General features: G+C 65.7%; 52 protein-coding genes (2 of these 52 cut by a window edge). 16 read left to right on the forward strand and 36 right to left on the reverse strand.

Features of this window, described 5'->3' with window-relative positions; all coding sequences use genetic code 11:
• Positions 1–29, reverse strand: partial view of a LacI family DNA-binding transcriptional regulator gene (locus BLIN9172_RS08250; protein WP_101554631.1) — the start only. It extends 1,000 nt beyond the left edge of the window; only the first 29 of its 1,029 coding nucleotides appear in the window; its start codon is at positions 27–29; its stop codon lies off the left edge, out of view.
• A 227-nt stretch (positions 30–256) separates the two neighbouring features.
• Here BLIN9172_RS08250 and BLIN9172_RS08255 point away from each other — a divergent pair, with 227 nt between their 5' ends.
• The 4 genes from BLIN9172_RS08255 to BLIN9172_RS08270 all read left to right on the forward strand — a co-directional run bounded on the left by BLIN9172_RS08255 (position 257) and on the right by BLIN9172_RS08270 (position 4,898).
• Positions 257–964: an ABC transporter ATP-binding protein gene (locus BLIN9172_RS08255; protein WP_240812083.1), complete on the forward strand. Its 708-nt coding sequence runs from the start codon at positions 257–259 to the stop codon at positions 962–964.
• Positions 965–967: 3 nt separating this feature from the next.
• On the forward strand, positions 968–2,302 hold the full coding sequence (locus tag BLIN9172_RS08260; RefSeq protein ID WP_240812082.1) for a DUF4032 domain-containing protein: 1,335 nt from the start codon (positions 968–970) through the stop codon (positions 2,300–2,302).
• Positions 2,303–2,434: 132 nt separating this feature from the next.
• Positions 2,435–3,298 (forward strand): SDR family NAD(P)-dependent oxidoreductase, encoded by an 864-nt coding sequence (locus BLIN9172_RS08265; protein WP_240812081.1) that lies wholly within the window; start codon positions 2,435–2,437, stop codon positions 3,296–3,298.
• A gap of 100 nt (positions 3,299–3,398) precedes the next feature.
• Positions 3,399–4,898, forward strand: coding sequence for an amino acid permease (locus tag BLIN9172_RS08270; protein ID WP_101554632.1), 1,500 nt, complete (start codon positions 3,399–3,401; stop codon positions 4,896–4,898).
• A gap of 72 nt (positions 4,899–4,970) precedes the next feature.
• Here BLIN9172_RS08270 and rlmB read toward each other — a convergent pair whose 3' ends face one another.
• Positions 4,971–5,909: a 23S rRNA (guanosine(2251)-2'-O)-methyltransferase RlmB gene (gene rlmB, locus BLIN9172_RS08275; protein ID WP_101554633.1), complete on the reverse strand. Its 939-nt coding sequence runs from the start codon at positions 5,907–5,909 to the stop codon at positions 4,971–4,973.
• Between the two features lie 61 nt (positions 5,910–5,970).
• Positions 5,971–7,422 carry a cysteine--tRNA ligase gene (cysS, locus tag BLIN9172_RS08280; protein ID WP_101554634.1) on the reverse strand — a complete coding sequence of 484 codons (1,452 nt, stop codon included), beginning with the start codon at positions 7,420–7,422 and terminating at the stop codon, positions 5,971–5,973.
• A gap of 248 nt (positions 7,423–7,670) precedes the next feature.
• Between cysS and BLIN9172_RS08285 the strand changes: the two genes are divergently transcribed.
• From BLIN9172_RS08285 to BLIN9172_RS08305, 5 genes are all read left to right on the forward strand, one after another.
• Positions 7,671–9,230 (forward strand): sodium-dependent transporter, encoded by a 1,560-nt coding sequence (locus BLIN9172_RS08285; protein WP_101554703.1) that lies wholly within the window; start codon positions 7,671–7,673, stop codon positions 9,228–9,230.
• Between the two features lies 1 nt (position 9,231).
• Positions 9,232–9,345 carry a methionine/alanine import family NSS transporter small subunit gene (locus tag BLIN9172_RS08290; RefSeq protein ID WP_101554635.1) on the forward strand — a complete coding sequence of 38 codons (114 nt, stop codon included), beginning with the start codon at positions 9,232–9,234 and terminating at the stop codon, positions 9,343–9,345.
• Between the two features lie 330 nt (positions 9,346–9,675).
• Positions 9,676–10,767, forward strand: coding sequence for an S-(hydroxymethyl)mycothiol dehydrogenase (locus tag BLIN9172_RS08295; RefSeq protein ID WP_101554636.1), 1,092 nt, complete (start codon positions 9,676–9,678; stop codon positions 10,765–10,767).
• The gene (locus BLIN9172_RS08300; RefSeq protein WP_101554637.1) at positions 10,767–11,438 is read left to right on the forward strand and encodes an MBL fold metallo-hydrolase; all 672 of its coding nucleotides are present in this window, start codon (positions 10,767–10,769) and stop codon (positions 11,436–11,438) included. Before BLIN9172_RS08295 ends, BLIN9172_RS08300 begins: the two co-directional genes overlap by 1 nt.
• Before the next feature lie 130 nt (positions 11,439–11,568).
• Positions 11,569–12,987, forward strand: coding sequence for an amino acid permease (locus tag BLIN9172_RS08305; protein WP_240812080.1), 1,419 nt, complete (start codon positions 11,569–11,571; stop codon positions 12,985–12,987).
• A gap of 120 nt (positions 12,988–13,107) precedes the next feature.
• Here BLIN9172_RS08305 and BLIN9172_RS08310 read toward each other — a convergent pair whose 3' ends face one another.
• From BLIN9172_RS08310 to BLIN9172_RS08325, 4 genes are all read right to left on the reverse strand, one after another.
• On the reverse strand, positions 13,108–14,238 hold the full coding sequence (locus tag BLIN9172_RS08310) for a hypothetical protein (protein WP_101554638.1): 1,131 nt from the start codon (positions 14,236–14,238) through the stop codon (positions 13,108–13,110).
• A 100-nt stretch (positions 14,239–14,338) separates the two neighbouring features.
• The gene (gene ispF, locus BLIN9172_RS08315; RefSeq protein WP_101554639.1) at positions 14,339–14,824 is read right to left on the reverse strand and encodes a 2-C-methyl-D-erythritol 2,4-cyclodiphosphate synthase; all 486 of its coding nucleotides are present in this window, start codon (positions 14,822–14,824) and stop codon (positions 14,339–14,341) included.
• Positions 14,821–15,684, reverse strand: a complete 864-nt coding sequence (locus tag BLIN9172_RS08320) for an IspD/TarI family cytidylyltransferase (RefSeq protein WP_205751052.1) — start codon at positions 15,682–15,684, stop codon at positions 14,821–14,823. The genes ispF and BLIN9172_RS08320 overlap by 4 nt, the downstream gene beginning before the upstream one ends.
• Positions 15,678–16,160: a CarD family transcriptional regulator gene (locus BLIN9172_RS08325; protein ID WP_025779034.1), complete on the reverse strand. Its 483-nt coding sequence runs from the start codon at positions 16,158–16,160 to the stop codon at positions 15,678–15,680. The genes BLIN9172_RS08320 and BLIN9172_RS08325 overlap by 7 nt, the downstream gene beginning before the upstream one ends.
• Positions 16,161–16,512: 352 nt before the next feature.
• Between BLIN9172_RS08325 and BLIN9172_RS08330 the strand changes: the two genes are divergently transcribed.
• Positions 16,513–17,076, forward strand: coding sequence for a hypothetical protein (locus BLIN9172_RS08330; protein WP_101554641.1), 564 nt, complete (start codon positions 16,513–16,515; stop codon positions 17,074–17,076).
• 162 nt (positions 17,077–17,238) lie between these two features.
• Here BLIN9172_RS08330 and BLIN9172_RS08335 read toward each other — a convergent pair whose 3' ends face one another.
• Both BLIN9172_RS08335 and BLIN9172_RS08340 read right to left on the reverse strand, forming a co-directional pair.
• Positions 17,239–17,922, reverse strand: a complete 684-nt coding sequence (locus BLIN9172_RS08335; protein WP_025779031.1) for a response regulator — start codon at positions 17,920–17,922, stop codon at positions 17,239–17,241.
• Positions 17,919–19,331: a sensor histidine kinase gene (locus BLIN9172_RS08340; protein WP_240812079.1), complete on the reverse strand. Its 1,413-nt coding sequence runs from the start codon at positions 19,329–19,331 to the stop codon at positions 17,919–17,921. The genes BLIN9172_RS08335 and BLIN9172_RS08340 overlap by 4 nt, the downstream gene beginning before the upstream one ends.
• 267 nt (positions 19,332–19,598) lie before the next feature.
• Between BLIN9172_RS08340 and phoU the strand changes: the two genes are divergently transcribed.
• Positions 19,599–20,261 (forward strand): phosphate signaling complex protein PhoU, encoded by a 663-nt coding sequence (gene phoU / locus BLIN9172_RS08345; RefSeq protein WP_101554642.1) that lies wholly within the window; start codon positions 19,599–19,601, stop codon positions 20,259–20,261.
• A gap of 108 nt (positions 20,262–20,369) precedes the next feature.
• Here phoU and BLIN9172_RS08350 read toward each other — a convergent pair whose 3' ends face one another.
• A complete protein-coding gene (locus BLIN9172_RS08350) occupies positions 20,370–21,113 on the reverse strand; it encodes a phosphoglyceromutase (RefSeq protein WP_062241266.1) in 744 nt (247 codons plus the stop codon).
• A gap of 203 nt (positions 21,114–21,316) precedes the next feature.
• Between BLIN9172_RS08350 and BLIN9172_RS08355 the strand changes: the two genes are divergently transcribed.
• Entirely contained in the window at positions 21,317–22,360 is a 1,044-nt protein-coding gene (locus tag BLIN9172_RS08355; protein ID WP_240812078.1) for a bile acid:sodium symporter family protein, read from the forward strand.
• The gene (locus BLIN9172_RS08360; RefSeq protein WP_101554643.1) at positions 22,357–22,992 is read left to right on the forward strand and encodes a GNAT family N-acetyltransferase; all 636 of its coding nucleotides are present in this window, start codon (positions 22,357–22,359) and stop codon (positions 22,990–22,992) included. The genes BLIN9172_RS08355 and BLIN9172_RS08360 overlap by 4 nt, the downstream gene beginning before the upstream one ends.
• A gap of 27 nt (positions 22,993–23,019) precedes the next feature.
• Here BLIN9172_RS08360 and BLIN9172_RS08365 read toward each other — a convergent pair whose 3' ends face one another.
• From BLIN9172_RS08365 to BLIN9172_RS08390, 6 genes are all read right to left on the reverse strand, one after another.
• Positions 23,020–23,631, reverse strand: coding sequence for a YbjN domain-containing protein (locus tag BLIN9172_RS08365; protein ID WP_101554644.1), 612 nt, complete (start codon positions 23,629–23,631; stop codon positions 23,020–23,022).
• Positions 23,632–23,681: 50 nt separating this feature from the next.
• Positions 23,682–25,022: a glycosyltransferase gene (locus tag BLIN9172_RS08370; protein WP_240812077.1), complete on the reverse strand. Its 1,341-nt coding sequence runs from the start codon at positions 25,020–25,022 to the stop codon at positions 23,682–23,684.
• Between the two features lie 102 nt (positions 25,023–25,124).
• Positions 25,125–25,934, reverse strand: a complete 810-nt coding sequence (locus BLIN9172_RS08375) for an alpha/beta fold hydrolase (RefSeq protein ID WP_101554645.1) — start codon at positions 25,932–25,934, stop codon at positions 25,125–25,127.
• Between the two features lie 73 nt (positions 25,935–26,007).
• The gene (locus BLIN9172_RS08380) at positions 26,008–26,319 is read right to left on the reverse strand and encodes a DUF2516 family protein (protein ID WP_101554646.1); all 312 of its coding nucleotides are present in this window, start codon (positions 26,317–26,319) and stop codon (positions 26,008–26,010) included.
• Between the two features lie 189 nt (positions 26,320–26,508).
• The gene (locus BLIN9172_RS08385; protein WP_101554647.1) at positions 26,509–26,985 is read right to left on the reverse strand and encodes an AzlD domain-containing protein; all 477 of its coding nucleotides are present in this window, start codon (positions 26,983–26,985) and stop codon (positions 26,509–26,511) included.
• Positions 26,982–27,833: an AzlC family ABC transporter permease gene (locus BLIN9172_RS08390; protein ID WP_101554648.1), complete on the reverse strand. Its 852-nt coding sequence runs from the start codon at positions 27,831–27,833 to the stop codon at positions 26,982–26,984. The genes BLIN9172_RS08385 and BLIN9172_RS08390 overlap by 4 nt, the downstream gene beginning before the upstream one ends.
• 66 nt (positions 27,834–27,899) lie before the next feature.
• Between BLIN9172_RS08390 and BLIN9172_RS08395 the strand changes: the two genes are divergently transcribed.
• Entirely contained in the window at positions 27,900–28,553 is a 654-nt protein-coding gene (locus BLIN9172_RS08395; RefSeq protein WP_101554649.1) for a helix-turn-helix domain-containing protein, read from the forward strand.
• A 156-nt stretch (positions 28,554–28,709) separates the two neighbouring features.
• On the opposite strand, the gene BLIN9172_RS08400 is transcribed toward BLIN9172_RS08395, so the two are convergent.
• A complete protein-coding gene (locus BLIN9172_RS08400; protein ID WP_101554650.1) occupies positions 28,710–29,858 on the reverse strand; it encodes an FUSC family protein in 1,149 nt (382 codons plus the stop codon).
• 85 nt (positions 29,859–29,943) lie between these two features.
• Here BLIN9172_RS08400 and pepN point away from each other — a divergent pair, with 85 nt between their 5' ends.
• On the forward strand, positions 29,944–33,165 hold the full coding sequence (pepN, locus tag BLIN9172_RS18520; RefSeq protein ID WP_240812076.1) for an aminopeptidase N: 3,222 nt from the start codon (positions 29,944–29,946) through the stop codon (positions 33,163–33,165).
• A gap of 375 nt (positions 33,166–33,540) precedes the next feature.
• Here pepN and BLIN9172_RS08415 read toward each other — a convergent pair whose 3' ends face one another.
• From BLIN9172_RS08415 to BLIN9172_RS08430, 4 genes are all read right to left on the reverse strand, one after another.
• Entirely contained in the window at positions 33,541–34,629 is a 1,089-nt protein-coding gene (locus BLIN9172_RS08415; protein WP_101554651.1) for a C40 family peptidase, read from the reverse strand.
• Positions 34,630–34,974: 345 nt separating this feature from the next.
• Positions 34,975–36,090 carry an LLM class flavin-dependent oxidoreductase gene (locus BLIN9172_RS08420; protein WP_101554652.1) on the reverse strand — a complete coding sequence of 372 codons (1,116 nt, stop codon included), beginning with the start codon at positions 36,088–36,090 and terminating at the stop codon, positions 34,975–34,977.
• Between the two features lie 173 nt (positions 36,091–36,263).
• Positions 36,264–38,537 (reverse strand): DUF222 domain-containing protein, encoded by a 2,274-nt coding sequence (locus BLIN9172_RS08425; protein WP_101554653.1) that lies wholly within the window; start codon positions 38,535–38,537, stop codon positions 36,264–36,266.
• 444 nt (positions 38,538–38,981) lie between these two features.
• On the reverse strand, positions 38,982–39,641 hold the full coding sequence (locus BLIN9172_RS08430; RefSeq protein ID WP_240812075.1) for a helix-turn-helix domain-containing protein: 660 nt from the start codon (positions 39,639–39,641) through the stop codon (positions 38,982–38,984).
• A 308-nt stretch (positions 39,642–39,949) separates the two neighbouring features.
• Between BLIN9172_RS08430 and BLIN9172_RS08435 the strand changes: the two genes are divergently transcribed.
• Entirely contained in the window at positions 39,950–40,888 is a 939-nt protein-coding gene (locus tag BLIN9172_RS08435) for an NAD(P)/FAD-dependent oxidoreductase (protein WP_257904164.1), read from the forward strand.
• Between the two features lie 109 nt (positions 40,889–40,997).
• Here the strand turns inward: BLIN9172_RS08435 and BLIN9172_RS08440 are convergent, their stop codons facing one another.
• The 15 genes from BLIN9172_RS08440 to BLIN9172_RS08510 form a co-directional block, all read right to left on the reverse strand.
• A complete protein-coding gene (locus BLIN9172_RS08440; protein ID WP_101554655.1) occupies positions 40,998–41,393 on the reverse strand; it encodes a universal stress protein in 396 nt (131 codons plus the stop codon).
• The gene (locus BLIN9172_RS08445; protein WP_101554656.1) at positions 41,390–41,605 is read right to left on the reverse strand and encodes a hypothetical protein; all 216 of its coding nucleotides are present in this window, start codon (positions 41,603–41,605) and stop codon (positions 41,390–41,392) included. The genes BLIN9172_RS08440 and BLIN9172_RS08445 overlap by 4 nt, the downstream gene beginning before the upstream one ends.
• Before the next feature lie 67 nt (positions 41,606–41,672).
• Positions 41,673–43,106, reverse strand: a complete 1,434-nt coding sequence (locus tag BLIN9172_RS08450; RefSeq protein WP_240812073.1) for an APC family permease — start codon at positions 43,104–43,106, stop codon at positions 41,673–41,675.
• A gap of 126 nt (positions 43,107–43,232) precedes the next feature.
• Positions 43,233–43,934 (reverse strand): type 1 glutamine amidotransferase, encoded by a 702-nt coding sequence (locus BLIN9172_RS08455; protein WP_101554658.1) that lies wholly within the window; start codon positions 43,932–43,934, stop codon positions 43,233–43,235.
• Positions 43,931–45,166: a dipeptidase gene (locus BLIN9172_RS08460; RefSeq protein ID WP_101554659.1), complete on the reverse strand. Its 1,236-nt coding sequence runs from the start codon at positions 45,164–45,166 to the stop codon at positions 43,931–43,933. The genes BLIN9172_RS08455 and BLIN9172_RS08460 overlap by 4 nt, the downstream gene beginning before the upstream one ends.
• Positions 45,167–45,383: 217 nt before the next feature.
• Positions 45,384–46,541 (reverse strand): DUF819 family protein, encoded by a 1,158-nt coding sequence (locus tag BLIN9172_RS08465; protein WP_101554660.1) that lies wholly within the window; start codon positions 46,539–46,541, stop codon positions 45,384–45,386.
• Positions 46,542–46,670: 129 nt separating this feature from the next.
• Positions 46,671–46,979, reverse strand: a complete 309-nt coding sequence (locus BLIN9172_RS08470; RefSeq protein ID WP_101554661.1) for a DUF3870 domain-containing protein — start codon at positions 46,977–46,979, stop codon at positions 46,671–46,673.
• Between the two features lie 59 nt (positions 46,980–47,038).
• Complete coding sequence (locus BLIN9172_RS08475) at positions 47,039–47,839, reverse strand: serine hydrolase (protein ID WP_240812072.1); 801 nt, start codon at positions 47,837–47,839, stop codon at positions 47,039–47,041.
• Positions 47,840–47,867: 28 nt separating this feature from the next.
• Positions 47,868–48,935, reverse strand: coding sequence for a S66 peptidase family protein (locus BLIN9172_RS08480; protein WP_101554662.1), 1,068 nt, complete (start codon positions 48,933–48,935; stop codon positions 47,868–47,870).
• Positions 48,928–50,583: an ATP-binding cassette domain-containing protein gene (locus BLIN9172_RS08485; protein WP_101554663.1), complete on the reverse strand. Its 1,656-nt coding sequence runs from the start codon at positions 50,581–50,583 to the stop codon at positions 48,928–48,930. The genes BLIN9172_RS08480 and BLIN9172_RS08485 overlap by 8 nt, the downstream gene beginning before the upstream one ends.
• The gene (locus BLIN9172_RS08490; RefSeq protein ID WP_101554664.1) at positions 50,583–51,494 is read right to left on the reverse strand and encodes an ABC transporter permease; all 912 of its coding nucleotides are present in this window, start codon (positions 51,492–51,494) and stop codon (positions 50,583–50,585) included. Before BLIN9172_RS08490 ends, BLIN9172_RS08485 begins: the two co-directional genes overlap by 1 nt.
• Entirely contained in the window at positions 51,494–52,636 is a 1,143-nt protein-coding gene (locus tag BLIN9172_RS08495) for an ABC transporter permease (protein ID WP_240812071.1), read from the reverse strand. The genes BLIN9172_RS08490 and BLIN9172_RS08495 overlap by 1 nt, the downstream gene beginning before the upstream one ends.
• Positions 52,637–52,728: 92 nt before the next feature.
• Positions 52,729–54,561, reverse strand: coding sequence for an ABC transporter substrate-binding protein (locus tag BLIN9172_RS08500; protein WP_101554665.1), 1,833 nt, complete (start codon positions 54,559–54,561; stop codon positions 52,729–52,731).
• A 286-nt stretch (positions 54,562–54,847) separates the two neighbouring features.
• The gene (locus tag BLIN9172_RS08505) at positions 54,848–56,920 is read right to left on the reverse strand and encodes a TRAP transporter permease (RefSeq protein ID WP_101554666.1); all 2,073 of its coding nucleotides are present in this window, start codon (positions 56,918–56,920) and stop codon (positions 54,848–54,850) included.
• A protein-coding gene (locus BLIN9172_RS08510; RefSeq protein WP_170286899.1) for a TAXI family TRAP transporter solute-binding subunit crosses the window boundary here: on the reverse strand, positions 56,917–57,195 show its 3' end. Its footprint extends 714 nt past the window's final position; 279 of the gene's 993 nt are visible here — the last part of the coding sequence; its start codon lies beyond the right edge, outside the window — the gene reads right to left on this strand; the stop codon is at positions 56,917–56,919. The genes BLIN9172_RS08505 and BLIN9172_RS08510 overlap by 4 nt, the downstream gene beginning before the upstream one ends.

Genomic DNA, 57,195 nt, shown 5'->3' on the forward strand with positions numbered 1-57,195 from the left:
GCGGCGACCTCGTCCAACGTGACCTTCATAGACGTCAGTCTACTTTCGCCCCACGGTATGCGTCGGCGCAGCCGACGGGGTGGACGCTGCGGTATGCGTCGGCGCACAGCCAGCGTGCTGAGAATCACTCTACGCATTGTCGAATTCACAGAGCACCCCAACCTTCCACCCCTTAGGATGAGAGTGACTGAGCATCCCTGCCAGGTCACCGACGACCAGCTGCTCACGGAGTTATTCAGAAGTTTTAGGAGGACTTATGTCAACGGTGTCGTTGAATGGCCTCAGTCATGTCTACGAGAACACGACGTCCGAATCCGTACACCCGTTCAACCTCTTCGTCGATGACGGCGAGTTCCTCGTCCTCTACGGCCCCGCCGCGTCGGGCAAGTCGACGATCCTGCGGATGCTCCACGGCCTGGAGACCCCGAAGACCGGCACCATCCTCATCGACGGTGCCGATATCACCCACACCGCCGTCAACGACCGCGATGTCACCCTGGCGCTGGAGAGCTACGCGCTCTACCCGCATCTGAGCGTGCGCGACAATCTCGGCTTCGCGCTGCGCGTCGACGGTCTGCCCGCCGATGAGATCCGAGAGCGCGTCGAATCCGTGATGGACAAGATCGGGTTCAGCGACATCCTCGACTCGGTTCCCGGCGACCTCACTCAGCTGCAGCGCCAGACCGTGGCCCTGGCCCGCGCCGTGGTCCGCCGCCCCAAGGTGCTCATCATGGACGAGCCCGTGGTCAACCTCGTCCCCGAGCAGCAGACGGAGACCCTGTCGCTGATCAAGGGCCTGCAGCAGGAGTTCGGGCTGACGACGATCTATGCCACCTCCGATCTCGAGGACGCGAAGGTCCTCGGCGACCGGATCGCATTCCTCGACCACGGACGGCTGATCGGGGTGGAGACACCCGACCTCGCCGAGGCGCTCGCGGCCTCGGTCTCCGACTCGGACTCCTGAGCCGTGCCGGGAACCCTGCCCCCGCCGGACCCGTCCTCACACCCTGCACCGTCGACGTCGGTCGGCGCGGCCGCATCGGTCGGCGCCGGCGCATCGGTCGGCGCGAGCGCACCGGAGATCCACACGGTCCGGAACGCCGATCATGCGGCCCTGGCCGAACTCCCCTGGCATCTGCCGCTGGCTCAGTGGCCGGAGACGCTGCTGGGCGGTCTGCCCCGCGGAATCTCCCGCCACGTCGTGCGCTATGTCGAGATCGGAGACGAAGTGCTTGCGATCAAGGAGACCGACGACGCGCAGGCCACGCGTGAGTTCGACATCCTCGGTGCGCTCGGCAACCTCGACGTCCCCCTCGTCGAGGCCCGCGCCGTCGTCGGCGGCCGCCGGACCGCATCGGGCGAGGCGCTCAAGGGCGCCCTCATCACCGCCTATCTCGAGTTCTCCCTGCCCTACCGCGCACTGTTCTCCCGGGACCTGGCCGAGGACACCGGCGGTCGCCTCGTCGACGCTCTGGCAGTGCTGCTCGTCCGCCTCCACCTCGTCGGCTTCTACTGGGGAGACGTGTCGCTGTCGAACACGCTCTTCCGCCGCGACGCCGACGCCTACGCCGCCTATGTCGTCGACGCCGAGACCGGCGAGCTGCACGACCAGCTCTCCGACGGGCAGCGGAACATGGACCTGCGGATCGCGCGGATGAACATCGCCGGGGACTTCCTCGATCTGCAGGCCGCGGGACTCGTCGCTCCCGAGACCGATCCGCTCGCGGCCGGTGAGCGACTGTGCGAGTCCTACAACGCCCTGTGGGCGGAGCTGACCCGGGTCGAGGAATTCAGCGTCAGCGAACGCTGGCGCATCGACGAACGCATCCGCCGCCTCAACGACCTGGGCTTCGACCTCGGCGAACTGACCGTGACGACCGATATCGACGGCATCAGCCTGCTCGTGTCCCCGAAGGTCGTCGAACCCAACCACCATTCGAGGCGTCTGCTGCGACTGACCGGGATCGGTGCCAACGAGAACCAGGCGCGGGCGATGCTCAACGACCTCGACTCGTTCCGCTCGGCCCCCGAGATCGCCGAAGTCGACGAACTCGACGAATCCCAGGCCGCCCGCCGCTGGCTCGACGAAGTGTACAAACCCCTCATCCAGGCGATCCCGGAGAACCTCACCCGCAAACTCGAACCCGGGCAGATCTTCTACGAGTTCGCCGAGCACCGCCGCACCATGGCTCGCGCCCGCCAACGCGACATCCCCACGATGGAGGCCATCGCCTACTTCATCGTCGACTACCTGGCGAACCTCCCCGACGAGATCCGCTACGTCGACAGCGAGAAGTTCTAACGCTCCCACCTCAGCCGATGTTCCACAAGGTGAAACGGGAACGGCGGGGCCGCCTCGGCGGGCATACCTTGGAAGTCCACGCAGCGACACCGGTGTCGCTCCGGAACCGAACCCCGCCCGGAAGGATTCCCGATGACGACGAACGAGCCGATGCCTACGAACGAGAACAACCCGTCGATCCCGTCCCTGTTCGACTTGAGCGGCCGCACGGCCGTCGTCGTCGGGGCCGGCTCCGGACTGGGGCAGGCCAGCGCGATCGGGCTGGCCGATGCGGGGGCACACGTCGTCGTCGCCGATCTCAACCTCGCCGGCGCCGAGGAGACAGCCGAACTCATCGCCGCCCGTCGCACGGGATCGGCTGCGCACGGTGCCGCGGATGGCGGATCCGGGGCCGGGTCCGCCTCGGCGGTGGCCGTGGACATCACGGACACGGCGTCCGTCGACGCGCTCGTGGACGCATGGGCCGATGCCGAGGTTCTCGTCATCACCCCCGGGGCGAATGTGCGCAAACGACTGACGGACACCTCCGATGACGAGTTCGACCGGGTCATCGACATCAATCTCAAGGGCACCTACCGGCTGATGCGCGGGTTCGGCCGTGAGATGGGCGAGCGCGGTCGCGGCTCGATCGTCACCTACGCCTCGTTCCGGGCACTGGCCATCGAACCCGGGCAGGGACTGTACGCGGCGGCCAAGGCCGGGGTGGTGCAGCTGACGAAGACGATGGCCAGTGAGCTCGGAGGCAAGGGCGTGCGCGTCAATGCGATCCTGCCCGGGCCCTTCGACACGCCCCTGACCCAGCAGATCAAGGCCGACGGGAAGTGGTGGGACGCGTACGCGGACAAGACCGCTCTGGGCCGGTGGGGTCGCCTGCACGAGATCGCCGGGCCCGTCCTCTTCCTCGCCTCGGACGCATCGAGCTATGTCACCGGCCACTCGCAGCTCGTCGACGGCGGCTGGATGGCCCAGGACGGACGATTCACCCCCGACGTGTGAGACCTCTGCCGTGTGAGATCGACGACGCCGCGGGACGGTTTCGCCCGTGATCACGGGGAGCCCGGCGAGACAATATTCATGGCCATGCAAGAATATTCATATGACCGTTTCGCACACACCGCCCACCCCGCCGACGCACACTCCCACCGGAGTGCTGCGGCAGCTGGGGCGACGCAAGTCGATCAGCGCCATGACCGCCGAGGCCCACACCGATGCGCAGTCCGCACAGCAGGGTGGGCTGCGGCGGACCTTCGGCGTCTTTCAGCTGACGATGATCAGCGTCGGGGCCACCTTGGGCACGGGAATCCTCGTCATCCTCGGCGAGGCAGTGCCTGTGGCCGGCCCGGCCGTCTGGCTCGCCTTCGTCCTCGCCGGAATCACGGCGCTGCTGTCGGCGGTCAGCTACGCCGAGATGGCGGGAATGGTGCCGGTGTCCGGGTCGAGCTACTCGTATTCCTATGCCACTCTGGGTGAGGGCGTCGCCTGGGTCTGCGGCTGGTGCCTCGTCCTCGAATACGCGGTCTCGGTCGCCGCGGTCGCCGTCGGCGCCGCCGACTACGTCAACGAGACCCTGCGCGTCTTCGGCCTCGAGCTGCCGGCGTCCCTGACCACGGGACCGGGCCTGGCCGAGAATCCGGATGGGATCATCAACGTCTCGGCGCTTGTCGTCGTGGCCCTGGCGACCGTGCTGCTCATGCGCGGCGCCCGCGAATCCGGTGTCGCCAACACCATTCTCGTGTTCGTCAAGATCGGCATCCTCGTCTTCTTCGCCGTCGTGGCGTTCACCGCGTTCAAGGCCGGCAACTTCGCGCCGATGCTGCCGATGGGCGCCGCCGGTGTCACCGCAGCCGCTTCCAGCGTGTTCTTCTCCTATATCGGCTTCGATGCCGCGTCCACGGCCGGTGAGGAAGCGAAGAATCCGCGCCGGGACCTGCCGCGGGCGATCATCTTCTCCATGCTCATCGTCACCTCGATGTACGTCCTCGTCGCCGTCACAGCGATCGGGGCGCGGCAGTGGCAGTGGTTCGACGGCGCTCATGCGCCGCTGGTGCAGATCGTCGAGGAGATCACCGGGTCGAATATCGCGGTGCTGGCCTTCGCCGTGGCCGCGGTGCTCGCGATCTTCTCCGTCGTCATCACCGTGCTCTACGGTCAGTCGCGGATCCTGCTGACGATGGCACGGGACGGCATGGTGCCGAAGATCTTCGGTGTCGTCTCCCAGCGCACCGGCACTCCCCTGATCGGCACTCTCATCGTCGGCGGCCTCGTGGCCGTCACGGCGGCGCTCATTCCGCTCGGCGAACTCGCCGATGCCACGAGCATCGGCACCCTGTTCGCGTTCTGCCTGGTCAATATCGCCGTCATCTACCTGCGTTTCAAGCGCCCTGACCTCGACCGTTCGTTCAAGGTTCCGTTCGGGCCGGTCGTCCCCGCGCTGGGAGCCGTGGCGTGTGCGTTCCTCATGGTCAACCTCGGCGGGCGGACGTGGATCGTCTTCGGTGTGTGGATGGCCGTCGGCGCCATCGTCTATCTCACCTACAGCCGCCGCCACTCGACGGTCGGGGCCATGGACGAGGCAACGTACCGCGCCACCCTCTGATTGCTACCTGACGGCGGCCCAGCTACCTCGCGCGAGGTTGCTGGGCCGCCGTCAGGTAGCAATTGGGGGTTTTCAGGGGCGGCGGGCTCGTGCCACCTCGTAGAGGGAGACCGCTGCGGCGATGCCGGCGTTGAGCGACTCGGTGGTCGCAGCGATCGGGATCGACACGATCTGGTCGCACTTCTCCGAGATGAGCCGCGACAGACCCTTGCCTTCGGAGCCGACGACGATGCACAGCGGGTCGCGGGTGAAGGTCAGTTCGGGCAGCTCGACGTCACCGTCCATGTCGAGGCCGACGACGAAGACATTCTGCTTTTTCAGCTCATCGATCGCCCTGGCCAGGTTGACCACCTGTGCCACGCGGATGCGCGAGGCGGCACCGGCGGAGGTCTTCCACGCCGCGGCCGTCATCGAGGCGGCGCGACGCTCCGGGATGATCACACCGTGACCGCCGAAGGCCGCCGTCGACCGGACGATGGCACCGAGGTTGCGCGGATCCGTGATCCCGTCGAGGGCCACGAGCAGCGGAGTCTCGGCTCGTTCGGCCGCGAATTCGAGCAGGTCGGCGGGGTCGGCATAGTCGTACGGCGGAACCTGCAGGGCGATGCCCTGGTGGATCGCGTCGTCGGTGAGCCGGTCGAGGTCGGGCTTGCTCGCCTCGAGCATCGAGATTCCGCGCTGCGTCGCCAGAGTGATGGATTCGCGCACCCGATCGTCGGAGTCGATGCGACCGGAGACGTACATCGCGGTGGCCGGAACACCTTCGCGCAGAGCCTCGAGGACCGAATTGCGTCCGGCGACCATATTCGGTCCGAGCTCCTTCTTCTTCCGCTTCGCCTGCGCCGAGGCGTTCGAACTCTTGCGCTGCTGCGCGGCCTTGTGCGCCTTGTGATAGACGCGGTCCTCGGCCTTGGGCGTCGGCCCCTTGCCGCGCAGGCCGCGCCTGTTCTTGCCGCCCGACCCCCTGGTCGGGCCCTTCTTCGATCCGCCGGAGCGGGGATTGGAAGTCATGTATTTCCTATCGGATGCGTTGGGGTCGCGAGCTCATGCCCGTGACCGAAATTCGTCGACCTCAGCCCTCGCCGAGGTGGTAGCGGTACCCGTCGGCCGTGTCCTCGATGATGACGCCGGCCGCGGCCAGCTCGTCACGCAGCGCGTCCGCGGTGGCGAAGTCCTTCTCCGCTTTCGCCTCGGCCCGCCGTGCGGCCATGGTGGCCACGAGGGAGTCGAGCGCGGACTCCGCCTTGGCATCGCTCGCCGATCCGGCCCAGACAGCGGCGCTGGGATTGACTCCGAGGATGTCGAGCATGAGCTCCACCTCGGCGACGATTCGCGTCAGCTCCGCTCGGTCGCTGCCGGAGTCGAGGAGCTTCGCTCCCTCGCTCACGGAGGCGAAGACGACCGACAGCGCCCGCGGCACACCGAGGTCGTCGTCGAGGGCGGCGGCGAATTCGGCAGGTACGTCGACGCTGCGTGAAGCGTAGGAGTCGCTGACGTCCGGCAGCGCCGGCGCGTCCGCCCCGAGTGCCTGGCGGGCGCGCTGGAGGAAGTTCTGAAGCCGCTCGAGCGAGGCCGCCGAGCGTTCCATCGCCTCGTTCGAGAAGTCGAGGATCGACCGGTAGCTGGCGCCGGTGAGGAAGTAGCGCACGGCCAGCGGGCTGAACGTGTCGAACAGGTCGGAGGCGAAGACAGAGTTGCCCAGAGACTTCGACATCTTGTCCCCGCCCACATTGAGCAGGCCGGAGTGCATCCAGATGTTCGCGAACTGGTCGCCGGCCGCTCGGGACTGGGCGAGCTCGTTCTCGTGGTGCGGGAACCGCAGGTCGAGTCCGCCGCCGTGGATGTCGAAGTTCGACCCCAGGTACTTCGTCGACATGGCCGAGCACTCGATGTGCCAGCCCGGGCGGCCCCGTCCCCACGGCGACGGCCACGAGGCGGTGATCGGCTCGGAGTCCTTGTGCGACTTCCACAGCGCGAAGTCCCTGGCGTCCTTCTTCCCGCGCAGCTCGGCCCCCTCGGACAGTTCCATGTCCTCGAGCTTCTGGTTCGTCAGTGCCCCGTATTCGCTCCACGAGGCGGCGTCGAAGTAGACATCGGCGCTGCCGTCGAGCGCGGGGTAGGCATGACCGGCCTCGATGAGGCGGGAGATGAGTTCGATCATCTCGGTGATGTGCCCCGTCGCGCGCGGTTCGCTGCTCGGCGGCAGCACATCGAGCGCATCGTAGGCGGCGGTGAAGGCGCGTTCGTACTTATACGCGTGAGCGAACCATTCCCGACCCTCCTCGACGGACTTCGACAGGATCTTGTCGTCGATGTCGGTGACGTTGCGGATCATGGTCACCCGGTAACCGCTGTAGAGCAGCCAGCGGCGCAGAGTGTCGAACACCGAGGCCGAGCGCAGGTGGCCGATATGCGGTTCGCCCTGCACCGTGGCGCCACAGACGTAGATACCGACCTGACCGTCGTTGACGGGGCGCAGTTCTTCGGTCGTGCGGCTGGCGGTGTTGTAGAGCGAGATAGTCACGCCCCCAAGTCTACCGGGCGTGGAAGATTTCCCGGTTTCCCATTATTCGATACACGACTGTTATGCGCATCACGTGACGACGGGCACATTGCCCAGCGTTTTCACAGTAAACTGGAGCCAAGCATTGAAGCCGCAGCAAGAGACCCTTCTCACATCACGGACTTCACATCGGACCACCGGTCTCACAGACGAAACTTCGGTGGCCACACTCGGTCGCGATGATCCGCGGCCAGTCAAGAAAGGACATCATGTCACCCACGTCATCACCCCGGAGGGAGGTCTTCGTCTCCCGCGGCGCGTTCATCTTCGCGGCCATCGGTTCGGCGGTCGGCCTCGGCAACATCTGGCGCTTCCCGTATGTCACCTACGAGAACGGCGGCGGCGCCTTCCTCATCCCCTACCTCGTCGCTCTGCTGACTGCAGGCATCCCGCTGCTGTTCTTCTACTACGCCATGGGCCACCGGTCTCGCGGATCGGCTCCGCTGGCCTACCGGATGACCCACCGAGCCGCCGAGCCCATCGGCTGGTTCGCCACCGGAATCGCGATCATCATCGGCATCTACTACGCCGCCATCATCGGCTGGGCCGGCTCCTATATGTTCTTCTCGCTGAGCGAGGCCTGGGGCGATGACGCGGAGGGCTTCCTCTTCGGCGAGTACCTCAAGCTCGCAGACCCCGGCATCTCCTTCGAATTCGTCCCCGGCGTGCTCATCCCGCTCATCATCGTGTGGGCCATCGTCCTCGGCATCCTCCTGCTCGGTGTGCAGAACGGCATCGCACGGTTCTCGAAGATCTTCATCCCGCTGCTCATCGTCCTCTTCCTCGCCCTCGTCGTCCGGTCGCTGTTCCTTCCCGGCGCTGCGGAGGGACTGAATGCACTGTTCACTCCCGACTTCTCGGCACTGACAGATCACAAGGTGTGGATCGCGGCGTACGGTCAGATCTTCTTCTCTCTGTCCATCGCCTTCGGCATCATGATCACCTATGCCTCCTACCTGAAGAAGAAGACGAACCTCACCGGCTCCGGTCTCGTCGTCGGCTTCTCGAACTCGGCGTTCGAGATCCTCGCCGGCATCGGAATCTTCGCGGCCCTCGGGTTCATGGCCTCTGCTCAGGGCGTCGAGGTCTCCGAGGTGGCATCGTCGGGCATCGGCCTGGCCTTCGTCGGCTTCCCGACGCTGATCTCCCAGATGCCCGGCGGAGCGATCTTCGGATTCGTCTTCTTCGCCTGCCTCGTCTTCGCCGGTCTGACCTCGCTGATCTCGATCGTGCAGGTCCCGATCCAGGCTCTGCGGGACAAGTTCCGTCTCAGCAACAAGACCTCGACGGCGACCGTCGGCGGAGCGATGGCGATCGTCTCGCTGGTGCTCATGCCCACGGTGACCGGACTCTACGCACTCGACACCATGGATGCCTGGGCGAACAACATCGGCATCGTCGGCTCGGCCGTCCTCGCGATCGTCGTCGTCGCATGGCTGCTGGGCAAGCTGCCGGTGTTCAAGCGTCACCTCAACGCAGTCTCGAGCTTCAAGCTCGGGTGGACCTGGATGATCCTCATCTCGATCACCGGTGTGGTGCTCGCCTACATGCTCGTCACACAGATCATCACCTACGCCACCGACGGCTACGAGGACTACCCGGCCGTCATCACCGGCACCTACGGCTGGGGCATGATCGCCCTGCTCGTCGTCGCCTCCATCGTCCTCACCCTGGTCAGATGGCCGAAGAAGACGATCGACGACATGAATGAGGCGATCGCCGACTCCGTAGCCGAAGAGAACCTCCGCAACGAGACCAAGGGAGTCTGACATGGGCACTTCAGCAATCGTCATGATGGTCATCGCCATCGTCACCGTCTGGGGCGGCCTGGGAGCCGCAATGCTGCACCTGCGCACGCACCCCGACGAGGACGTCGCCGACTGACCACAGGGTGACTCCGCCCCTGATCACGGGCTGAACCCGACCCCGTTCACGACCGGCTGAGTCGGATCCGCAGCGCCGCCTCGGCGACGTGGATCGGCTCACCCCCGCCGAGGCGGTCCGATGCAATCCAAGCATCGGGCCGCCTTCGCCTATCCACCCTCACCCCACCCAGGTCGAACGCATCGTCTCACTCCTGAATCACCCACTGGTCGCGGACGTCCGGCCTGGTTAGGGTGGGGGGGTGTGTGAGCACCCCTGCCGGGGTGCAACAGTTCCACTTCGGGTTCCGTATCCGCGGACACCCGCTGCCGAAGACACAAAGGAGACGCAATGCCACAGACTGTCAAGGGCGTCATCTCCCGCAGCAAGGGAGCCCCAGTCGAACTCACCGACATCGTCATCCCGGATCCGGGCCCGGGCGAGGTCGTCGTCGATGTGAAGTCGTGCGGCGTCTGCCACACGGACTTCCACTACCGTGAAGGCGGAATCAGCGACGACTACCCGTTCCTGCTCGGCCACGAGTCCGCCGGGGTCGTCTCCGAAGTCGGCGATGGGGTCACCGAGGTCGAGGTCGGCGATTTCGTCATCCTCAACTGGCGCGCCGTCTGCGGCGACTGCCGTGCCTGCAAGCGCGGAGAGCCCTGGTACTGCTTCGACACCCACAATGCTTCGCAGAAGATGACCCTGCCCGACGGCACCGAGCTCGAGGCCGCACTGGGCATCGGCTCGTTCGCCGAGAAGACGCTCGTCGCCGCCGGACAGTGCACGAAGGTCCCCGAGGCGGACCCGGCTGTCGTGGGTCTGCTCGGCTGCGGAATGATGGCCGGAATCGGCGCCGCCATCAACACCGGTGAGGTCACCCGCGGCAAGTCCGTGGCCATCATCGGCGCCGGCGGTGTCGGCTGCGCGGCGATCGCCGGTTCGGCTCTGGCCGGGGCGAACACGATCATCGCCCTCGACATCGATGAGAAGAAGCTCGAGTGGGCGAAGGAACTCGGCGCCACCGACACCGTGGATACGAAGGGCATGAGCGAGGACGAGGTCGTCGCCGCGATCCAGGAGCGCACCGGAGGCTTCGGCGCCGATGTCGTCATCGACGCCGTCGGGCTCCCCGCCACCTGGCGGCAGGCCTTCTACGGCCGCGACCTCGCCGGCACCGTCGTGCTCGTCGGCGTGCCGACCCCGGAGATGGAGCTCACCGTTCCGCTGCTCGATGTGTTCGGCCGCGGCGGCAAGCTCAAGTCCTCGTGGTACGGCGACTGCCTGCCCGACCGCGACTTCCCGATGCTCGTCGACCTCTACCAGCAGGGACGTTTCCCGCTCGAGAAGTTCGTGTCCGAACGCATCGGCATCGGCGATGTCGAATCCGCATTCGAGAAGATGGGCAAGGGAGAAGTCCTGCGATCGGTGGTGGAACTGTAATGACAGCTATTGAGCATCTCGTCACGTCGGGTACGTTCTCCCTGGATGGGGAGACGCACAACGTCGACAACAATGTGTGGATCATCGGTGATGATTCCGAGGTCATCGTCATCGACCCGGCCCATGATGTCGATGCGATCGCCGAGGCGGTCGGATCCAGAGAGGTCAAGGCCGTTCTGCTCACGCACGGTCACGACGATCACGTGCGCGTCGTCCGCGACTTCGCCCAGCGGGTGGGCAACCCCACCGTGTACCTCAATCCCGATGACTATGTGCTGTGGGACATGACCTTCGAGAACTACCGTCCCGACGGACAGATCGCCCACGGCGACACCTGGACCGTCGGCGAAATCAAACTCAAGGCTCTGCACACCCCAGGCCACTCCCCCGGTTCGACGTGCTTCTTCGTCGAGACCGGCCTGCCGGCTCCGGCATCGGCGGGCGCCGGTCGGGCGGTCGGTCCGGTGCTGTTCTCCGGAGACACTCTGTTCAAAGGCGGCCCCGGGGCCACGGGGCGGTCGCATTCGAGCTTCGAGACGATCATCGAATCGATCCGGGACGTGCTCTTCCGCCTGCCCGAGGCGACCGTCGTGCTCACCGGGCACGGTGACTCGACGTCGATCGGCGCCGAGAGCCCGGCCCTCGAGGATTGGATCAAGCGCGGCCACTGATCTGGCGCGCCACAGCCCAAGCGCTGAGTCGCAGCTGTGCGCGCAATACACCTCGCAGACGCGGGTCGCGACCCCTACGGGTCCGCGACCCGCGTCTGCGCTCTCCGGCCCCGACGGATAGACTTCTCGGGTGCCAGAATCACAGTCTTCGCAGCCCGCCGAGTCCGCGTCCGCCTCGGTGCCGTCCACCAGCGACATCGCCGCCACGTCCAACGGCCTCAAGGTGGGGATGAAACCCCGCCACCTGGTGATGATGAGCCTCGGCTCGGCGATCGGCGCAGGTCTCTTCGTCGGCTCCGGCGCCGGCGTGCGGGCTGCCGGCCCTGCCGTACTCATCTCCTACATCGTTGCGGGCCTCATCGTCATCTTCGTCATGCGGGCGCTGGGCGAACTCGTCGCCGCCGACCCGAATCCGGGTGCGTTCTCGCACTATGCGGGCAAGGCCATGGGCCCGGCCGCGGCCTTCGCCGTCGGTGCACTGTGGTGGGTGCAGCTGTGCCTGGTCGTCGCCGCCGAGGCCACCGCCGCCGCGCAGATCGCGGCCTCCTATATTCCGGCCGTCCCCCAGTGGCTCATCGCCTTGGCGATCATGCTCGTCTTCACGGCGATCAACCTCACCACGTCCGGCAGCTTCGGTGAGTTCGAGTTCTGGTTCTCGCTCATCAAGGTCACCTTCGTCGTCCTCTTCGTCGTCCTCGGCGCCGCATACCTGTTCGGGTGGACCCCGGCCGAGCCGCCCGCGCAGATCTTCGCCGACGGGTTCATGCCCACCGGCATCTCCGGCATCGCCGCCGGTCTGCTCGTCGTCGCCTTCGCCTTCGGCGGCATCGAGATCGTCGCTGTCGCCGCGGCCGAGACCGCGAACCCCGAACGCAGCGTCTCGCAGGCGATCAAGACGATCGTGTGGCGCATCCTGTTCCTCTACATCGGTTCCGTGGCGATCATCGTCCTCGTCCTGCCGTGGACGGACGACCGTTTGGCCGAGTCCCCGTTCGTGGCCGTCCTCGAGTCTGCAGGACTGCCGTTCATCGCCTCGCTGCTGGCCGCGGTCATCGTCATCGCGCTGCTGTCGTCGATGAACGCGAACATCTACGGAGCGTCCCGGATGTCGTTCTCGATGTCACAGCGGTCCATGCTTCCCCGCGGGCTCGGCCGCACCAATCGCCGCGGCGTGCCCGTGCATGCGGTGCTGGCCACCTCGGCGTTCGGTTTCGTCGCCGTCGCACTCAACTACTTCTGGGCGGCCGAGGTCCTCGGGGTCCTGCTCAACATCGTCGGCTCGACGCTCATCGTCACCTGGGTCGTGACGCTCGTCTCGCAGATCGTCCTGCGTCGTCGCGCCGAGGCGGCCGGCCGGTCCCTGCCCCTGCGCATGTGGGGCTTCCCGTGGCTGTCGTATGTCACCTTGGCCGGCATCGCCGTGATCATCGGGCTCGGCCTGACCGTCGAATCCGTGCGCTTCCAGATCGTCGGCACGCTCATCTTCGTCGTCGCGCTCTACCTCGTCGGCCTCGTCGTTACGAAGCGCCACCCGGACGCGAAGGTCTGAGACCGCCCATCACCTCCGCCGAGGCGGCTGTCGGCTTCCGTACCCGGACCGCGGCAGTCCCCCGCGGCCGGTGTTCAGTCGCAGCCTTCGTCCGATCCAGGCATCTGAACTCGTCGAGCCTCAATCGTCGAGTGGGTCCAATGCGGCGATGAGCTCCCCCAGGGCGTGAGCCGAATCTGCCGCTCCCGCCCAGCCGGCGAGCATGTCCCTCGTCTGGCCCACGTGCCGGTTGAAGTGTCGGCCCGCATAGCTCGTCACGTCGATCGGCACGATCCTCTCCAAGGCTTCGAGCACGAGGTGTGCGGCGGTGCCGAAGACGGGAACCGGCACCCCGAGGCGGCTTCGCACGGCCTCGGCCGCGGCATCAGAGGGTCGGTCGAGATGTGATTTCAGTGCGGCCCAGTCGCCGTCGCGGACGCTGAGTTCGGCGACGAAGGGAATGAACACCGTCGGCGGCAGCAGCACGGCCTCCATCGGCACCGGCAGAACGAGTCGGCCCAGCCCGCGAACAAGCGAACGCACCGCGCCCCTCGGCCCCGCGACGAGGAAACGCGGTGCGCCGGCCGGTGCCCAGAACCTCACTTCGTGCCCGGGTTCGGCTCTTCTGCCGAGCTCTCCGTCGCGCCCGTTGGCTGTGCGCACGCCCCTGTCGATCTCCCCGGCCCGACTGCCGGCTGTGCACACACCGCTGTCGGCCTCCCCGACCCGGTTGCCGGCTGTGCGCACACCGTCAGCCGGCGCACCCGGGTCCAGTCGTTCGGACAGGAACGCGGGTCCGACAATGACGGCTTGGGCACCGGGGAAAACGGCCTGTGCTCGTTCGAGGTCTCCTTCGCCCTGGCTCGTCGTCGCAATGAACGCGGGTGAGATCTCCCGAATCGCCGAGACCACCTCAGCGTCGAGATCACCCGGGCGAGTCGTGAGGACGATGAGGTCCCAGATTCCATCAGCGGCAGCAGCAGTCCAGTCTGTGATCGTCACCCGCCGAGTCGCGGCCACACGGGTCACCGACCAGCCATCGCTCGAACTCGCTCGTCTGCCATCGGCTCGCCCGCGTCCTCCCGCACAGCTGCTGTGTCGGGAGCCCGCCTGGCCGGAATCGGTCGGATCGGCGATGCTCACACGTCGCGGAAAGGCCGCCCGTCCGTCGGCGCCGGGCGAGCGGGAGACAACGGCGACCTCGTGAGCGTCGGTGAAGAGCGCGGCTCCGGCGAGGCCGATGGCGCCGGCTCCCTGGAAGAGGACTCTCACTGCTGGCTCTCCTCATTCAGCTCTCGTGGCTCGGGTCGAATGAGTCGGTTCTCGTGGCCCGGTTCGAATGGATCGGGTCGAATGGTTCGGGTCGGGCAGATCAGCGAGGGTGGATCAGCGCGGTGGCGATGGCGGCGACTCCTTCACCGCGGCCGGTCAGCCCGAGACCGTCAGAAGTGGTGCCCGATACCGATACCGGTGCGCCTGCTGCCGCCGACAGTGCCTGCTGGGCTTCTGCACGACGCGTGCCGATCTTCGGCCGGTTGCCGATCACTTGAACGGAAATGTTTCCGATCTCGAAGCCTGCCTCGCGGACGATGCGGGCCGCCTCGGCGAGCAGCGCCGAACCCGAGGCACCGGCGAATTCCGGGCGGTCGACGCCGAAGTGCTCACCGAGGTCGCCGAGCCCCGCGGCGGAGAACAAGGCGTCGCAGCACGCGTGGGCGGCCACGTCGGAGTCCGAGTGTCCTTCGAGTCCGGTCTCGCCCGGCCACAGCAGTCCCGCAATCCACAGCCCGCGTGCGGGATCGGCCGAGAAGGCGTGCACGTCGACACCGGTGCCGATACGGGGAATGATCTGATTCATCGTGGCTCCTTCGCCGAATCCAACGTATCTGCTCCAGGGACTGCAGCTCCGTCACGCATTCGGGCGAGCTGTTCCGCAAGGACGAGGTCGAGCGGATAGGTGACCTTCAGCGCCTCGTCGTCACCGTCGACGGCGACGATGTCGCCACCGAGGCGTTCCACCAGCCCCGCATCGTCCGTCGGAAGCGCTCGACCCGACGGGCCGGCCCAGTCGGCTGCAATCGTGGCATAGGCCCGCCGGAGCACCTCGGCGCGAAATCCTTGAGGCGTCTGGACTCGTCGCAGCTCGGCCCGATCGAGGTCTCCTCGCACCACTTCACGCGCGCCATCGCTCACAGCCCTCGCAATCCCTTCGGGTACGCCATTCGCGTCCGAGCCTGTACCTCCGCTCGGATCCGCGCCGTCGGTCTCGTGCGAAACGACTCGCCGCACGGTATCGATCATCGGCAGGACCGGGACGACCGCCTCGGCGCCGGAGTGCAGTGCGGCAACCACTCGAGTGAACACATCGGGTGGGGTCAGGCACCTCGCAGCATCATGGACGAGAACGTATTCCGCGACACGCTCACGTTTCAAGGCCGTTTGCACCGAGGAAATGCGATCCTCTCCTCCTGCTACGGCTGTAATTGAAATTTCGCATTTCTGCCCTGCAGCCACTTCGGCGATTTCTTCACGTGCGCGCATAAGAAAATCCTCGGGAGCGACCACCACGATTGTGGAGGCGACTCCCGAGGAGATGACCGTCTCAAGGCTGCGAGCCAGAACTGTCCGTCCATTCACATGGACGAAGGCCTTCGGCTCACTGCGGCCCAGACGCGATCCCGACCCTGCGGCCGGGATGATGACACAGGTGCTCAGGATGCGAGCACTTCGTCCAGCAGAGCTTCCGCCTCGGACTCTTCCTTCTTCTCGGCCAGTGCGAGTTCAGAGACGAGGATCTGACGGGCCTTCGAGAGCATGCGCTTCTCACCGGTCGACAGGCCGCGGTCCTGCTCGCGACGCCACAGATCGCGGACGACCTCGGCAACCTTGATGACGTCACCGGACTGCAGCTTCTCAACATTGGCCTTGTACCGGCGGGACCAGTTAGCGGGTTCTTCGACGAATTCGGCACGCAGGACGTTGAAGACCTTCTCAACGCCTTCTTCACCGACGACGTCTCGCACACCGACCAGATCGCAGTTCTCTGCGGGGACCTCGATCACGAGATCGCCATGGGCGACCTGGAGCTTGAGATACAGCTTCTCCTCACCTTTGATGGCACGTTTCTTGATTTCTTGGATTGTCGCTGCACCGTGATGTGGATAGACAACAGTGTCGCCGACCTGGAAACTCATATTCTCTTCAAACCCCTTTCGCGGAATCCCAGTTTACCATGAGGCTCGCCACAGAAATCGTTCAGGGCAGCGATTCTTCATGCTAGGCTCCGCCCCTGACTCGCACTGCGATCGAGCCCATTGCCGCCTCTGTCAGCGAGAACATCGGGAGAGGACGCAGTGCCTTCATGCTCGAATGAGGACCTCGACCGACTGCGATGCGGGAGAGACTTCGCTCGCTCTTCACCGAATCTTCAGCCGCGACGCGCCCGGGCGCTTCAGAACCTCTGCGACTCCGACCGCCCGGTTCTACAGCGGGTCAAAAACCGGGTAGTATACAGACTGATCTTGTATTGCCACTTCAAGGAGCATAATGAAACGGCACAACCGCGCGGCTCTCGCCGTTGCCGCACTCGCTCTCGTTATCCCCGTCAGCGGATGTGCAAGCCTGCTGTCTCCCCATCAGACCGCCGAATACCACTACAACGGCGGCGACGGAGCCTCGGGTTCCGTCGGCGACGTCGACGTCCGTGGGCTCCTGCTCATCACGGACCAGGAAGCCTCCGGCCCGGCTCAGCTGTTCTTCACCCTCATCAACAAAGGCGACTCCACCGCCAAGGTGTCCATCGAGGTCGGCGACACCACGGTGAGCGAGTCGGTCAAGGCAGGCGACACCTTCGTCCAGGATCCGAAGAGCCCTGAGACCTCCTCCAAGGAAGTCGTCACCGTCGACAGCCTCAAGGCTGAGCCCGGCGACCTCGTCGACGTCACCGTCAAGAACGGCAGCGACGAGAAGGTCATCGAGACTCAGCTCCTCACCGACGCCCTGCCGTACTACGAAGAGTACGTTCCGTCGGAGTCGCCATCCGAGTCCCCGTCGGACATGCCAAGCGAGGATGCCGGTGCGGCAGAGGGAGCCGCGACGGCCAACGGCTGATCAGCCCTTCTCTCGCACCGGACCCAGTCCCTCGCGAGAACACACACGGAGCCGCTCACATTCGTGAGCGGCTCCTTCTGTACTCATGTCCGACCGGCTGCACCCGGCCGGCTGCTCCCGGCCTCGCCTGCACAGAAACTCAGGCTTCGCCGGTCGGTTTCCTCAGGCCTCGAACTTGTACCCGAGTCCGCGCACCGTGGTGAGCAGGCGCGGTTCCGAGGGGTTCTCCTCGATCTTCGCGCGCAGTCGTTTGACGTGGACGTCGAGCGTCTTCGTATCGCCCACGTAGTCCTCGCCCCAGATCCGGTCGATGAGCTGACCGCGGGTCATCACGCGGCCGGAGTTGCGCACGAGGATCTCAAGGAGCTCGAACTCCTTGAGCGGCATGGACTGCTCTTCACCGCGCACTGACACGACGTGGCGTTCGACGTCGATGCGCACTCCCCCGGCCTCGAGCACGGACTCGTCGTCGAACTCCTCGGTCTCGACATTGCGTCGCAGCACCGCCCGCACACGAGCCAGCAGCTCACGTGAGGAGTACGGCTTCGTCACATAGTCATCGGCGCCGAGCTCGAGCCCTACGACCTTGTCGATCTCCGAATCCTTGGCCGTGAGCATGATGATCGGCACATTGGATTTCGCCCGCAGTTCGCGGCACACCTCGGTGCCGGAAGCACCGGGCAGCATGAGGTCGAGCAGGACCAGATCGGCGCCGGTGCGGTCGAACTCCGCCAGAGCCTTGAGCCCGTCATCGGCGACCGTCACCTCGTACCCTTCCTTACCGAGCAGGTACGACAGCGGGTCCGAGAACGAATCTTCGTCCTCGACAAGCAGAATACGAGTCACGTTGTGAGCTTCCTTTGTTCGCTTTCTTCGGTCAGATCCTTGGATGGGTCGGCGGTCGCCCCGCCGTCTCCATTATCACCGGCGGGCTTGCCGTTGTCGTCGGCCGAGTCGTCCGCATCGGAGGCGGCGGTGCCGTGCCCAACGTCTTCCGCCGAGGCGGCACCGTTCCCGTCGTCGTCCGCCGAGGCGGTCCTGTCCTCCCCTGCCGACGTGACTCCGGTCGAATCTGCGGAGTGTTCGATGAGCACCCCTGCCGGTGCCGAATCGGTGGCGGCGGCATCGGCTGCGGTTCCGGCCAACGGGAGGACGATCGTGAACGTCGATCCCTTGTTCAGTCGGCTCCACACGCGCACTTCACCGCCATGGGTGGCGACGATGTGCTTGACGATGCTCAGGCCCAGCCCCGTGCCTCCGGTGATCCGGGAGCGAGCCGGGTCGACCCGGTAGAAGCGTTCGAAGACGCGCTCGGTGTCCTGAGCGGTCATGCCGATGCCCTGGTCGGTCACGGCGATCTCGATGCGCTCGTCGACGAGGTCGACTCCGACGCCGACTCGAGTGCCCTCCGGCGAGTAGTTCACGGCATTGTCGATGAGGTTGCGCACCGCATTGACGAGCAGTTCGTAGTTGCCTTCGATGAGCAGGTCGCTCGGCGGGGAGACCTCGATGTGGATGTTCTTGCCCTCCGCCCCGGTCCGGGCACGGTCAGCGGCATCGTCGACCACCTCGGCGACGGAGATCTTGTCGGTCGTCGCGGGAGCGGCGTGGTCCTGGACGCGGGAGAGGTCGATGATCTCCTGCACCAGCTGGGTCAACCTCTTCGACTCCCGCTGCATTCTCCCGCCGAAGCGCTCGACTGCGGCGGGGTCGTCGGCGAAGTCGGTGACAGCCTCGGCGAGCAGAGCCATCGCACCGATCGGCGTCTTGAGTTCATGGGACACATTGGCGACGAAGTCGCGGCGGACGGCGTCGACGCGTTTGGATTCGGTCTGATCGTCGCAGAGGACGAGGACGAAGGAGGTGCCCAAGGGGGCGACGCGGGCGTGGAGGTAGCGGAGCACGGAATCGGAGTTCTCCCGTGTCTGCTCGAGGTCGATCTCTTCGATGAGACCGCGGGCACGGACGCGGCCGACGACCCGCAGCATCTCGGGCGAGGCGAGCGAATGACCTCTGACCAGACCGAACGTGTACGCCGCCGGGGAGGCTTTGACGACATCGTCACCGGCGTCGATGACGATGGCGGCCGAGGGCAGGACGGCCAGCACTTCGGCGATGCCCTCGGGCAGGTCGTCCTCCGAATGCAGATCGGCAGCATCGCGGGAGCGTTCGCTGAATCGGAACGCAAGAATTCCGGCTATACCCAGGCCCAGGCCGACGACGCCGGTCAGGACCGCCACGACTAACAGATCCACAGTCTCAAGCTTAGGCGCTGTCCACCGCCCCGGCGCACCGAATTCACTTCTGCTGGCAGTATTTGCCGAGGAATTCACCTTCTCGTCTGGAGTCGTTCACTCGATCATGCGATGCTGACGTCTGTGTGCCTGCGTTCCCCGTCGTTCCTGCCCTCTGCTTTCCCCCGCTGAGGGTGCGGACCGGAATCGCGGGCACCCCTCAGGACGCCAAGCACCGCCGACAGTCACTCCCGATTGTCACGATCAAGAGTTAGGGAACCGCAGTTCATGCGCGAAGTCTTCAGAAACGAATTGGATGATCTGGCCACCCAGCTGGTCGGCATGTCCACCAAGGTCCTCGACGCCATCCGCCTGGCCAATCAGGCGCTGCATTCGAATGATCTCGAGCTGGCCGAGCAGGTCATTGAGGCCGACTCCGTCATCGACAACATGCAGTTCACCCTCGATCAGCAGGCCGCCGAGATGCTTGCCCTGCAGGCTCCGGTGGCTGCGGATCTGCGCGCCGTCATCGGCTCGCTGCGGATGTCGGCATCGCTCGAGCGCATGGGCGACCTCGCCCGTCACATCGCCCAGCAGGTGCGCATCCGCTATCCGGAGTCCGCGATCCCCGAAGGCTTCGAATCCGTGTTCTCGCGGATGGGCGAATCCGGTGACAAGATCGCCGAGGCGACGCAGAGCCTGCTCTCGAACCCCGGCCTGTCCGATGTGCCCACGATCAACGCCATCGACGAGGAGCTCGACGAACTCCACCTGAGCGTGTTCGGGAAGCTCGGCGAGGCTCCGGCCGGTTCGCTGGCTCCCCGCCATATCGCCGATGTCACCCTGCTCTCGCGCTACTACGAGCGCTTCGGTGATCACGCGGTGTCCGTGTCGCAGAAGGTCGAGTACCTGCTCACCGGCAATTGGGAGCCCTACCTGTCGAAGAAGTGAGGCCCGCGTCGTACGGACTCACGCACGCGCGCACAGACGGCGATCGCCGAGGTGGTTCTTCCACCTCGGCGATCGTCGTCTGTGTCCGGCTCAGCGACTGTGTCCGGCTCAGCGTCCCTGGTTGGCGACTTGGCCGATCGCCGCCGCGGCCGCCTCGGCGTCGAGGTACGTGCCGCCGGGGGTGACCGGAGTGAAATCCTCGGTGAGTTCGTAGTGCAGCGGGATGCCGGTGGGGATATTCAACCCCGTGATGTCGGCATCGGAGATCCCGTCGAGGTGCTTGACCAGTGCGCGCAGCGAGTTGCCGTGGGCGGCCACGAGCACGGTCTTGCCGACGGTGAGTTCGGGCACGAGGGTGTCGTACCAGTACGGCAGGAGGCGGTCGATGACGTCGGCGAGGCATTCGGTGCGGGGCAGCGCATCGCCGAGGTTGGCGTAGCGGGCTTCACCGGCCTGCGAGAATTCCGAGCTGTCGGCCAGTGCCGGCGGCGGGGTGTCGAAGGAGCGGCGCCAGGTCATGAACTGCTCTTCGCCGAACTCGTCGCGGATCTCTTTCTTGTTCTTGCCCTGCAGTGCGCCGTAGTGGCGCTCGTTCAGCCGCCAGCTGCGGTGGACGTCGAGCCATGACAGGTCGGCGGCTTCGAGCGCGATGTTCGCAGTCAGGATCGCGCGCTTGAGCCGCGAGGTATAGACGACATCGGGGATGAGGTTCTTCTCGCGCAGCAGCTCGCCGGCGCGTTTGCCTTCGGCACGGCCTTTGTCGGTCAGGGTCACGTCGACCCATCCGGTGAACAGATTCTTCTGGTTCCATTCGCTTTCGCCGTGGCGCAGCAGGATGAGGTTATACGTCATGGCTCCATTTTGACACGACCGCTCCGATGGGGGCGCCGGCGACCGTCGTCGCCGGCGGCCCTCTCCCCGCAGACACAGTCTTCGCTGTCCGGCCGCACACAAGGTCATGTCTCCCCGCTGACAGGGTCCGTCAGGCCGCAGACAGGGTCTCAATGTCTGGGCATGTGTCTCGCATGACAATATGAGCGGAATAGTCTGTAACCATGTCACACACGCCAGCACACCAGGCTTCCGGGGGCACTGCCGCTCCCGCCGCCGACCGCAGTTCGATCATCGCTGTCACGGCTCTGCCGGTCCTCGTCGTCATTGCGGGGGTGCTCGGGTTCCTGCTGCCCGATGCCTTCACGCCTCTGGCCCCGTCGATCACGTGGGCGCTCGGCGTGGTCATGTTCCTCATGGGGCTGACCCTGACGCTGCCCGACTTCGCCCGCATCGCGAAGCGTCCGTGGATTGCGGCGCTCGGCGTCGCCACACAGTTCGTGGTGATGCCGCTGCTCGGTCTCCTCGTCGTGACCGTGTATTCGCTTCCTCCCGAGATCGCCGTCGGTGTCATCCTCGTCGGCTGCGCGCCCGGCGGCACCGCCTCGAATGTCGTGACCTATCTGGCGAAGGGCGACACGGCACTGTCGGTGTCGATCACGACCCTGTCGACGCTGTGCGCTCCCGTGCTCACCCCGCTGCTGACCCTGTGGCTGGCAGGTTCGTATATGGATGTGCCCTTCTGGTCGATGTTCGTCTCGATCTGCCAGACCGTGCTCGTGCCGGTCATCGTCGGCGTCCTCGTCCGAGTGCTCGCGTCGAAGTTCGTCGACACGATCTCGCCCGTGCTGCCATGGCTCGCCTCGATCGCCATCGCCTACATCGTCGCGATCGTCGTGGCCGGCTCGGCGGGTTCGATCGCCACAGCCGGTGTGCTCGTTCTGCTGGCCGTCGTCACACACAATCTGCTCGGACTGGGCATCGGCTACGGTGTGGCCACGGCCTGCCGTCTCGACACCCCGACGCGACGTGCGCTGTCCTTCGAAGTCGGACTCCAGAACTCCGGTCTCGCCTCGACGTTGGCCACCACGTACTTCTCGCCGCTCGCCGCACTGCCCGGGGCGGTCTTCAGCGTGTGGCACAACGTCTCCGGCGCCGTGGTCGCCTCCCTCTTCGCTCGTCGCCCCTACGGCAAGCCACCGGTCGATGCGCCCGACCATGATCCTGCAGCCGCGAGTGCGTCATCGGCTGAGACCACGGGCCGATGACCGCCGAGGCGACCGCGCACGAGGGCCGATCGGGCCGAGGCTTCGACGGCTTCTCCCCGGAGACCCTGGTGTCGGCCGGCCGGACGTTCATCATCCGCCGCGCCAACGAGGCCGATGTGCCGGCGCTTGTCGCACTGCTGCGCGATGACGTCCTCGGGGCTGCCCGCGAGACCGGAGCTGCCCGCGAGACCGCCGCCGCTGCGGTCGGCCGTGCGGCAGCCGCGTCCGGTTCCGCATCTGCCTCCCCCGGCGCCGAGGAGGCAGACCCCTATGCTCGTGCCTTCGCACTCATCGATGCCGATCCCAACCAACTCCTCGTCGCCGTCACCGAAGCCGCGGTTCAGGACCACGTCGGCTCGACCGTCGTCGGCACCCTGCAGCTGAGTCTGCTGCCCAGCCTGTCACGCCAAGGCACTCTCCGTCTTCAGATCGAAGCGGTGCGCATCGGTGCCGCGGCTCAAGGAGTGGGGCTCGGGACAGCGGTGTTCGAGTGGGCTCACGAATGCGGACGTCGCGTCGGTGCCGGACTCGCTCAACTCACAACCGACAAGTCACGCACCGACGCGCAGCGCTTCTATGACCGGCTCGGCTATGTCGCCAGCCATGAGGGACTGAAGCGCCCGCTCGGCTGAGTTCGCCGCACTCATGAGCTCGGGCCCTTACTCTCCCTTACTCTCCCGATCGGCCGACACCGCCGGAGGTTCGGGGCTTTCCCGATCGGCCGACACCGCCGGAGGCTCGGGATCGGCGTCGCCGAAGGTGCCGATGAATTCGTTGTCCTCCCCGCTGAGCACCTTCTCGAACGCCGCAAGGTTGCGCGTCGACTCACCCCGACCGACCCTCCAGGCCCATTCCTTCTTCATCCCTGTGAGGAAACCGATGAGGAGGAGCTCGTTGAACGAGGAATCCGCCGTGGCGAGCATGGCGCCGAGCAGCCCGTCGAGCTCATCGAGCAGATGCTCGCGTGGCACGCTCGCCCGCAGATAGACATCGCCGAGGCTGTCGATCGCAAACGACACCGGCCCGGGCCGGAGGTTCTTCTGCAGCAGCCACCGGTTGAATTCGGCCGAGTTCTCATCGGGATGACGGATGACGAAGGCCTGCAGATGGGCGGTGCGAGCGAAGACGCTGATCGCCACGTTCGTCTTGAGCTTCTTCTCCCCCGGCAGGGTGACGACGATCTCCGTGTTCTCGATCGAGTCCACGGGGACCTCGTTGTTCTCGGCCCAGGTGCGCACTCCGGTCAAGATCGCCTCGGTGTCGGTGCTCATGCTCTCACGCCCTTCGCTCGGCTCTCGTGCTCACCGCCGACTCTAGTCCCTCAAGCTCCCAGCGCGTCCGACTTCCGAGATGATGCGCCGGAGATATCCGGCACGGCGTCGAGGACGGCGGCGACGGTCCGAGCCCAATCGAAACGTTCGGCACGGTCGACGGCGTGGCCGGCGAGTTCCGTCCGCAGCTGCGTGTCCTCGAGCAGGGTTTCGATCGCCGTCGCCCAGTGGTGGGGGTTGTGATCGGCGATGAGCAGTCCCGAATGCCCGTGTTCGACGATCTCCGGGAGTCCGCCCACCGCCGAGGCGATCGCCGGCAGCCCTGAAGCGGCTGCCTCGGCGGCCACGAGTCCGAAGGATTCGCTGCGGGAGGGGACGATGAGCACGTCCGCGGCCCGGTAGTAGTCGACGAGGATGCGGGAGGGAACGGGCGGGCGGACCTCGACGCTGGGTTCGTTCCCGATCGCCGCGGTCAGCTCCCGCAGATACGCCGAGGAGGGGCGGACCGCTCCTCCGCCTGCTTCGACGCCTGCCCCCGAGGCGGCGCCGAGGAGGATTCCGCGGGTTCGAGAGGCCAGGTGGGGATTGCGTTCCCGCAGTTCGGCCAGGGCGTCGACGGCGACGTCCGTGCCCTTGATGAACTGCATCCGCCCGACGTAGAGGATGATCGCCTCGTTCGCGGCGAATCCCAGACGCTCGCGCGCGTCCGCCTGAGCGTCCGGCGCGTAGAGGGCATGGTCGACCCCTGGTCGGGCGACGACGACCGAGTCGGGATCGGCGTGGAGTTCGGTGACGAGGTCGCGGCGTTCGGCAGGGGTGGCCGCGACGAGCAGGTCGGCCTGCGCGGCGATGCGTCCTTCGGCGTCGAGCCGCTGGGGCCGTTCGTGGCTGGTCTCCGAATCGCGGTTCTTCACGGCACCGATCGTGTGCATGCTCACCGCGATCGGCGCCCGCACTGCTCTGCCCGGCCCCAGCGCGTCGGCGGGCCCGGACCCGGAGTCGGTGTCGAAGTCGGCGGCGATGTCACGGGCGCGCAGGGCCGCCTCGGCGGAGATCCAATAGTGGGTCCAGATGAGATCGGCGGCGCGGAAGTCGGGATGGACCGTGAGCAGTTCGGCGAGTTCGTCGATCGCGTCGGCGAGTTCGTCTTTCGTCGCAGCGCCGACCGGCAGGTGGTGGAGGGTGATGGATTCGGTGATCTCCAGCGTCGTGCCCGCGCCGGCTCCCGTGCCGTCGAGCCCGCCGGGGTCGGCGGTGAATACGTCGACTCGGTGTCCGGCCGCGGCGAGCGCGCGCACGGATTGGTCGACATAGACGTTCATCCCTCCGGCATCGCCCTGGCCGGGTTGGGCGACGGGCGAGGTGTGGAGGGAGAGGACGGAGATGCGCACGGAGACAGTCTAGCCAACGACCTCAGTCGGGTGACCAGTCGAAGCCGGCTCTTCATCGAAGCCGGTCCCTCACCGAAGCCGGCCCCTCACCGAAGTCAACGTCTAATCGAAGAAGGTGCCGAGGATGCGGCGCACGTCGTGTCGTCCGCGCCACAGGATCGATCCTGCGGGGAGCACCTCGAGACGGGAGGTCGGAATCGCACGGTGGATGTCCTCGGCGACGGCGACCGGGTGCGCCGGGTCGTCTACGTGGGTGAGCACGAGGACGTCGCCGGAGAAGGTACGCAGATTCTCGGCGGCGGACTCGGTGTCCGCGACGGCGTTCTCGAGGGCGAGTCCGAGCCCGTCGGACATGTCGGTGCGGACGAGGTTCTCGGCCTTCGCCTTCGTCCAGGCCCGCACGGGGATCATCTGGGCCACCTCGGCGGGCTCGCGGGAGAGCATGAGTTCGACGATGCCGTCGATGTCCTCATCGGCGACGAGGCGACGCAGTCTCTCCAGGTAGCAGCGGTTGGCGGCGGCCACCTCGGCGGGGAATCCGGTGAAGGAGGCGGGGAGGACGAGGGCGACCTTGTCGAGGCCGCGGGTCACGGGGTGGGCGATGCTGAGCAGGTGGAGGAGTCCGCCGGCGGACATCGACACACCCAGTGCTCGGCTCGCCGAGGTGGTGCTCACGGCGTCGGCGAGCACTTCGGCGATCTGCGGGTAGGTCCACCCGGGGCCGGGTGAGGGTCGGCCGCCGTGGCCGGGCAGGTGGAGGAAGTGGCGAGTGCCGGTGATGCCGGTGCCGAAGGGGCGGGTGTCGCGGATCGCGCCGGCGAATCCGTGGCCGAAGAGGGTGTGCGGGTCGCCGGTTCCGAACGTGGCGATATAGCCGGATTCGGGGCCCGGCAGGTTGAGGTCGGTGCTCATAGGGCGAGTCTAGTCAGCGTGTGCTGGGCGCGTGCCGATCGGGTTCGCGAATGCTGTTGCGGCGTCACGCCGGTCAGCGGTTGCGGTAGCGCGGGTCGACGGCGCGGACCTTCGGTCGGACGTCGGTGAGGTAGACGATGCCGGCGACGAGGGCGATGATGTTGAGGAAGATCATGCTCATACCCATCGGCGGCAGGGCGATGAGGGCGAGCGCGAGTCCGACGCCGAGGAGGATGACCCAGAACTTCTTGCTCTGTTTGTCCACGGCGCGGTAGTTCTCGTCCTTGAAGCGGAGGCAGTCGATGAACGCCCAGAGTTGGACGATGAATGCGGCCACCGTCAGTGCCAGAAAGACGAGACGCTGAAAGCCCGCGATGTATTCCATGGTCCCAGCCTAGCAATCTCGCGCTTTCGGGGCAGTTCCGGCCCGGAGATCCTCGGCAATTGCTCACCCGCGTCCCACGGCTTTCACAGTGGGTGCTGGGTGCCCCGAGGCGGCAGTCCGTGGACCGTGCCCAGGCTCACGCCGGCAGTTCGTCGTCCTGCACTCAGTTCAGGCCGCCGCTGCCCCAGCTCAGAGGATCCCGGTCGTGCGGATGAGGGCACACACGCCCATGCCGATGACCACGGCGACCAGCATGGGCACGCGCAGGATCGCGGCGAGCACTCCGGCACCGACGCCGATGAGGCGGGCGGGATCCGCGATGTCCTTGCCGTCGAAGACCGCGGTCGTCGCGAAGACGGCACCGATGAGCACGACCGTGGCTCGGTCCATCCATATCGTCACGCGTTCGGTCGAGTCGGCTGAGTCCGAGGACTCGCCAGACGGGACGGACTGGCCGGACGCCGAGGATTCGCCAGACGGGACGGACTGGCCGGACGCCGAGGATTCTCCATGCTCGGAAGATCCGGCCCCCACCGAGGCGGTCGACGGAGTACGTCGACGACCCCTCACAGCGATCGCCGCTCCCACCTTCACTCCGGCGAAGCGCATGAGATAGGTTCCGAGACTCAGCCCGGCCAGGGCGATGAGAAAGCTGACTGCGCTCATCGGTGCCCCTCCCCTCGAGTCGCGGATTGCGTTCGGTCGTCACTGCGCTGTTCGGCACCGGGCAGTTCAGCATCGCCCTGATCGGCACTGCGCTGATCGACACCGTGCAGTTCGGCACCGTTGTCTCCGGAGCGGCGGCGGATGAATGAGCGCACGGCCCAGCCAGCGGCGACGAAGACGAACACGGACAGCGAGGTCACTGCCCCCAGCCCGAGCGGCAGCAGCGGGGTCAGCCCCACGGCGATGAGGATTCCGATGGCGGTCAGCGAGAGCGTGACCGTGTTCTTCAGATCCCCGCGGATGAGGCAGAAGAGGATGATGGGGAAGGCCGCGTCGAGTCCGAGCAGGTCCGCGTTGATGACATTGCCCAGCCACTGTCCGACCATGGCGCCGCCGGGCCACATGATGGCGATTGCGGCTCCCATGAGCAGGAACGCATGCCATTTCGCGCGATCGTTGTGCCCGGTGCGCGAGATCGCGGTGGATTCGTCGTTGATCCAGTGGGAGGCGATGAGAGCTCGCCAGTCCTGTGGGAAGAAGGGGCCGACGGCAACGCCGAAGGCGAAGTTCCGGGAATTGACGAGGAGCCCCGCGAGCACCGCGAGAATCGGGGCACCGCCGGCTGCGATGACGCCGACGAAGGTGAACTCGGCGGCACCGCCGAGAGCGAACATCGCCAGCAGCAGCGTCTGCCACCAGGCGAAACCGGAGACCGCGGAGATCGCCCCGTACGACAGCGCGACTGCGATGATCGTGATGGTGACGATGGCGACCGCACGATAGGTCGAGCCGGCAAGAACTCGCTCGACGCGAGGCTTCCGCTCAATCGTGCGAAATAATGAACCCATGTTCTATACAGTGCACCCTCGGCAATCGTTCGTCAACCCGAACGACCGACGCGCTATAGTGAACCCATGACTTCTCGAAGCAACGATGATTCGCTGAACGACTCGCACGGCAGTGCCGACCCCGCTTCCGCCTCAGATTCCGACCCCGCTTCCGCCCCTGTTGCCGGCACCGGGCTCTCGCCGAGTCAGCAGATCGCTGCGGCCTTGAAACGCGAACGGCTGCGTGCCGGACTCTCTTTGTCCGAAGTCGCCAGAAGGGCAAGAATCGGGAAGTCGACGTTGTCCGGACTCGAGACGGGAAGCGGCAATCCGAGCCTGGAGACGATGTGGGCACTGGCCGCTGCGCTCGATATCCCTCTCGCTCGCCTGCTCGACCCTCCCCCGCATGAGGTGGCGCTGCAGCACGTCGGCGATATGCCCAGCCTGCCGTCGACGACCGCGAACTATGTGGCCACCCTGCTCTCACCGTCGCCGACGAATGCCCGTCGCGATGTCTACTTCATCCAGGCCGAACCGGGCGAGCCGCGCGAATCTCAGCCGCATCCCCAGGGCACGATCGAACATGTCATCCTCGGCCGCGGGTCCGCACGCATCGAGGTCCTCGGGAAGTCCTATGACTTAGGGGTCGGCGACTACCTCACTCACCCGGGCGATCAGCCCCATCGATTCACGGCTCTGGCGCCGGGCACGAACGCCGTCTTCGTCGTCGAAAGCAGCTGACCGCACCTCAAAGCCCATTCGTGGCACGGCCTGTCAGTCGCGGACCCCATTCGAGCTCCGCCCCGTTCGGCGCACGGCCGGCAGAGTGGGCCCACACAACGCGCGACGCCCAGCGCTTTAAGCGCACTATCCGCAGATCGACAGCGGTATCACAGACTATTCAACGACCGGACCGTCATCGTCTTCGGCGTTCTCCGCCAGCGGCGGAAGCCGCGACTGTGCCTCCTCGCGTGTCAGCCCTGCGGCCTGCAGCAGGTCGACGGCGACTGTGCGCAGGAGCAGGACCATCGACTCGTCGTGGATGTCCCAATCGGGTTTCGCCCGCGGATCCAGAGCCCCCGCCGCTTCGGACAGGGCCGCCTCGGCGAGGGAACGGTCGGTGCCGCGGCGCAGAGCGATCTCGAGCTTCTTCGCACCATCGGCCAAGGATCCGACATAGTCGGCGATGACGGGTTTGGCGACGCCGAGCTCGGTGATGCCGACGACGCGGCGGGCGATGACTCGCATGGTCCGCATCGCGCGGTCGGAGAAGGTGTGGGCACGTGACAGGCGGGTGACTTCGGCCGCATGCCGGCGGGCACGTGCGTTGATCTTCGCGGCTTCACGGGAGATCCGCAGGGATGAGCCCCAGGAGTCGATGATGTCCTGGGTTTCGCGAGCGCGCTCGAGGGCTCGGCCGGCCATCGTCACATCGGCTTCGCGCAGGGCTCGTTTCATCATCCTGAGGACGGCGTCGACCTCCTCGAGCATGTCTGCGGCCAGGCGCCGCGGGACCTTGCGAGCGTCGCGCGGGATGAGCAGGGCCAGCAGAATCGCGCAGACGGACCCGGTGAGAGCGTCGAGAGTGCGCGGGAACGGCATGGTGGTGGCGGTGGCCGGGACTACGACGACGTAGACGGATTGGACGGCGATCTGCGTGATGAAGATGCCGCCGGAGTTGAGGATCGTGCCGATGACCAGGCCGACGATCAGGGTCAGGGCGAGCTGCCAGATGCCGGAGCCGAAGAGGTTGACGAGTATCTCGCCCACGAGCACCCCGAAGGTCGCACCCATGCCGATTTCCATCGCCCGGCGCAGACGACGGTCAGCGACGGGGCCGATGCCGACGGCAGAGGCGACCGCAGCGAGGAACGGATACGGGTGGCCGAGCACGTAGACGCAGAAAGCGTAGGCGGCGGTCGCGGCGATGGGGATCTGGATCAGTTGACCGGAGTTCACCCACACCCGCTTGAGTCCTAAGCGCAGGCGGTGGGCGACGACGTTGAACCCTCGCCGAGGCAGTTCGCTGACCCGTTTGTCCGCCATCAGTCCCCTCTGCCGCTTGCTGGTGCTGTACTCAGAATACCGGAAATGTGGCATGCTAAAGTCTGTCCGCCGAGGAGGCTAACGAATGACAACGAATCTCACCCGAAGCGAAGCGCAGAGTCGAACACAGCTGCTCGAGGTCGATTCCTACTCAGTCCATATCGACGTCAGCAACGCCGAAACCGATGCCGACACGTACCTGTCTCGCACTGTCGTCGACTTCTCCGCTCGCTTCGTCGATTCGACATTCATCGACCTCATCGCCGACTCCGTGACCTCCGTTCTGATCAATGGTGAGAGCCTCTCCCCTGCCGAGGTGTTCGACGGCGCCCGGGTCACGTTCCCCGTCCGCGCCGGCCGCAATTCTCTGACGGTCGAAGCGCAGGCACGCTATTCCACCTCGGGCGAGGGACTGCACAGGTTCACCGATCCTGCCGACGGCAAGACCTACCTCTATACGCAGTACGAACCCACCGACGCCCGTCGCGTCTTCGCGAATTTCGACCAGCCCGACCTCAAGGCCGAGTTCATCTTCACGGTCACCGCTCCCGCTCATTTCCAGGTCCTGTCGAACCGGGCCGAGGCACGGACGGAACCGGCCGATGGCTCGGCGGGGGCCGCCTCGGCGGGATTCGAGCCTGCGAACGGATCCGCCTCGGCGGCCGTGGTCACCCATTACTTCGAACCGACACTCAAGCAGTCGAGCTACATCACCTGCATCACCGCGGGGCCCTACGAGGGGGCGACGGACGAATGGACGGATCCGCGCACCGGGCAGACCGTGCAGCTGGGCGCGTGGACGCGCGCGAGCCTCGTCGACCACCTCGATGCGGAGGATATCTTCGGCGTCACGAAGGCGGGCCTCGACTTCTTCACCTCCGAATTCGACTACCCCTACCCGTGGGGCAAGTACGATCAGATCTTCGTTCCCGAGTACAACCTCGGCGCGATGGAGAACCCCGGCCTGGTCACGTTCACGGACAATCTGATCTTCCGGGACAAGGTCACGGACGCGAACTACGAGTCACGCGCCAATGTCATCCTGCACGAGATGGCGCACATGTGGTTCGGCGATCTCGTCACGATGAAGTGGTGGGATGACCTGTGGCTCAAGGAGTCCTTCGCCGACTTCATGGGCGGGCTCGCGCTGGCCGAGGCGACGCGGTTCACCGATGGGTGGGTGACCTTCGCGCTGCGCCGCAAGGCGTGGGCGTACACGCAGGATCTGTATCCGACGACGCATCCGATCGTCGCTGACATCCCCGATGTCGAGGCCGCGAAGCTCAATTTCGACGGCATCACCTATGCCAAGGGCGCGTCCGTGCTCAAGCAGCTCGTCGCGTTCGTCGGCCGGGAGGCGTTCTTCGCCGGGTCGCGGCTGTACTTCAAGCGGTTCGAGTACGGCAACACCGAGCTCGCGGATTTCCTCGAATGCCTCGCCGAGGCGGCGCCGGAGCGGGACATCGCGAACTGGGCGGCCGCGTGGTTGGGGACGTCCGGAGTCTCGGAGCTGTCCCTGCAGCTGACCACCTCGGATGGTGCGGCTGGGCCTTCGGATGGTGCGTCTGCGGGTTCGGCCGGGTCGGCTGGAGCGGTCGGGTCGGCTGGAGCGGTCGGGTCGGCTGGAACGGCCGGGGCGGCTGGAACGGCCGGGTCGGCTGGATTCGCCAGCTGCGGAGCACCGACGGATTCCGTTGCCGCTTCGCGGGGCGCTGGAGGCGGGAGACTCGTGGCTTCGAGTTCTGGAGCTCGGCTGCGCAGTCCCGATGCGGTCGACGACAGCGTCGACGGTGCGACCGGAGCCGCGTCCGCGGCCGGGTCCGGGGCAAGCGGAGCTGCGCACGCGGCCGGGTCCAGGGCAAGCGGCAGTGTTCAGCCGCCTCGGCGACGGTCCGGGTCGGAGAAGGTCACGGGCGCCACGATCACTCAGGCCGATTCGGCCGAGGGCGCGTCTCTGCTGCGGCCGCACACGATCGAGATCGCCACGCTCGGGCGGTCGGGGCGGGAGATCGTGCCCCTCGATTCCTTCCGTTTCGAGTTCTCAACCGAGTCTGCCGACGTCGAGCAGCTGATCGGCCGCAGGGCCGGCCTGATCACTCTGCTCAACTACAACGATCTGGACTATGCGCGGGTGCGCCTGGATCCGGAATCGACGGAGGCGGCGGTCACCTCGGCGTCGCGGATCACGGACCCGCTGTCGCGGGCCCTGGTGTGGTCGGCGTTGGACAATGCGGTCCGCGATGGGCTCATGCCGGTCCAGAAGTACCTCACTGCCTATGCCCGCAGCCTGGGCAAGGAGAGCCACGCAGGGATCATGGCGGGACTCAGCCAGACCGCTCTGACCTGCATCGATCAGTGGGTGGCGGACCGGAATTTCGATGCCGCGATCACGGGGCTGTTGGGAGCGGCACTGGATGCGTTGGCTGCGGCGAAGGCCGGGTCGGATGCGCAGCTGCATCTGGCCAATCTGGTGTTGGCGCTGACCTCGCGGACGGCGCGATGCGCGGCGGGCAGTTCCGCGGTGGCCATGGGGCGTGGATTCGCCAGTCAGATCCTGGCGGTGCCCGTCGGCGAGGAGGTCGACCGGATGTATGCCGGAGCTCCCGGGCAGTCCGGGCGAGTCGATGCTGCCGGTCAGGCTGGTACGACAGATCAGGCCGGCGCAGTGGATCAAGCCGGCGCGGCGGATCAGGCTGGCGCGGCGGGACAGTCGGTCGAAGCGTCCGGCGATGCCCGCTCGGGCCGAGGTGCCGAGCATTCGACTGCGACGCTGCCGTTCCGCGGCCTCATCAATGATCATGCGCTGCGGTGGAATGCGCTGACGGCGCTCGTGTGCCTCGGGTGGGCCGATCAGACCGATATCGCACGGGAGAATCATTCGGATCCCAGCTCTTCGGGTCGGCTCCACGCCGAGACGGCCAGTGCGGCTCTGCCTCTGCCGATCGTCAAGATCCGTGCGTGGGAGGCGATCCGCGAGGCGGGCGCGCTGAGCAACGATGTGCTGTCGGCGATCATCTCCGGGTTCATCGCGCCGAGTGCGATGCCGCTCATCGAGGAGTATGTCGATGAGTACTTCGATGGTCTGCTCGGGTTCTGGATGGACAATTCGATCGAGATCGCCCGTCGCCTGGTGCTCGGCCTCTATCCCCGCTGGTCAGTCGACGAGGAAGCTGTGGTGGAGAAGACCGACACGTGGTTGGCCGCCAACGTCGATGCGCCCGCGGCCCTGCGCCGCCTGGTCATCGAACGTCGGGATGATCTGGCCCGTGCCATCTTCCTGAAATCGACTCAGAGTTCGCGACACTGACCGGCAGGCGCCTCGGCGAGGGGGCTGGGGCGAATCAGCTCAACAGCCGCCTCGGCGAGGGGACCTTGGGCGAATCAGCTCCGCAGCCGCCTCGGCGGGCGAGTACCGGTGAAACCGAGCCGACGGTCGTCCCGGTCAGCTCTGTTCGATACCGGCCTCGGCTAGCGCCGCTCCCCTGGCGGGGCTCCCCAGCTAGGGCTCACTTGAAATCGCTGATGGCCGGCGCCCTTCCTTCCTGGGGCACCGGCCATCAGAGTGTCGGCTCGTCTCAGTTTCCGCCTGAACCGGCTGTTCGTCGCTCCGACTCGGTCCAGATCGCTCCGACTCGGTCCAGATCGCTCCGACTCGGTCCGGGTCGCTCCGACTCGGTCATGGTCAGAGGATCCGGCGGGCTCCAGAGAATTCGTTTCCGGAATCCCACTTCTTCCAGTCGGTGACGTAGACGTCCTTCGACGCGTTCGGCGAGTGGATCATCTTGCCGTCGCCGACGTACATGCCGACGTGGTGGACCGTTCCCGAGCTGGTTGAGAAGAACAGCAGGTCACCGGGTTTGAGGTTCGACGAGGAGACTGCCTTGCCGGCCTTCGCCTGTTCGCCGGAGTCGCGGGGCAGGTCGATGCCGTGGGCTTTGAAGATGGAGTAGGTGAATCCGGAGCAGTCGAATCCGTAGGCCGAGACTCCGGCCCACAGGTAGCGCAGGCCGTCGAACTGCTTCGCGGTCTTCACGAGGTCTTTGCCGCTGGGCTTCTCGGGTTTGCCGCCGACATCGTAGACATCGACATCGTCGATGTCGATCCAGGCGGCTCCGCCTCCGGGGAGTGCGACGCGGACGTCGTCGACGTCCTGTGCGATGAGGGGCAGATCGACGTTGAAGCTGATGTCGGCACCGGTGTCCTTGGTGAACTCGATGCCTTCGAGTTCGCTCTTGGGCTTCGTGACCACGGCTCGGGGCTGGTCCTCGCGGAGCTTCCCGAAGCGGTCGTTTTCAACCAGCTGCTTCTTGGGCAGCCAGCCCGGGTAGCCCTTCTTGTTCTTCGGGGTCTGCTGGTCGGTCACGGCGACCTTGGCCCAGCTGCCCTTGACATCGAGGACGGAGACCTCCGAACCGTACGTCGCTTGGGTCTCGGTTTTGCCAGTCAGTCCGCGGCGGGCATCGGTGGATTCGAGGTTCTTGTTCCACTTCTTGAGGGCGACGGGGTGCTGGAGCGCAGGCTTGTCCACCTTGCGCGGAGCCTTAGGGTCGGTCCACAGCGTCGCTACCGTGACATCGACGTAGGCGGTCTCGCCCTTCTCGATCGTGCCGTCGGTGATTCGTTCGAGTTCTTGGCCGGGCACGACTCCAGCGGAGATGCCGGACGTATTTGCGGCGTCGGTCGAGGACAGATTGCTCGACAGTGCGGGAGCACCAGCGCCGAAAACCAGTCCGACCCCAAGTGCTGCCGAAACAGCAATTTTGGTACGCATTATTTCTCTTTCGGTCTGCGGGCGGCAGGCCCGCGTGGGGGAAGTCTCCGAAGGTGCGCAAGCGCATTCGGCGTACTGTCTTCGCTTCTGATTCGGCCTCTCCGTCAGGAGCGGCCTCGCCGGAAACGAGGTTCTGCACGGTGTCGATTCTACCGGCTGTCACACGACCGGCGGTATTCATGACACCGTGACAGGATAACGCGGACTGGTCATGGTTTGAAGTCCACTTGCTCGAATCGATGCTCAGCTGAGACTTCGACCAGGCACCGCCGGCCGATATCGGGCCCGACCGGGGCCGGAGACAGTCCTCAGTCAGGTGTCACATATCGGTGCCTGCATCAGCTCTCACATATCGGTGCCTGCACCAGCAACGCCGGAGGCACCGGTGGAGCCGAGGACTTCTGCGGCGAGCAATTCGATCGTCTGGATCCGCCCCGGGTCTTCGCGTAGGTGTTCGCCTTCCATGGCGCCGGCGATCGGCTGGATCATGATTTCGTCGACGTCGAAGCGCTCCGCGAGTTCCTCGAGCTGCGCGGACACGGATTCCGTGTCGCCGATGATCCAGTTGCCGGAAAGCTCTTCGCCGACCATACGCTCCTGGTCGGTCATCACCGATCGCACGTCGTCGCCGACCAGGTGCAGTTTCTCCATCGGCCCGCCCGTGCGCAGTCGAGCCATCTGCAGCACGAAGGGTTCCGCACGCAGCTGCGCTTCTTCCTCGGTCGGTGCTGCGACGACGTTGGCCGTGACGAAAGTCTGGGGCGTGTCACCGTAGGCACCCGGAGTGAAATTGTCGCGGTAGATCTTCATTCCGGTGGTGGCACCGGATGCGAAGTGGTTGGCGAAGACATAGGGCATGCCGAGCTCAGCTGCCAGCCGCGCAGAGTATCCGGACGATCCGAGCAGCCAGGGCAGCGGCTGCGTTCCCGGCACTGCAGCGGGAGTCGCCTTGAGCACGTGTTCGCGCCCACCGTGGAGCGGAACTCGCATCCCCTCGGGCCGCATGAGGCTGAGCGTGTCGATCACGTGTTGGGGGAACTGTTCGACGGGATCGATTGCTCGCCCTTCGCGGTCGACCATCCGTCCCTCACCGAGGTGGCCTCGCATTGCCGCCGAGGTGATCGGGTCCGTACCCGGTGCGCGCCCGATTCCCAGATCGATACGGTCGCCGTAGACCGCCGACAGGAGGGCGAAGAGTTCGGCGACGGCCAGCGGAGCATGGTTGGGAAGCATGACCCCACCGGAACCGAGGCGAATCTGCTGTGTTCCTTGGCCGAGGTACATGAGCTCCGGACCAGGCATCGTCGATGCGATGGAGGGCATGTTGTGGTGCTCGGCGACCCAATATCGGGTGAATCCGAGCTTGTCAGCCGTGTCGATGATCTGCTTCGAGGCGGCGAAGGAGTCTGCTGTCGTCTGTCCTGCGCGGACCGGGACGAGATCGAGGATCGAAAGCTTCATACCGGGGCAACAGTACGTGCGAGCGGAACATTCCGATCCGCGCCGACCTGGGGATCGGCTGAAGAGGGTTCATCCGGCGGTCAGCCGAAGGTGGCCGGCCCGGTGGTCAGCCGCAGTGGGGCCATCCGTTCCCCACCGACCCGGCGGCCAGCCGAAGTCGGCCTGCCTGACGGTCAGCCGAAGAGAGTCTCTCCGATTTCCCGCGCGATGAACCGTGCATGCAGCACCGGCTCTTGTGCTGGGTCGATGGTCGCTGGTGGCACCCATGCGGGCCGACCGTCGATGAGCATTCTGCAGTCCCAATCGGTGTAATCAAGCAGGTGGTGGTGCGCGCCGCAGGCCAAGGTGAGGTTGTTGACGTCGGTCTTTCCGTTCTCCGCCCACGGGACGATATGGTGCGCTTCGCACCAGCCGGGAGGAGTGTCGCACCCGGGGAATGTGCATCCCTGGTCGCGACTGGCGAGGATCGCCAGCTGCTTCTCGGTGGCCAAGCGTCGTTCTGTCGCCAGTGCCATCGATTTCGCTTTCTCGCCCATGAGGTGGAAGAAGACCGAACCGTTCAGCCCTTCCAGAACCGCGGCGTCGATCGGGAACGGCGCTTCTACCCCGGTCACGGCTTTGCCGGTCTGGTTCGCCACGTCTTCAGCCTTGGCTGTGACGACCAGCGCGTAGGCCGCTCCGGCTTTGATGCGATTCATCTCGATGCTGCCGATCACGCTGGAGAAGCGCTCGTAGATGCGACGGCGCACACTCGGCTGTTCAGCGGCCATGGCCACCAGAGTGCCGTCCTGTTTCACACCGGCTCCCTGCGGGATCTCTCCATTCTCGCCGACCTGCGGAGGATCGAAGTCGAGGGAGGGGTCGAGACAGTCCGAGCGGTCGCCGCGTAGGACTTCCGAGAAGGTGTCCACGATTTCTCTGTCACGATCGGCCCCGCCGACTGCCGTATCGTCACAGCCTTCTTCATCTGACGGTGAGTCAGTCTTGATGCGTGAGGTCAGCAGTCCGTTGAGGATCCCTCCGGTCTCCTCGTCGAGGCGACCTTTGAGGGTCCACGTTCCGTCCTTCGCTTGGCGCAGGTTGACAGCGAAACTGTCCCGGTCCGCTGCTTCCTTCGGTTCCTGACCATCGGGATCGATCCAGCCCAGAATCTCTTCGAAGAGTGTATGGATATCGCAGACGCGAACAGTCTGAGCCTTTTCGACAAGCAGACTTTCAGCCTTGATCTTGTCGTCTTCGGACACGTTCACCGGCAGGTTCTTCAAGCATTTGGAGATGGTCGACGCCTGGTTTGCCGAGAGCACTCCTTCACGGAGGGCCGCCGCGAGAATCGGAAACTGCGCTTCGATCGATTCCCCGCTGATGCTGGTCCGCTTCCCCAGGCACTCAGCGAGCTGAGTGCGGCGGTGGGCCTCGTGTGCGGACAGGTTCAGGCGATGTTGGACCAGCGCCTTCGTCGTCTTCGCGCCGTAGTCGCGGGGCGTGCCGACACGATCGAACACGGAGAGCGTCACGATCGACAGGGATTCTGTCAGACGGTTCAAGGTCTCAAGACCGTCGAGAAGAGTCACCGCGTCATCCGGCCCCATGGGGCGGGTGAAGTCGTGCAGTCCATCGAGCAGGCTCTGCAGAGCGCAGATGCTTTCCGTGACTTCTGGGGCTGCGTGCTTCAGGTCTGACCAGCGAAATTCGTCGAGCAGGGGATGCGCGTCAGCTTCGGAGTCATAGCGTTCGGCGAGAGCCTTGTGTCGCTCAGTGCGTTCCGCCTCAGCGATACGTTCAGCTTCTTCTTGCGCTCGCTTCTTCGCCTCGTACCGTTCAACACGGGCGTTCCACTCCGCTCTTTCCCGTGCGAGCTCTTCGTCCTCTGCACGAGCCTGCGGGTTCTTCCGCAGGAATTCCTCACGCTCCGCAGCTTTCTGCGCCTCGCGTTCCTCGCGCTTCGCCTTCATCCACGCGCTTTGGCGTGCTTCGATCTCTTTGATACATTCCTGAACTTCTGCCTCGGTCTCCGGCATCGTCGTCCGACTCGTCCAGAGCCCCTGACCGGCGCGGATATCGCCGCCCGGGAGAGGAAGAACCTCTGCATCGGCCTCAACAGCGGCCGGTTCGCTGCCACCTTGGACAGCTGCGACTCCCTCGACGGCCGCGACGCCGTCGTCGGCCGTGCCCACTTCGGCACCGTCCTCGCAGTCGGCCAGGTTGTCGGCGATCCCGTCGAACCTGTCGGCAAGCGGATGACCGGTCAGATCGAATCCGGCCTCAGCGAGCAGCTCCCGATAGGTCGACCTGGAGGAGCCGCTGTCGGCAGACCGGACAGAAGAGCCAGCTGCAGTTGGAGGGAGGCCACTGGGCGGTGAACCTTGAGGGGGTGGTGGTGCCTGCGAAGCCTTTCCTGCATCGCGGTCGCTGTGCTCGTCGTACCTTCGGTCGGGGATGAGAGCCATTTTCTCTGTGTCCGTTCATCATCGTTGATGCCTTCGGCTTGCCCTTATTCTAATTCGTCAATCGAACAGAGTCCATAGTTTTGTGCGATTTTATTGAGTCAATTTTCTTTTCGTTCTATTGTGTACGATTTCTGCTGGTCAGATCGAGATTGCGCCCGGAGCGCGATGGTTGACCATGATCGCCGGCGACGGTCAGACGAGAAGCCTCTCGTAGTTCGTGCCGACGAAGTGGACCAAGACTACTTCTCGCCACTGACGTGAGCGCGCAGAGCCAGCACCCCGCCGTACGCAAGCGCGCAGAGCCAGCACCCCGCCGTACGCGAGCGCGCAGGACCAGCGCCCCACCACAGTCGCGCAGGAAGAATTCGCATCCCGCCGCACTCAAGCGCGCACAACCACTGCCCCACCGCAGCTGCGAACGCCCGCTCCGGCTCGCAGCCCCAGTCAGCTCTTCATGTGAACCCGTTGCCCCTCGGGGCCGAAGAGACTGAGATATTCGACGCCATCGTCGTCGGCTCCCCCGAACCAATGCGGAGTCCGAGTATCGAATTCGGCGGCCTCACCTGCGCTGAGGATCATCGTCCGATCACCGAGGATGAGAGTGAGCCGACCGCGGATCACATACACCCATTCGAATCCCGGGTGGGTTTTCAACGCACCGAGCTTCGGCGTCTGCCGCCCGTCGACGATGTGCTTGAAGGCCTGCACACCGATCGCTCCGCGACTGAGCGGCAGGATGGTCTGGTCATGGAACTTCCGCGGCGAGATATGTATGCGCGGATCCCCGATCGGCGGGGTTCCCACAAGTTCATCGAGCGGGAGGCCGTAGACCCCGGCCAGCGGCAGCAGCAGCTCCAAGCTCGGCTTGCGCTTCCCGGATTCCAGCCGCGACAGCGTACTCGTCGACATTCCGGCCAGCTCGGCCACCTCATCGAGGGTGCGGTTCTGCTCCTGTCGCAGACTCCGCAGCCGGGCGCCGACGCCGGCCAACGACTGCCTGATGGCTTCCTGCGCCTCGACCGGGGTGGCTCCGTCAGCAAGCATCCCCGACATTCGATCCGTCGAATGGGCAGCGCTCTGCGCCGACTCCCTTGAATCTTCCATGCCCTCAGCATGACAGAATTTGCTGTTTCTGCAAATGTATTTGCGGATTCGCACGCACAAGGAGCACACTCGAATCGACGCCGAGGATCCCACCGGTCCAGCACCGGCACCCCACAGAAGCACCGCCCACGTTCCGACCGCTCATCCGCACACAGGAGAATCATGACTGCCCCATCCATCCCGAGAGCTCACGGCCTTCCGCCTCAGCAGGGTCACAACCTTCCGCACCAGAGGGGTCACGCACTTCCTCATCCGAGACCTTCGCTTCATCCGCCGAATCCGCGCAGACCAGCGTCGATGTTGCCATCATCGGCGGTGGCGCAGGAGGCCTCGCCGCATCCATCGCCTTGGCTCGTTCGCTGCGATCCGTCGTCGTCATCGATGCCGGCCAACTGCGCAATTCGCCGAGCCCGCACGCACACAACGTCCTCGGCCACGAAGGCATCAGGCCCCAGGATCTCGTGGCGAAAGGCCGCGCCGAGGCCGCGGAATACGGCGTCGCTTTCATCGATGCGACTGTGCAGCAAGCGCGCACGATCGATTCGGACCCCAACCTCGCCGAGGAGGCTCCGCGGCATCGATTCGAACTGACCACCTCGGCGGGGGTCGATGTCAGGGCCCGCCGCATCATCATCGCGACCGGTCTCAGTGACGAACTTCCGGACATCCCGGGTCTGGCCGAGGGGTGGGGCGACACCGTCCTGCACTGCCCCTACTGCCACGGCTACGAAGTGCGCGGGCAGCGCATCGGAGTCATCGGCACGACGGCCATGTCGTACCACCAGGCGATGTTGTTCTCCCAGCTCAGCGACCATGTCAGCTTCATCCGACACGCCGCTCCCGCTCCCGATTCCGAGCAAGCGGCAATGCTCGAGACGCTCGGCATCGAGTACATCGATTCCACCGTCACCGAGGTGGCCCGCACCGACTCCGACACCGTCGTTTCGCTGACGGCCGACGAATCCGCGGACGGCGCAAGCGCTCGCACCTTCGACGCGCTGGCCGTCGGTGCCTATGCGCGGGCGAACGCCGAGCTGTTCTCCCAGCTCGGCGGCGACGTCGTTGCCCACCCGAGCGGGATGGGCACCTATATTCCCACGCAGATGGCCGGACAGACCGACGTGCCCGGCGTCTGGGCGGTCGGCAACAGCGCCGACGTGTCAGCGATGGTCGTGGCCAGCACCGCCAGCGGCGTGCTTGCCGGCGCCCATATCAACGCCGACCTGATCATGGAGCGGCTCGGCTGAGCCACGTACGCAAGAGCCGGAGCCGCTGCCGCTGCCGCTGCCGCTGAGGCACGTACGCAACAGCCGCTGCCGCTGAGTGAAGCACGCAGCGGCCGTTGCCGTCGAGCCCTCAGTGCGCGGCTTTGACGCACAGCACCGGAGCTGTTGCGTCGAGAATGACCTTCTGAATAGTCGACCCGAGCAGGAACTTTCCAACCGGGGTGCGCTTCCGGGTTCCGAGCACGATCAGCTCGGCCCCCACCTCGGTGGCGGTGTCGAGGATCTGCTCGGCGGGGTCGTATTCGCTGCCCGACGTCAGCACGCGAAACTCGACGTCCGCCCGGGTCAGGTAGTCATTGACAGACCTGAGTTCCCCTTCGCCGAGGCGGTAGGAGTCGTTGCGCTGAGCCGATCGTGACGCGTTGACGACGACGAGCTCCTTCCCGTCCTTCTTCGCCTGCGCGATGCCGGCATCGAGAGCAGCGTGTCCGGCGGGATTGTTGACATAACCGACGAGTACTGTCATTTTTCACCTTCATTGGATTGAGCTGTACAGATCCGAGTGCGCAGGTCGGGAACCCGCCGTTCAAGCATATCGAGCGGTACGGACATGGTTCGGTGGGTGATCCCGAGCGCACCGGAGCTGCGGTGCACGTCCACGCGAGACGGCGGGGCCGCCTCGGCGAGAGAACGCACCGCCTCGGCGAGAGAACGCACCGCCTCGGCGAAGAACGGCACCGCCGTTCCCAGGGAAGAACGGCACCGTTCCCGGGAGGGACGGCACCGCCTCGGCGAGAGGATGAGGTCACGTCAGCTCTTCGGGATTGCGGAATCGGGTGCTCGTGCCCTTCGTCGAACGGTTCCAGAACCAGGTCACAGCCCACAGGACGACACCGATGCCGACGAGCGCCGCTGCGATCTGATACTGGATGAGCTCATCGAGACGGACCCACGGACCGACGAGGAACACGCAGCTGATGACACCGATCCACGGCAGAACCGTCGGCGCTGTGAAGTGCTCGGCATTGCCGGACTTGTCCTTGCGCAGGATGAGCACCGCAACGTTGACGACGGCGAACACGGCCAACAGCAGCAGCGAGGTGGTTCCGCCCAGGGACGCGGTCACCGTCTCGGGCAGGATCGAGGTCACGAAGAAGATGAGCGCGAAGCCGATCAGCGTCGTGAAGATGATCAACACCCACGGTGACCGGCGTCCGGCCAGTACCTTCGCGAACACGGGAGGGAGCACGTTCTGCTTGGCCATACCGTAGAGCAGACGGCTGGCCATGAGCATATTGATCAGCGCCGAATTCGCGACGGCGAACATCGTCATGAACGGGAAGATCGTATCGATCGGCAGACCTGGAGCGCCTTCGCGGACGACCTCGAGAAGCGGTGTCTCGCTCTCGGCGAGCACGCCGATGGGCACGGCCGCGACGGTGACGAGGGAGACGAGAACGTAGATGATGCCGGTGATCGTCAGACCCGAGAGCATGATCTTCGGGAAGATCCGCGGGTCCTTCGTCTCCTCGACCATGTTCACCGAATCCTCGAAGCCGACCATGGAGAAGAAGGCGAGCGCAGTGGCGCCGGTGACCGCGAGGAAGACGCTCTTGTCGCCTTCGGTCTCGAAGATCATCACGCGTGAGAAATCGGCATCGCCCGCCCCGAGGGCGAAGAACCCGACGACGATGACCAGCAGCAGACCGCTCAGCTCGATGAGAGTGAGGACGACGTTGAACCAGACGCTCTCCCCGACTCCGCGGAGGTTGATCAGCGCGATGAGGGTGAGGAACGCCAGCGCGATCCACATCACCCCTGTGCCGGAGACGTCCCAACCGAAGCCGGCCACGAGGTTCGCGGCGAAGACGTTCGACGCCGTCGACGCCGAGGTGATTCCGGAGCTGAGCACGGCGAAGGCGACGAGGAACGTCACGAAGTGGACCCCGAACGCCTTGTGCGTGTACAGCGCGGCACCCGCGGCCTGCGGGTACTTCGTCACGAGCTCCATATAGGAGAACGCGGTGATCAGCGCGATGAAGAAGGCGAGGATCACCGGTGCCCAACCGGCACCGCCGACCTGCCCTGCCACCTTGCCGGTCAGAGCATAGACGCCGGTTCCGAGAATGTCACCGACGATGAACAGAAGCAGCAGCTTCGGCCCCATGACTCGCTTGAGAGTCTCGGGCTGGTGGCCGTCACCGGGGTCGATCGTCGTCGTGAGTTCGTTGTCGCTCACGATTCCTCCGTGTCCGATGCGGCGCCTGTCCCGTCCGATACGGCGGCTGTCCCGCATACCTGGCAGCCCTGACTGTGGTCAGAGCCTCGCCGATTATGCCTGAGACGAGGCCCTCAGGCACATCCTTCAGCCTCGGACCACTGCGAGAAACGCCGAGAACAGAGCCTGCGAGTCACGTTCGCTCTCGGGCCCGAGCTCCATCGCTTCTTCCAACAGGGTATCTTTATCGAACCCCAATGTCTGCAGTTTCTCCGCGTCCCAGCGCTCGATGTTCGCCCGCGTCGACTCCGGATGGAACTGTGTCCCCCACGCCCGGCCCACTCGGAACGCCTGGAATTCACACGCTGCGCTCGTCGCCAGCAGGGTCGCCTCCTCGGGGAGTGCCACGATCCGATCGACATGGCTTTCGACGAACGACGTCCGTGGCCGGATCGCAGAGAACACCGGGTCCGCGGCCGCGTCGGCGGTGGTGTCGATCCGCGTGTATCCCTTCTCCGGCGCCCCGGTCCGAGCACGCACATCACCCCCGATGACGTGCGCGATGAGCTGCCCGCCGAGGCAGATCCCGAACTGCGGCAGGTCTACCTCCAGCGCACGGCGGACGAGTGCGGCCTCATCGGCCAACCACGGCGCACGGTCCGTCTCGTCCGGCATGTACCCGCCGCCGAGCATGATGAGCCCGTCATAGGCGTCGAGAGCGGCGGGCCCGGGCAGGGTGGAGACCCCGCCGATGCGCAGATCGAACTCGACGTTCTCGCTGATCATCCACCGTGTCAGCAGCCCCGGTTGGGATTCGATGTCATTGACGATGACGAGCAGCCGCGTCATGATTCCGCACCCGCCGAGGCGGCCGGGCCGTTGCCTGCGGAAGCGGCGTGGTCTGCATGACCGCCGCTGCCGACGCCGCCGTCCCCCGCCGAGGCGGCCGGGTCGGCGGCCACGGACGGTGCGTCGTCTGCATAGCCGAGGAATGCCGTGTACGCGTCCTCGTGCGCGTCGAGGACGCGCATCGCATTGTCGAAGCCGATCTTGCGCAGGTCGGACTGCGACCATCCGCGCGAAGCGAGCTCAGCGAACAGGGTCGGGTACTGGCCAGCGTCCCCGAGTCCGGTCGGCAGCTCATCGACTCCGCAGATGTCACCGCCGAGTCCGATGTGGTCGATGCCGATCCGCTCGCGTACGTAATCGCAGTGGTCGGCGACCTGGGCCACGGTCACCTCGGGGGCGGTTCCCTGCTCTCCGGCGTCGCCCCATTCGCGGCGAGCGTTCGAGACGAACGACGGCACGAAGGTCATCATCGCCACTCCCCCGTTGCCGGGCACGCGGTCGAGGACGTCGTCGGGGATGTTGCGCGGGTGCGGGTTGAGCCCGAACGCGCAGGAGTGGGTGAAGAGCACCGGCAGGGTGCTCTGGTCCAGCGACTGGTGCATGACGGTGGGCGCGACGTGGGAGAGGTCGAGGATCATGCCGATCCGGTTCATCTCCGCGACGACCTCACGGCCGAAGGCGCTCAAGCCTCCATGGACCGGTTCGTCCGTGGCCGAGTCTGCCCAGGAATGAGTGGTCGACCAGGTCAGAGTCATATAGCGGGCCCCGGCGCGGGCGAAGGACCGCAGCACGGCCAGGGACTCGTCGATCTGCTGACCGCCCTCGACTCCCATGAGGGAGGCGACCTTGCCGGCGGTGCGGGCGGCACGGACATCGGCGGCAGTGCGGGCGAAGGCGAGTCGTTCGGGGTAGGCGGTGACGACGCGCTGGACCGCGTCGATCTGCTCCCATGTGGCCTTGACGGCATCAGGACCGGTGATCGAGGAATGGACGTAGACGGACCAGTACTGCGCAGCCACGTGTCCGGCCGCCAGCTGGTCCATCGTGGTGAACGGCGAGACGGCCGGGTCATTGAGCCCCTCGACGCTGTAGTCGCGTTCCTCGCGCAGGTACCAGGCGAGGTCGTTGTGGCCGTCGAAGACGTCGACGGCAGGGGCGGATGCTGCTGCTGCCGATTCGGCGTTGGGTGCGGATTCGGTGGCGAGCGCCGATTCAGTGCTAGGTGCAGTCATGGTCGGGTCCTTCCGATCGGGCGGATTGGGTCGGTGCGGGGGTGGACGGATGCAGGCCGCCGGAGCGGGCGGATGCGAGCTGCCGCGGCGGGCACGTGCAAACTGTCAGGGCCGTCGAGACGGTCGGACCGGACACGGCATACACGGTGCGTGTCTGGAGCGGCACGCCCACGGTGGGGAGGTCGGCCGCCTCGGCGAGGTGGGTTCGATCCGTTCATCATGCCAGCCCGGACAGGATCTGGGCCGACCACAGGCCGAGGAACGTGCCCAGGAACGTGCCCATGAGCGCGAACAGCACGCCGACGGGGACGAGCTGTCGGTTGAATGCGCCCGCGACGACTGGTGCCGAGGCGATTCCGCCGATGTTCGCGGTGCTGGCCACGGCGATGCTGAAGAGCTCGGTGCGGGTGAGCTTCGCGTAGACGAGCATGATGGCGATGTGAACGACAAGGACGATGATTCCCGCCACCAGGTAGAGCGGCGCTTCGGCCAGGGAAGTGAAGTCCGAACCGGAGGCGATGATGCCGATGATGAGGTAGAGCAGGATCGTCGCGAGCTCATTGGATCCGGCGGTCTTGCCGAACCGAGTCGATCCGATGGCCAGACCAAGGACGCTGACGATGAGGATCGTCCACGCGGTGCCGTCGATGACCGCTCCGACCTCGGGCAGCAGTTCGCCGAGGCGGATCGCCAGGGCCGAGGCCAGAAGTGCGAACCCGATGAGTCCGAAGATCGATGGCAGCGTCATCGGCTTCTCCTCCTCGGCGGCGATTCTGTCGGTGAAGTCGAGCTTCGACATATCAGCCCTCGTCCACGTGTCGAACTTGTCGGAGACCGTGACGGAGGAGAAGACGAGCAGCAGCCAGAAGGAGTAGAGCACCGTGTCGACGATGAGGACGTAGCCGAACACGTTCTCGGGCGCCTGGAGGACCTCCTGCACCGCGACCATGTTCGCCGAACCACCCGTCCAGGAGGCGTTGAGGGCGCCGAGGGCCTTCCACGCCTCCGGGTCGAGGCTGGAGTGCAGGATGAGGAAGCTGATGATGAAGCCTGAGATGATGCTCGCCGCGGTCACCGCGAAGGTGAGCAGCAGCTTGGGCCCGAGCTTGATGATCTGCCGGATATCGCACTTGAACAGCATGAGCAGGATCATCGCGGGCAGCATCACCTCGCGCAGGGTGTCACCGACCGCGGTGATGTCTCCGCCGTCGTGGTCGAATACGCCGAAGGTGTTGAGCAGCGCCGCCACGATGTAGAGGATGACGAAGCCGGGCACATACTTGAAGAGCTTGAAGCGCCCGCTCCGATCCGCGACGACGAGTACAGCGGAGATAGCCAGAAGCAGGCTGATGAATAGAAAACCGTCCGTGATCACTAACGACACTTCCTCATTGAAAACGTCCATCCCGGTGCGGGGCATGCCTCCGGGGTGGAGCAATGTGCAGTTGTCGATCGGATCCGGTCCGGTGAGGGGCCGGGCAATCGGGGTGGTCGAACGTGCTGCCTAAGCGGTGACCTCGCGGAACTTCTTCGCGGCGTTGTTCACTGCTGTGATCAGCGCCTTCTGCGAGGATCCGTGGTAGCGGCGCTGGATGCGCTCGATCAGTCGACCGGGGTCCGTGATGTCGGCATCGACGAACAGGCTCCGAATGAAGTTCCGGGTCAGAGCCAACGTCGCCGTGCAGTCCACATCGAGGATTCGGTGGGTGTCCGGCTGGATCTCGAACGCCACGTAGAACAGACCGAACTGGTTGGTGATCGGGTTGTTCGACGGAGCCTTCGCTTCGCCTGTGAGGTAGATCGTATCGGACATCGCCCACCAGACTACCCCACGGCCGTCCGTGCAGAGGGTGCTTGCGAATCGATCGACATTCAGAGGAACCGGTGGATCGCGTCTCCGGCCTGCCGCATGATCGGCATGACGTCGACGACGCGGTCGGTGCCCGGTTCCCAGTTCGCGAACACCGCATAGGCGACGCGACGCGTAGGCGTCATCACGATCCCGGCATCTGCTCGGATCGTCCCGTTCGTGCCGGTCTTGTTCCACACCCACACATCCCGCTGGTAGTTGTAGTGAGCGAGCGGGTCCAGATCGAACGCCGAGGCGACCATCGAGGTGTCCGCGCCGGCTCCCAACCAGCGCCGGAAGACCTCGTTCGTCGACTCGTCCCAGAACTCCTCCTTGGCGTGCCTGGCCATGAAATCGCTGAGCTCCGCGGCTGTTCCCGTCGACAGGGTCCGCGGTGCCTTGGCCGGACGCGGCCAGCGCAGGAAGTCGTGCAGACCCGAGTTCCGGTACCCGAGCCTGACCACCTGATCAGCGACATTCGCCAGCCCGACCCGACGGATGAGCACGTTCGTGGCGAAGTTGTCGCTGAACGCCCCGATGAGCAGAGCGACGTCGAAGATGCTCAGCTCGTCCTGCTCCATGAGGTACCAGATCCCGGATTCGTCGACCCTCTCCGACGGTCGTCGATGCAGTCGCTCCTCGAGGTCAAGGGTCCCGTCCACAGACATCTGCAAGGCGGTGTGGAGCAGGAAGACCTTGCCCATGCTGGCCGTGTCGAGTTCGTCGTTCTCATTGTGGGCGAACACCCGTTCCCCGCTGTCGACGTCGAAGGCCAGAGCGCTGAAGCGCACCCCGGGCAGTCCATCGAATTTAAAATCGCTCATCATCATGCTCCTATCCGTCTGGTTTCGTTCATGCCTGCCCAGCCGCGCGATCCACCCACAGCCGCGGCCGCTCCCCGGGCTCCGCCTCGAGCGTGACGTCGACGCCGAGTGGGGCACTCGGCGCATCGGGATCGTGGCCGAAGCCCATCTCCGACACAATGGGTATTCCCAGACCGCCGAGGTAGTCGATCATCAGCGCCTCCACCTCGTGGACGGGCGCGCAGTCCTGCCACGAGCCGAGCACGACCGCATCCGCCGAGGTGAACCACCCGCCGCGGACCAGCTGCACCATGAGATTGTCGAGCCGGTACAGCTCTTCGTCGACGTCTTCGAGCATGAGGATGCTCGGGCCCCGCCGCTCGCGTCGTTCCCGCACGTCGATGAGCTCGGGACTGCCCATTCCAGCGGCGATGAGACTGAGATTTCCCCCGCCGAGGCGGCCCTTCGTCGACCCCGGGACCAACGTCTGTGCCCGGCTGAGCGGGAGTGCTGCGTCTTCTGCGGGGAAGCCGAGTTCGCGGCCGCCCCAGGGATGAACCAGCCACGAGGCCACCTCGTCGGGGACGACCGTCGAGTTCTTGAACGGGTCGTTGCCGACCATCGGGCAGAACAGGGTCGCGACACCGAGGTGATGGTCCCAGGCCTGGTGGAGTGCGGTGATGTCCGAGGAGCCGGTGAGCAGCTTGGGCCGGCCGTCGCGGCGCAGCATATGCCTGCGCATGAGGTCGAAGTCGATGCCGTCGAGCAGGCGCATGGCCCCGAAGCCTCCGCGCAACGCGATGACCGCATCCGTGTCCGGATCGCACCAGGCGTCGACGAGGTCGGCCCGGCGCTCGGCGTCCGTGCCGGCCAGATACTTCACCCGCGGGTGGCGGGCGCGGATGTGCTCACCGGGCACAACGCGCAGCCCCCAGGATTCGAGCTGGGCGATGGCTCGCTGCAGCGACTCCTCGTCGGTGGGTCCCGACGGCGCGATGAGGCGAACGTTGTCACCGGGCGCCAGCGGTGCAGAATCGAGATAGGGGCTCGGCTCCCCCGCGCCGACAGACCCGAGTGCATCGGCACGACCGGCCTCAACGAACTCCGAATTACTCATTCCTCACCAGACTCTGACTCCCCAGTCGGGGAACCGCTGCGAGCAGTTCCTGCGTGTATTCGTGCTGCGGATCGGACAGCACCTTCTCGACCTCACCGTATTCGACGATCTCCCCTCGTTTCATCACGGCCACCGTGTCCGCAATGTTCCAGGCCAGGCCGAGATCATGGGTGATGATGAGCGCGCTCATGCCGAGGTTCTTCTTCAGCGCGAGGAACAACGACAGGATCTCCCCGCGCACGGACGCATCCAACGACGCCACGGGCTCATCGGCGATGAGCACCTGCGGGTCGAGAGCCAGGGCACCTGCGATGACGACGCGCTGCCGCTGTCCGCCGGAGAGCTCCTGCGGAATCGATTCGAGATAGTCCTCGGCCGGGGTGAGTTCGGCGGCTGCGAGGGCACCGACGACCCGCTCGTACTCACGGTCTTTGATTCCCTGCACCTTCAGGCCTTCGACCACGGCTTCATACACGCTGCGCTTGGGGTTGAGCGATCCGGCCGGGTCCTGCAGAATCATCTGCACCTGCCGCCGGAAGGCCCGCAGCTCCTTCGCCTTCCGCGGCAGCGGCTTGCCGGCGAAGAACAGCTGCGAACCTGCCTCCACCTCCTGCAGCCCGAGCAGCGACCGCGCCAGAGTCGTCTTCCCCGAACCGGACTGGCCGACGACGGCGAGGATCTCCGCCTTCTTCAGCTGCAGATCCACCCCGCGCACCGCTCGTTCGCGGCCCCGCCGGGTGTCGAAGGAGACGCTGAGGTCCTTTGCCTCGAGCACCACCTCATCCGTCTTGGTGAACGGTTCGGCCCGGGCCACCTCGGCGGGCCTCCGCGTCCGGGGATTCAACCGGGATTCGGGGTCCCCGATCTGCGGAAACGCACCGGCGAGCTGCTGCGTGTAATCCTCCTGCGGGGACAGGCAGACGTCGTCGCTGGGCCCGTATTCGACGAGGCGGCCGTGGCGCATGATCGCGAGATTCGCGCACACGGCGGAGAGCACGGCGAGGTCGTGGCTGATCATCAGCAGGGAGATTCCGCGCTCGGCGACGAGACGAGCCAGACCGGACAGGATCTGCTTCTGCACGATGACGTCGAGAGCAGTCGTCGGCTCGTCGGCGATGATGATATCGGGTTCACAGGCGAGCGCCATGGCGATCATGATGCGCTGTTTCTGCCCGCCGGAGAGCTCGTGCGGATACGCAGTCGACTTGGCCGCCTCGATATTGACCTCGGCGAGGAGTTCGAACATCCGGTCCCGGCGCTTCTGCGGGGTCGTCCATGTGCCCTTCGAGTGATGTTCGAGGGCTTCGATGATCTGGCTTCCCACCTCGCGGACGGGGTTGAGCGAGTGCAGAGCGCCCTGGAAGACGATCGAGGCCTGTGCCCACCGGACCGCGCGGATCTGACCGAAGCTCAGCTCCCGGATGTCCTGCCCGCCGAGAAGGACCCGCCCGTCGAGGCGCGCCGACTTCGGCAGCAGGCGCAGAGCCGACATGATCAGGGTCGACTTCCCCGACCCCGACTCCCCCGCGATGCCCAGAGTGGCACCGGCGGGCAGGTCGAGACTGACGTCTTTCACGGCGACGACATCGCCGCGGTCGGATGAGGAGCGGTAGGTGATCGAAACGTTCTCGAAATGAAGATCGGTCATCAGCGGCTCCTCAGGGCGGGGTTGATGATGGCCTCGAATGCGCGCCCGACCATCGTGAACGCGAGCACGACGAGCAGGATCGCCACACCCGGGGTGAGCACGTACCACCAGTAGCCGGAGGTCGCCGCGGACACGTCCATCGAGTTCTTCAGGATCGTGCCCCACGATTCTTTGGACGTATCGCCGAGGCCGAGGAATGACAGCGTCGACTCGGCGATGATCGCTCCTCCGACGGTCAGTGTCGTGTTCGCGAGCACGAGCGGCATCACCGCCGGCAGCAGGTGCCGGAACAGGATATGGGAATGACCGGCACCGAGGATGCGCGCGCGTTCGATGTAGAGCCGGGATTCGACGCTCAAGGTCTGCGACCGCACGATCCGTGCCGTCGACGCCCATGAGGTCAGTCCGATGGCGACGACGATCGTGAAGACTCCGCGTTCCAGCACGGAGGACAGGACGATCGCCAAGAGCAGGGACGGCAGGACGATGAAGAAGTCGACGATGCGCATGATGAAGCCGCCGAACAGTCCCGAGAAGTGACCGGCGGCCAGGCCCATGATGGTGCCGATGAGCATCGACATCACGGTCGCGGCGACACCGACGAGGATCGACACGCGCGCTCCCCAGAGGATGCGCACCCACATCTCCCGACCCAAGTCATCGGTGCCCAGGGGATGGTCGAGGCTCGGCGGGGCGTAGCGGGGCACGTCGAGCTGCTGCGTGACGTCGAGCATCGAGGCCGGTGCGATGAGCGGTGCGGCGATCGCGATGACGATGAAGAAGAGGAGAACGACGGCGCCGATGAGAGCCGGGGCGTCGGAGCGGAAGAGCGCCCAGTTCTTCTTCGCATTGTTCAGTCGGCGTTCGCGCACGAGCTTCGCGCCGTCGACGGCGGGGGTGTTCGCACTCATCAGGCCCTCCTGACGCGGGGATCGAGGAATCGGTAGACGATATCGGCGGCGAGGTTCATCACGATGATGATCGCCGAGAACACGACGAAGGTGCCCTGCAGCAGCGGCAGGTCGGGACCGCGGATGGCTTCGAAGGTGAGTTTGCCCAGCCCCGGCCATGAGAACACGGCTTCGACGGTGACCGCACCGGCGACGAGCCCGCCGATGTGGAGGAAGACGACGGTGACGGTCGGCAGCAGCGCATTGGGCACGGCGTGACGGCGACGGACCTCATCCTCGGTGAGGCCTTTTGCGCGGGCCGTCGTGAGGTAGTCCTCGCTCATCTCCTCGAGCAGGGAGGCGCGCATGATCATGAGGAACTGTGCATAGACGACGGCGACGAGCGAGACGACCGGAAGGATGAGGTGCGTGATGACGTCGATGATTCCGGCCGGCGACCAGGGGTCGAGCCCCGGGGTGATCATGCCGCCGGTGGGCAGCCACTGCAGGGTGCCGCCGAAGATCATGAGCAGGATGAGGCCGAGCCAGAACGTCGGCACGGACCAGAAGATCAGCGAGGTCGAGGAGGCGAGCTTGTCGAACAGGGAATTGCGCCGCCAGGCCGAGAGCTGCCCGAGCCACAGGCCCAGGGCGATGGCGATGACGGCCGCGGTGCCCGTGAGCAGCAGGGTCGGGCCGAGGTACTCGCCGATGAGGGAGGACACGGATTTCCGGTATACGTAGGACTCGCCGAGATCGCCGGTGACGATGCCGACGAGGTAGTCCCAGAACTGGACAATGACGGGTTTGTCGAGTCCGTACTGGCTGCGGAGCTCGGCGATCTGCGCCGGGGACATCGGCCGTTCCTTGGCGATCTTGAGCACGGGGTCGCCGGGCAGCATGCGGAAGGCGAAGAAGCCGAGCACGATGACCAGGATCATCGAGGTCGCGGCCCCGCCGAGCTTGCGCAGGAAGTAGCGGGCGAAGGATCCGCCGGCCGGAGGTTCGTCCATGTCGACGGCGGCAGGGTTCGTCTCGGCGGTGTCGGCAGTTCCCTTCGCCGAGGCGGGGCTGGGGTTCGTGGGGTCGGTGCCCGGGGTCGCCGTGTCCGTTCCTCGGTCAGGGCGATCCCCGGAATGGGGATCGTGGGTGGGTGTGCTCACTGTGGTGCTCCAGGTGATGAGGACAGAGGCCCGTGGGTCCGGGTGCCGCAGATGGCGCGGGTGGCGTGGCACCCGGACTGTGGGCGCGGGAACTATTCGCGGTCGTCGGACTTCTTGCGACGGCTGAGCAGCCAGCCGCCTCCGCCGAGAACGACAATGGCTGCGGCCGCGATGCCGATCCAACCGCCGGCGCCCATTCCGCCGCCGGTGGTTTCCTCTTCGCTGACGGGTTCGACCGAGGAGTAGCCCCAGTAGCCGACCTGGTTGGCGATGGCGCCGCCGTCGGACGGCTGTTTGGTGAAGTTCTCGAACCGGTCGGAGCGGTAGGCCTCGAGCTGGTTCGGGTACCACAGCGTCACTGAGGGGGCCTCTTCATAATGGATGGCCAGTGCCTTCTGCACGAGTTCCTGACGCTTGGCCTGGTCGAGCTCAACGTGCTGGGCCTGATAGAGCTTGTCGAATTCCTTGTTGCACCAGCCGTCCTGGCTGGTGCCGCCGTTGCCTTCGGCGTCAGGGCGCTGACCGCAGGTGTTGATGCTCAGCTGGTAGTCGGGATCGGGGTTGATCGACCAGCCCGAGAAGTACATGTCGTAGTCGCCCTTGGTGGTGCGTTCGGACTCGGTATCGGCATCGGTCGATTCGTTCTTCAGGTCGACGCCGATGTCCTTCATCCACGGCTTCAGGAACTTCGCGGTGCTCTGCTCCGTCGGAACGTCGGCATCGGTGAGGAAACGCAGCTGCAGCTTCTCGCCGTCCTTTTCGCGGATGCCGTCGGAGCCTTCCTTCCAACCGGCGTCGTCGAGGAGCGTCTTCGCGCGGTCGACGTCGAATCCGCTGACGACCCGGTTGTCGGGGCTCAGCGCCCAGTCCGGGTAGACGGCGGGAATGAAGCTCGTGGCCGGCTGCGCATAGTCCTGCATGACCTGTTTGCGCAGGGTCTCGGTGTCGATGCCGGCCCGGATGGCCTGGCGGACCTTCTTGTCCTTAAGCGCCTCATTGCCGGTTCCGAACTCCTTGCCGTCGGCGTCGGCGACACCCGGGTTGATGGAGATTCCGTTGAAGCGGCGGCCGTTGCCGTCGTTGAGTTCGACGTCGTCCGCGTTCTCCAGTGCCGTGAACTGATCCGGGCTGAGGCCGGTGATGAAGTCGACCTCGCCGGAGCGGATCGCCTGTACCTGCGCATCGGAGTTCGTGTAGTAGCGGTATTGGATCTCGTCGAGCTTCGGCTTGCCGCGCCAGAAGTTCGGGTTCGCCTTGAGCGTGATCGACTTGTTCGCCTCATAGCTGTCGAGCTGGAAGGGTCCCGAGCCCACGGACTTCTCGTCGTTCTTGAATTCGCCGGGTTTGTCGATCTTCGACCACACGTGTTCCGGCACGACGGGGATCTCCTGGCCGGGGTTGTTCGCCTGCGCCTTCTTCAGGGTGATCTTGACGGTGGAATCGTCGGGGGCCTCGACCTTCGCGAAATTCTCGACGAGGCTGCCGTTGGCCACCGCCATCTCGTCGTTGTCCATCATCTGGTTATAGGTCCATGCGACGTCTTTCGAGGTCAGCGGTTCCCCGTCGGACCATTTCATGTCCGGGCGGATCGTGTAGGTCCAGACCTTGCCCTCGGAGTCCGTGTTCCATTCGGTGGCGAGTCCCTCGGTGACCGAACCGTCCTTGGCGTCATTGGCCACGAGATTCTCATACATGTACCGGAAGGTGTTCGTCGGCACGAGGTAGAAGGAGGTGAACGGGTTGAAGGAGTCGACGAATCCGTCGGTGGCGATCCGCAGCACGTTCTCAGCGGCGGGAGTCTCCGAGGCGGCGGCCGGTGCCGGAGAGGCGGCCATCGATCCGGCGAGTGCCAGCGCCGCGATGCCGGCCAGGCATCGGCGCAGGCTCACGCGCACGGTGCGGCGCAGCGAGTGTTGAGTGATCATTGGACCCCTTCGGTTCCGGCCGCCGGAGGCGGCTCCTGCCTGCGGCGGCCGGACCGTGGTCATGAGTTCCCCGCCTGCGACCGCCGAGATGTGTTGTCTGTCACTCTATGCCGGAACGGGTGTGAAATCGCAGCACCAGCTCACAACTTCTGGCGTGTCGCCTTGTGCGATCCGCACAATCGGAACGCGCTCGCACTCGACTGCCGGGCCCACGCAGGCGACTCGGATCACATGACAACGGTCCGCGAGCCGTGCACTCGGCACGGCTCGCGGACCGACGAGGGAATCAGGCCGTGGCCGCGGCCCTCTGGGCGGCGATCTCGGTGGTGGTCGTGGCCTTCCGCAGCCGCTGAATGAGCGCGACCGCGACGAGCACGACGAGACCGACGAGAGAGACCCAGATGTTCGGGTAGATCAGGGTGATCCCGGCGGCCAACAGCAGCACCCGCTCGACGATGTTGGCGCGACCCATGAAGTACCCGGCCAGGCCCGAGGACACTCCGATCATGCCGAGGATCACGGTCACGAGCGCCAACAGGAGCTCCTGCCACGTGCCCTGGAGCAGCAGAGCCGGCTCGAGGATGAACACATAGGGGATGAGGAACCCGGCGATGGCGATCCGCACGGCGGTGACACCCGCACGCATCGGATTGGCCCTGGCGATGCCGGCGCCGGCATAGGCTGCGAGGCAGACCGGCGGGGTGATGTCGGCGAGGATCCCGAAGAAGAACACGAACATGTGCGCCGCAATGAGCGGCACATCGAAGTTGTTGTACAGGATCGGTGCGGCGACAGTGGCCGTGACGACGTAGTTCGCGGTCGTCGGCAGGCCCATGCCGAGGACGATGCAGGCGATCATGACCATGACCAGGACGATGAAGAAGTTGCCTCCGGCGAGATCGACCAGTCCCTTGCCGAGCTGTCCGCCCAGTCCGGTCGCCGTAACTGTGCCGGCCACGATGCCCGCCGTCGCGCAGGCCGCGATCACCGGCAGCGCCGTGCGGGCGCCCTCGACGAGCAGCGTGACGAATCCGCGCGGATCCATCCGCGTCGACTTTCGCAGGAAGCTGAGGAAGAACGCGGTGCCGATGCCGAACAGCGCGGCGCGGATCGGCGACATCCCCGACAGGAGGGTGAGGATGATGACGGCCAACGGCAGCAGGAGGTCGAGGCGTTTGAGCAGCTCCTTGCCGTCAGGCAGGCTCGCCTTGGACAGCCCGAGGATCCCGTCGGTCTTCGCCTCGAAGTGGATCGAGAGGAAGGCCCCGAGGAAGTAGAGGATCGCCGGGATGATCGCGATGACGATGAGTCCGTTGTATTCGAGGTCCGGGACGTTCTGCGCCATGATGAACGCGGCCGCGCCCATGATCGGAGGCATCAGCTGTCCACCCGTCGAGGCGGTCGCCTCGGTGGCGGCGGCGAAGTGGGGCTTGAAGCCCGACCTCTTCATCAGCGGGATCGTGAACGACCCCGAGGCGACGGTGTTGGCCACGGACGAACCCGACACCATGCCCTGGAGACCGGAGGCCACAACCGCGGCTTTAGCGGGACCGCCGGTGAATCGGCCGGTGAGACGGAAGGCCAGGTCATTGAAGAACTGTCCGATGTTCGTGTGCACGAGCATCACGGCGAAGAAGAGGAAGAGGAAGATGAAGTTCGCCGAGACCTGGATCGGAGTGCCGAAGATGCCCGATCCGTTCGACAGGAACATCGTCGTCGCGAAGTCCTCGAGACTCATCCCGGAATGCGTGAACACAGGGCTGTAGTTGCCGAAGAGTCCGTAGAGGATGGCGATGCCGCCGATGATGACGATGGGAAGGCCCACACACCGGCGGGTGGCTTCGAGGATGAGCAGGACGCCGAGGATCGCCACGAAGTAGTCGAGGTTCGAATAGCCGAGGATCTGGACGGAGTTGCTCACCAGCCGCGAGTACTCGACGAAGACGTAGAGGTTGCAGCCGAGTCCCGCGAAGCCGAGGAGCACGTCGTACCAGGGGATGCGGCTGCCGCGCCCGATCAGCGCGTCGGCGACGCGGTTGCCTGTCGCCGGCGCATCGAGGAGGCGGCGGCTCGGCGGGTAGAGGAAGAAGATGAGCGCGGTGGCGCCCGCGAGATGCAGCGATGTGTGCATCCACGTGTTGAAGGGCCGTTCGAGTGCGGCATAGAGGTGGTAGACGGTGAAGGCGATGGACAGTCCGCCGACCACCCAGACCCACCAGCCGAGATCCTTGCGATAGCGGCTGGAGGTGTCATGCTTTGCGAGTACGTCGGCCGATCCGCGTTCTCCGGCGGCCACCTGATCGGCGCCGGGCCCGGCCGTCGCGGAGGACGGCCGGGTCGGTGTCGAATCTTCGCTCACGGCAGCTCGATGCCCTCTTCTTCGAAGTACTTCTGAGCGCCCGGGTGCAGCGGCACGTCGCCGACGCCCAGCATGGCGGAGTCCTTCGTGATGAGCTTGCCGACGTCGAGGGTGATCTCGTCAGTGTGCTCGAACAGCGCCTTCGTGAGGTTGTAGGCGGTGTCCTCACTGACCTGATCGGTCGAGGCCACCAAGGAGGCGAACACCGAGACGGTCGGGACGTCCTCATCGAGGAAGTCATAGGCGTCGGCCGGGATGTCGTAGGACTCCGCGCC

Source organism: Brevibacterium linens ATCC 9172, assembly GCF_900169165.1.
GTDB classification, from domain to species: domain Bacteria; phylum Actinomycetota; class Actinomycetes; order Actinomycetales; family Brevibacteriaceae; genus Brevibacterium; species Brevibacterium linens.

Excerpts from the sequence above, each read along its gene's own strand:
- BLIN9172_RS08255 (WP_240812083.1), top strand. The coding sequence starts at position 257 with ATGTCAACGGTGTCGTTGAATGGCCTCAGTCATGTCTACGAGAACACG.
- BLIN9172_RS08265 (WP_240812081.1), top strand. The coding sequence starts at position 2,435 with ATGACGACGAACGAGCCGATGCCTACGAACGAGAACAACCCGTCGATC.
- BLIN9172_RS08270 (WP_101554632.1), top strand. The coding sequence starts at position 3,399 with ATGACCGTTTCGCACACACCGCCCACCCCGCCGACGCACACTCCCACC.
- rlmB (WP_101554633.1), bottom strand. The coding sequence starts at position 5,909 with ATGACTTCCAATCCCCGCTCCGGCGGATCGAAGAAGGGCCCGACCAGG.
- BLIN9172_RS08285 (WP_101554703.1), top strand. The coding sequence starts at position 7,671 with ATGTCACCCACGTCATCACCCCGGAGGGAGGTCTTCGTCTCCCGCGGC.
- BLIN9172_RS08290 (WP_101554635.1), top strand. The coding sequence starts at position 9,232 with ATGGGCACTTCAGCAATCGTCATGATGGTCATCGCCATCGTCACCGTC.
- BLIN9172_RS08295 (WP_101554636.1), top strand. The coding sequence starts at position 9,676 with ATGCCACAGACTGTCAAGGGCGTCATCTCCCGCAGCAAGGGAGCCCCA.
- BLIN9172_RS08300 (WP_101554637.1), top strand. The coding sequence starts at position 10,767 with ATGACAGCTATTGAGCATCTCGTCACGTCGGGTACGTTCTCCCTGGAT.
- ispF (WP_101554639.1), bottom strand. The coding sequence starts at position 14,824 with ATGAATCAGATCATTCCCCGTATCGGCACCGGTGTCGACGTGCACGCC.
- BLIN9172_RS08325 (WP_025779034.1), bottom strand. The coding sequence starts at position 16,160 with ATGAGTTTCCAGGTCGGCGACACTGTTGTCTATCCACATCACGGTGCA.
- BLIN9172_RS08330 (WP_101554641.1), top strand. The coding sequence starts at position 16,513 with ATGAAACGGCACAACCGCGCGGCTCTCGCCGTTGCCGCACTCGCTCTC.
- phoU (WP_101554642.1), top strand. The coding sequence starts at position 19,599 with ATGCGCGAAGTCTTCAGAAACGAATTGGATGATCTGGCCACCCAGCTG.
- BLIN9172_RS08350 (WP_062241266.1), bottom strand. The coding sequence starts at position 21,113 with ATGACGTATAACCTCATCCTGCTGCGCCACGGCGAAAGCGAATGGAAC.
- BLIN9172_RS08355 (WP_240812078.1), top strand. The coding sequence starts at position 21,317 with ATGTCACACACGCCAGCACACCAGGCTTCCGGGGGCACTGCCGCTCCC.
- BLIN9172_RS08360 (WP_101554643.1), top strand. The coding sequence starts at position 22,357 with ATGACCGCCGAGGCGACCGCGCACGAGGGCCGATCGGGCCGAGGCTTC.
- BLIN9172_RS08365 (WP_101554644.1), bottom strand. The coding sequence starts at position 23,631 with ATGAGCACCGACACCGAGGCGATCTTGACCGGAGTGCGCACCTGGGCC.
- BLIN9172_RS08375 (WP_101554645.1), bottom strand. The coding sequence starts at position 25,934 with ATGAGCACCGACCTCAACCTGCCGGGCCCCGAATCCGGCTATATCGCC.
- BLIN9172_RS08380 (WP_101554646.1), bottom strand. The coding sequence starts at position 26,319 with ATGGAATACATCGCGGGCTTTCAGCGTCTCGTCTTTCTGGCACTGACG.
- BLIN9172_RS08385 (WP_101554647.1), bottom strand. The coding sequence starts at position 26,985 with ATGAGCGCAGTCAGCTTTCTCATCGCCCTGGCCGGGCTGAGTCTCGGA.
- BLIN9172_RS08390 (WP_101554648.1), bottom strand. The coding sequence starts at position 27,833 with ATGGGTTCATTATTTCGCACGATTGAGCGGAAGCCTCGCGTCGAGCGA.
- BLIN9172_RS08395 (WP_101554649.1), top strand. The coding sequence starts at position 27,900 with ATGACTTCTCGAAGCAACGATGATTCGCTGAACGACTCGCACGGCAGT.
- BLIN9172_RS08400 (WP_101554650.1), bottom strand. The coding sequence starts at position 29,858 with ATGGCGGACAAACGGGTCAGCGAACTGCCTCGGCGAGGGTTCAACGTC.
- pepN (WP_240812076.1), top strand. The coding sequence starts at position 29,944 with ATGACAACGAATCTCACCCGAAGCGAAGCGCAGAGTCGAACACAGCTG.
- BLIN9172_RS08415 (WP_101554651.1), bottom strand. The coding sequence starts at position 34,629 with ATGCGTACCAAAATTGCTGTTTCGGCAGCACTTGGGGTCGGACTGGTT.
- BLIN9172_RS08420 (WP_101554652.1), bottom strand. The coding sequence starts at position 36,090 with ATGAAGCTTTCGATCCTCGATCTCGTCCCGGTCCGCGCAGGACAGACG.
- BLIN9172_RS08425 (WP_101554653.1), bottom strand. The coding sequence starts at position 38,537 with ATGGCTCTCATCCCCGACCGAAGGTACGACGAGCACAGCGACCGCGAT.
- BLIN9172_RS08430 (WP_240812075.1), bottom strand. The coding sequence starts at position 39,641 with ATGGAAGATTCAAGGGAGTCGGCGCAGAGCGCTGCCCATTCGACGGAT.
- BLIN9172_RS08440 (WP_101554655.1), bottom strand. The coding sequence starts at position 41,393 with ATGACAGTACTCGTCGGTTATGTCAACAATCCCGCCGGACACGCTGCT.
- BLIN9172_RS08455 (WP_101554658.1), bottom strand. The coding sequence starts at position 43,934 with ATGACGCGGCTGCTCGTCATCGTCAATGACATCGAATCCCAACCGGGG.
- BLIN9172_RS08460 (WP_101554659.1), bottom strand. The coding sequence starts at position 45,166 with ATGACTGCACCTAGCACTGAATCGGCGCTCGCCACCGAATCCGCACCC.
- BLIN9172_RS08470 (WP_101554661.1), bottom strand. The coding sequence starts at position 46,979 with ATGTCCGATACGATCTACCTCACAGGCGAAGCGAAGGCTCCGTCGAAC.
- BLIN9172_RS08475 (WP_240812072.1), bottom strand. The coding sequence starts at position 47,839 with ATGAGCGATTTTAAATTCGATGGACTGCCCGGGGTGCGCTTCAGCGCT.
- BLIN9172_RS08480 (WP_101554662.1), bottom strand. The coding sequence starts at position 48,935 with ATGAGTAATTCGGAGTTCGTTGAGGCCGGTCGTGCCGATGCACTCGGG.
- BLIN9172_RS08485 (WP_101554663.1), bottom strand. The coding sequence starts at position 50,583 with ATGACCGATCTTCATTTCGAGAACGTTTCGATCACCTACCGCTCCTCA.
- BLIN9172_RS08490 (WP_101554664.1), bottom strand. The coding sequence starts at position 51,494 with ATGAGTGCGAACACCCCCGCCGTCGACGGCGCGAAGCTCGTGCGCGAA.
- BLIN9172_RS08500 (WP_101554665.1), bottom strand. The coding sequence starts at position 54,561 with ATGATCACTCAACACTCGCTGCGCCGCACCGTGCGCGTGAGCCTGCGC.